This window comes from Salinivibrio sp. KP-1 (assembly GCF_000968645.1).
Taxonomy (GTDB): Bacteria; Pseudomonadota; Gammaproteobacteria; order Enterobacterales; family Vibrionaceae; genus Salinivibrio; species Salinivibrio siamensis.
On the sequence record NZ_LAQR01000003.1, the window covers coordinates 1 to 57,671 of the forward strand.

44 protein-coding genes, 1 tRNA gene and 1 rRNA gene (1 of these 46 running past the window's edge) are annotated in these 57,671 nt (G+C 51.7%); 21 read left to right on the forward strand and 25 right to left on the reverse strand.

What is annotated here, in order from left to right; translation table 11 throughout:
* From WN56_RS06290 to WN56_RS06305, 4 genes are all read right to left on the reverse strand, one after another.
* Positions 1 to 418, reverse strand: a 16S ribosomal RNA gene (locus tag WN56_RS06290); the annotation flags it as partial.
* A 414-nt stretch (positions 419 to 832) separates the two neighbouring features.
* Complete coding sequence (locus tag WN56_RS06295; RefSeq protein ID WP_046074225.1) at positions 833 to 1,045, reverse strand: hypothetical protein; 213 nt, start codon at positions 1,043 to 1,045, stop codon at positions 833 to 835.
* 72 nt (positions 1,046 to 1,117) lie between these two features.
* Positions 1,118 to 2,575: a PLP-dependent aminotransferase family protein gene (locus tag WN56_RS06300; protein WP_227486529.1), complete on the reverse strand. Its 1,458-nt coding sequence runs from the start codon at positions 2,573 to 2,575 to the stop codon at positions 1,118 to 1,120.
* Positions 2,576 to 2,733: 158 nt separating this feature from the next.
* Positions 2,734 to 2,820, reverse strand: a tRNA-Leu gene (locus WN56_RS06305).
* A 217-nt stretch (positions 2,821 to 3,037) separates the two neighbouring features.
* Here WN56_RS06305 and WN56_RS06310 point away from each other — a divergent pair.
* The 7 genes from WN56_RS06310 (at position 3,038) to WN56_RS06345 (ending at position 10,418) form a co-directional block, all read left to right on the forward strand.
* The gene (locus WN56_RS06310; RefSeq protein WP_046074403.1) at positions 3,038 to 3,529 is read left to right on the forward strand and encodes an RDD family protein; all 492 of its coding nucleotides are present in this window, start codon (positions 3,038 to 3,040) and stop codon (positions 3,527 to 3,529) included.
* A gap of 510 nt (positions 3,530 to 4,039) precedes the next feature.
* Positions 4,040 to 5,482: a YfcC family protein gene (locus WN56_RS06315; RefSeq protein ID WP_046074226.1), complete on the forward strand. Its 1,443-nt coding sequence runs from the start codon at positions 4,040 to 4,042 to the stop codon at positions 5,480 to 5,482.
* A 539-nt stretch (positions 5,483 to 6,021) separates the two neighbouring features.
* Positions 6,022 to 7,242 (forward strand): arginine deiminase, encoded by a 1,221-nt coding sequence (gene arcA / locus WN56_RS06325; RefSeq protein WP_046074228.1) that lies wholly within the window; start codon positions 6,022 to 6,024, stop codon positions 7,240 to 7,242.
* Positions 7,243 to 7,298: 56 nt separating this feature from the next.
* Positions 7,299 to 8,261: a carbamate kinase gene (arcC, locus tag WN56_RS06330; protein ID WP_046074229.1), complete on the forward strand. Its 963-nt coding sequence runs from the start codon at positions 7,299 to 7,301 to the stop codon at positions 8,259 to 8,261.
* 27 nt (positions 8,262 to 8,288) lie between these two features.
* Complete coding sequence (gene argF / locus WN56_RS06335) at positions 8,289 to 9,293, forward strand: ornithine carbamoyltransferase (protein ID WP_046074230.1); 1,005 nt, start codon at positions 8,289 to 8,291, stop codon at positions 9,291 to 9,293.
* A gap of 175 nt (positions 9,294 to 9,468) precedes the next feature.
* Positions 9,469 to 9,957 carry an arginine repressor gene (locus WN56_RS06340; protein WP_046074231.1) on the forward strand — a complete coding sequence of 163 codons (489 nt, stop codon included), beginning with the start codon at positions 9,469 to 9,471 and terminating at the stop codon, positions 9,955 to 9,957.
* 68 nt (positions 9,958 to 10,025) lie between these two features.
* Positions 10,026 to 10,418, forward strand: a complete 393-nt coding sequence (locus WN56_RS06345) for a RidA family protein (protein ID WP_046074232.1) — start codon at positions 10,026 to 10,028, stop codon at positions 10,416 to 10,418.
* A gap of 138 nt (positions 10,419 to 10,556) precedes the next feature.
* On the opposite strand, the gene idi is transcribed toward WN56_RS06345, so the two are convergent.
* From idi to nudF, 8 genes are all read right to left on the reverse strand, one after another.
* Positions 10,557 to 11,105 (reverse strand): isopentenyl-diphosphate Delta-isomerase, encoded by a 549-nt coding sequence (gene idi, locus WN56_RS06350; protein ID WP_046074233.1) that lies wholly within the window; start codon positions 11,103 to 11,105, stop codon positions 10,557 to 10,559.
* 14 nt (positions 11,106 to 11,119) lie between these two features.
* Positions 11,120 to 11,854, reverse strand: a complete 735-nt coding sequence (locus WN56_RS06355) for a 1-acylglycerol-3-phosphate O-acyltransferase (RefSeq protein ID WP_046074234.1) — start codon at positions 11,852 to 11,854, stop codon at positions 11,120 to 11,122.
* Between the two features lie 97 nt (positions 11,855 to 11,951).
* Positions 11,952 to 14,201, reverse strand: a complete 2,250-nt coding sequence (gene parC, locus WN56_RS06360; protein ID WP_046074235.1) for a DNA topoisomerase IV subunit A — start codon at positions 14,199 to 14,201, stop codon at positions 11,952 to 11,954.
* Positions 14,202 to 14,226: 25 nt separating this feature from the next.
* Positions 14,227 to 16,119, reverse strand: a complete 1,893-nt coding sequence (parE, locus tag WN56_RS06365) for a DNA topoisomerase IV subunit B (protein WP_046074404.1) — start codon at positions 16,117 to 16,119, stop codon at positions 14,227 to 14,229.
* 180 nt (positions 16,120 to 16,299) lie between these two features.
* Positions 16,300 to 16,878 (reverse strand): esterase YqiA, encoded by a 579-nt coding sequence (yqiA, locus tag WN56_RS06370; protein WP_046074236.1) that lies wholly within the window; start codon positions 16,876 to 16,878, stop codon positions 16,300 to 16,302.
* Positions 16,879 to 16,880: 2 nt separating this feature from the next.
* Positions 16,881 to 17,705, reverse strand: coding sequence for a 3',5'-cyclic-AMP phosphodiesterase (gene cpdA / locus WN56_RS06375; RefSeq protein WP_046074237.1), 825 nt, complete (start codon positions 17,703 to 17,705; stop codon positions 16,881 to 16,883).
* Positions 17,706 to 17,727: 22 nt separating this feature from the next.
* The gene (locus WN56_RS06380) at positions 17,728 to 18,174 is read right to left on the reverse strand and encodes a DUF1249 family protein (RefSeq protein WP_077459426.1); all 447 of its coding nucleotides are present in this window, start codon (positions 18,172 to 18,174) and stop codon (positions 17,728 to 17,730) included.
* Positions 18,175 to 18,187: 13 nt separating this feature from the next.
* Entirely contained in the window at positions 18,188 to 18,826 is a 639-nt protein-coding gene (gene nudF / locus WN56_RS06385) for an ADP-ribose diphosphatase (RefSeq protein ID WP_046074238.1), read from the reverse strand.
* 273 nt (positions 18,827 to 19,099) lie between these two features.
* Here nudF and tolC point away from each other — a divergent pair, with 273 nt between their 5' ends.
* Positions 19,100 to 20,410, forward strand: coding sequence for an outer membrane channel protein TolC (gene tolC / locus WN56_RS06390; RefSeq protein WP_046074239.1), 1,311 nt, complete (start codon positions 19,100 to 19,102; stop codon positions 20,408 to 20,410).
* Positions 20,411 to 20,488: 78 nt separating this feature from the next.
* On the opposite strand, the gene hldE is transcribed toward tolC, so the two are convergent.
* The gene (gene hldE, locus WN56_RS06395) at positions 20,489 to 21,916 is read right to left on the reverse strand and encodes a bifunctional D-glycero-beta-D-manno-heptose-7-phosphate kinase/D-glycero-beta-D-manno-heptose 1-phosphate adenylyltransferase HldE (RefSeq protein WP_046074240.1); all 1,428 of its coding nucleotides are present in this window, start codon (positions 21,914 to 21,916) and stop codon (positions 20,489 to 20,491) included.
* 195 nt (positions 21,917 to 22,111) lie between these two features.
* Between hldE and lpxL the strand changes: the two genes are divergently transcribed.
* A complete protein-coding gene (gene lpxL / locus WN56_RS06400) occupies positions 22,112 to 23,041 on the forward strand; it encodes an LpxL/LpxP family Kdo(2)-lipid IV(A) lauroyl/palmitoleoyl acyltransferase (protein ID WP_046074241.1) in 930 nt (309 codons plus the stop codon).
* Positions 23,042 to 23,088: 47 nt separating this feature from the next.
* Here the strand turns inward: lpxL and glnE are convergent, their stop codons facing one another.
* The 3 genes from glnE to WN56_RS06415 form a co-directional block, all read right to left on the reverse strand.
* The gene (gene glnE / locus WN56_RS06405) at positions 23,089 to 25,944 is read right to left on the reverse strand and encodes a bifunctional [glutamate--ammonia ligase]-adenylyl-L-tyrosine phosphorylase/[glutamate--ammonia-ligase] adenylyltransferase (protein WP_046074242.1); all 2,856 of its coding nucleotides are present in this window, start codon (positions 25,942 to 25,944) and stop codon (positions 23,089 to 23,091) included.
* A gap of 97 nt (positions 25,945 to 26,041) precedes the next feature.
* Positions 26,042 to 27,643: a methyl-accepting chemotaxis protein gene (locus WN56_RS06410; protein ID WP_046074243.1), complete on the reverse strand. Its 1,602-nt coding sequence runs from the start codon at positions 27,641 to 27,643 to the stop codon at positions 26,042 to 26,044.
* A gap of 341 nt (positions 27,644 to 27,984) precedes the next feature.
* Positions 27,985 to 29,508 (reverse strand): inorganic triphosphatase, encoded by a 1,524-nt coding sequence (locus WN56_RS06415; protein ID WP_046074244.1) that lies wholly within the window; start codon positions 29,506 to 29,508, stop codon positions 27,985 to 27,987.
* Between the two features lie 223 nt (positions 29,509 to 29,731).
* Here WN56_RS06415 and WN56_RS06420 point away from each other — a divergent pair, with 223 nt between their 5' ends.
* The 4 genes from WN56_RS06420 to WN56_RS06435 all read left to right on the forward strand — a co-directional run bounded on the left by WN56_RS06420 (position 29,732) and on the right by WN56_RS06435 (position 33,848).
* Entirely contained in the window at positions 29,732 to 30,412 is a 681-nt protein-coding gene (locus WN56_RS06420; RefSeq protein WP_046074245.1) for a TIGR00153 family protein, read from the forward strand.
* A 28-nt stretch (positions 30,413 to 30,440) separates the two neighbouring features.
* Positions 30,441 to 31,697, forward strand: coding sequence for an inorganic phosphate transporter (locus WN56_RS06425; RefSeq protein ID WP_046074246.1), 1,257 nt, complete (start codon positions 30,441 to 30,443; stop codon positions 31,695 to 31,697).
* A gap of 110 nt (positions 31,698 to 31,807) precedes the next feature.
* Positions 31,808 to 32,440, forward strand: a complete 633-nt coding sequence (locus WN56_RS06430; RefSeq protein WP_152796022.1) for a TIGR04211 family SH3 domain-containing protein — start codon at positions 31,808 to 31,810, stop codon at positions 32,438 to 32,440.
* Positions 32,441 to 32,597: 157 nt separating this feature from the next.
* Entirely contained in the window at positions 32,598 to 33,848 is a 1,251-nt protein-coding gene (locus WN56_RS06435; RefSeq protein ID WP_046074247.1) for a multifunctional CCA addition/repair protein, read from the forward strand.
* On the opposite strand, the gene WN56_RS06440 is transcribed toward WN56_RS06435, so the two are convergent.
* The 4 genes from WN56_RS06440 to WN56_RS06455 form a co-directional block, all read right to left on the reverse strand.
* A complete protein-coding gene (locus WN56_RS06440; protein ID WP_046074248.1) occupies positions 33,845 to 36,910 on the reverse strand; it encodes an error-prone DNA polymerase in 3,066 nt (1,021 codons plus the stop codon). The two genes, WN56_RS06435 and WN56_RS06440, sit on opposite strands and share 4 nt — an antisense overlap.
* An 11-nt stretch (positions 36,911 to 36,921) precedes the next feature.
* Positions 36,922 to 38,325, reverse strand: coding sequence for a DNA polymerase Y family protein (locus WN56_RS06445; protein ID WP_046074249.1), 1,404 nt, complete (start codon positions 38,323 to 38,325; stop codon positions 36,922 to 36,924).
* Positions 38,325 to 39,017: a translesion DNA synthesis-associated protein ImuA gene (gene imuA / locus WN56_RS06450; protein ID WP_046074250.1), complete on the reverse strand. Its 693-nt coding sequence runs from the start codon at positions 39,015 to 39,017 to the stop codon at positions 38,325 to 38,327. The genes WN56_RS06445 and imuA overlap by 1 nt, the downstream gene beginning before the upstream one ends.
* A 229-nt stretch (positions 39,018 to 39,246) precedes the next feature.
* Positions 39,247 to 40,638, reverse strand: coding sequence for a diguanylate cyclase (locus WN56_RS06455; protein ID WP_197075742.1), 1,392 nt, complete (start codon positions 40,636 to 40,638; stop codon positions 39,247 to 39,249).
* A gap of 633 nt (positions 40,639 to 41,271) precedes the next feature.
* Between WN56_RS06455 and pykF the strand changes: the two genes are divergently transcribed.
* From pykF to treC, 5 genes are all read left to right on the forward strand, one after another.
* Positions 41,272 to 42,684, forward strand: a complete 1,413-nt coding sequence (gene pykF, locus WN56_RS06460; RefSeq protein ID WP_046074251.1) for a pyruvate kinase PykF — start codon at positions 41,272 to 41,274, stop codon at positions 42,682 to 42,684.
* Between the two features lie 118 nt (positions 42,685 to 42,802).
* Positions 42,803 to 43,480: a hypothetical protein gene (locus tag WN56_RS06465; RefSeq protein WP_046074252.1), complete on the forward strand. Its 678-nt coding sequence runs from the start codon at positions 42,803 to 42,805 to the stop codon at positions 43,478 to 43,480.
* A 283-nt stretch (positions 43,481 to 43,763) separates the two neighbouring features.
* The gene (gene treR, locus WN56_RS06470; protein WP_046074253.1) at positions 43,764 to 44,720 is read left to right on the forward strand and encodes a trehalose operon repressor TreR; all 957 of its coding nucleotides are present in this window, start codon (positions 43,764 to 43,766) and stop codon (positions 44,718 to 44,720) included.
* 151 nt (positions 44,721 to 44,871) lie between these two features.
* Entirely contained in the window at positions 44,872 to 46,290 is a 1,419-nt protein-coding gene (treB, locus tag WN56_RS06475; protein WP_046074254.1) for a PTS trehalose transporter subunit IIBC, read from the forward strand.
* Between the two features lie 58 nt (positions 46,291 to 46,348).
* Entirely contained in the window at positions 46,349 to 48,013 is a 1,665-nt protein-coding gene (gene treC, locus WN56_RS06480) for an alpha,alpha-phosphotrehalase (protein ID WP_046074255.1), read from the forward strand.
* A 60-nt stretch (positions 48,014 to 48,073) separates the two neighbouring features.
* On the opposite strand, the gene ilvN is transcribed toward treC, so the two are convergent.
* The 5 genes from ilvN to WN56_RS06505 form a co-directional block, all read right to left on the reverse strand.
* The gene (gene ilvN / locus WN56_RS06485) at positions 48,074 to 48,571 is read right to left on the reverse strand and encodes an acetolactate synthase small subunit (protein ID WP_046074256.1); all 498 of its coding nucleotides are present in this window, start codon (positions 48,569 to 48,571) and stop codon (positions 48,074 to 48,076) included.
* A complete protein-coding gene (locus tag WN56_RS06490; RefSeq protein WP_046074257.1) occupies positions 48,571 to 50,289 on the reverse strand; it encodes an acetolactate synthase 3 large subunit in 1,719 nt (572 codons plus the stop codon). The genes ilvN and WN56_RS06490 overlap by 1 nt, the downstream gene beginning before the upstream one ends.
* A gap of 418 nt (positions 50,290 to 50,707) precedes the next feature.
* Positions 50,708 to 52,495 carry a long-chain fatty acid--CoA ligase gene (locus tag WN56_RS06495; RefSeq protein WP_046074258.1) on the reverse strand — a complete coding sequence of 596 codons (1,788 nt, stop codon included), beginning with the start codon at positions 52,493 to 52,495 and terminating at the stop codon, positions 50,708 to 50,710.
* Positions 52,496 to 52,666: 171 nt separating this feature from the next.
* Positions 52,667 to 53,794, reverse strand: a complete 1,128-nt coding sequence (locus WN56_RS06500; RefSeq protein WP_046074259.1) for an MJ1255/VC2487 family glycosyltransferase — start codon at positions 53,792 to 53,794, stop codon at positions 52,667 to 52,669.
* Positions 53,794 to 54,330, reverse strand: a complete 537-nt coding sequence (locus tag WN56_RS06505; protein WP_046074260.1) for a phosphatase PAP2 family protein — start codon at positions 54,328 to 54,330, stop codon at positions 53,794 to 53,796. Before WN56_RS06505 ends, WN56_RS06500 begins: the two co-directional genes overlap by 1 nt.
* Positions 54,331 to 54,854: 524 nt before the next feature.
* Between WN56_RS06505 and leuA the strand changes: the two genes are divergently transcribed.
* The 3 genes in view from leuA to leuC are tightly spaced (at most 21 nt apart) and all read left to right on the forward strand, a layout consistent with a single transcriptional unit that may run on beyond the window.
* The gene (gene leuA, locus WN56_RS06510) at positions 54,855 to 56,417 is read left to right on the forward strand and encodes a 2-isopropylmalate synthase (protein ID WP_046074261.1); all 1,563 of its coding nucleotides are present in this window, start codon (positions 54,855 to 54,857) and stop codon (positions 56,415 to 56,417) included.
* Between the two features lie 2 nt (positions 56,418 to 56,419).
* Positions 56,420 to 57,514, forward strand: a complete 1,095-nt coding sequence (gene leuB / locus WN56_RS06515; protein WP_046074262.1) for a 3-isopropylmalate dehydrogenase — start codon at positions 56,420 to 56,422, stop codon at positions 57,512 to 57,514.
* 21 nt (positions 57,515 to 57,535) lie between these two features.
* On the forward strand, positions 57,536 to 57,671 hold the start of the coding sequence (gene leuC, locus WN56_RS06520) for a 3-isopropylmalate dehydratase large subunit (RefSeq protein ID WP_046074263.1). The gene runs 1,286 nt beyond the window's last position; 136 of the gene's 1,422 nt are visible here — the first part of the coding sequence; its start codon is at positions 57,536 to 57,538; its stop codon lies off the right edge, out of view.

The window sequence follows — 57,671 nt, forward strand, 5'->3', positions numbered from 1 at the left end:
CACGCGGCATGGCTGCATCAGGGTCTCCCCCATTGTGCAATATTCCCCACTGCTGCCTCCCGTAGGAGTCTGGGCCGTGTCTCAGTCCCAGTGTGGCTGATCATCCTCTCAAACCAGCTAAGGATCGTCGCCTTGGTAAGCCATTACCTTACCAACTAGCTAATCCTAACTGGGCCCATCCCAACGCGATAGCTTACATGCAGAGGCCACCTTTGGTCCGTAGACATTATGCGGTATTAGCCGTCGTTTCCAACGGTTATCCCCCTCGTCAGGGCAGGTTCCCAGCCGTTACTCACCCGTCCGCCGCTCGACGTCCAGTAAATCCACCGAAGCTTCAATACTGCCGTTTCCGCTCGACTTGCATGTGTTAGGCCTGCCGCCAGCGTTCAATCTGAGCCATGATCAAACTCTTCAATTTAAGTTTTTTTCGAAACCGAAGTTTCAGCTCAATGAATACTGATTACTGTTTCTCTCCGAAGAGAAAAACGAATTGACTGTGCCGAACAACTATTAAAGTTGTCGTTTGGTCACTCAGTTCATCGAATAAATCTTTTTGTCTATTCTCAACGAGTGCCCACACAGATTGCATAGGTCAAATTGTTAAAGAGCGTGTTGACTGAGTGGTTGGCATTTCGTGACTTGCGTCTCGTTGCCCCGTCAACAGGAAGCGCAGTATAGAGATCTCAGTTTTTCCCGCAACCCCTAAACATAAAAAAAATGCGCCTTGCTACTCGTTTGTTCACAAAACAAACAAACGTAGACAAAAGGCGCTTTTTTAGTCAGCAAGAACGGAAAGTGGCTGGTCTTCACCCGTTCTTATTTTCAATCACTCTTAGTGCGAATGCTGTTTTTCTTCCGCGCGTTCTTTAGCTCGGCAGTAACGTACAGAGCCCCACGCCATCAGCAGGAGTACAAAAGGTATCGCACCGGCTGTCCATTGTGCCCACGTATAATAGGCAAGTGTCTCTATGATGATGACATGGCCAAGGATCAATAAAGCCGCGCAGATTATCGCGACGACCATCATACTCAATTCTGATTTCATCCTTTTCCCCCTCAATGTTGTGTACGTGTTGAGTTTATCGAGGGAGACGCACGGTAGATTAGTACAGATAGTTCAGTATTCGGCTGTGACAGTTGAGTGCACAGATAAAGCTGAGATCGAGCTCGCAATCTGTGTGAGCCCCTCCAAGCTCTGACTATCATTGACCCCTTCGGCATTTTGCCTTCCCACAATCGAGACGTTCAGTCGAAAGCAGTGATTAAAGCGTCCGTCACTGGCAAATAGTGCACCCGGTGCGATTGTCACGCCATAAGGCCTGAGTGCTTGAAAGAGGTCGCGCGTATCGATGCCCTTATCGAGCATGATCCACAAAAAATAGCCGCCTGTAGGCTGACTCATCACCGTAGAGGGAGGTAAAAGTGCTTTTAGCCTTGTACGTATCACCTCATGGCGGGAAGACAATGTTTCGCGTAATCGCCGTAGGTGCGAGTCATACCCACCTTGCTTTAAATAATCGGCAATCGCCAATTGGTTAGGTGCGCCGACTGCCAAACTCGATACAGACTGGCGCTTCTCTATTTGCATCGCATAACAGCCTGCCGCTATCCAGCCAACCCGAAAACCCGGTGCGAGTTGTTTCGAAAACGAGCCACAGTGCAGCACACTACCCTGCGTATCGTAGGCTTTAAGCGGCATCGGCCTTGCCTCTGAGAAAAACAGCTCGCCATAGACATCATCCTCTATCAATGGCACTTGATACGCAGCGAGTATGCTGACCACATCTGGCCTGCGATGCGCTGGTATCGACGCGCCCGTGGGGTTATGGAAGTTGCTCATCAACCAACACGCACTGATCGAGTGGGACGCTAAGGCATGTTCCAGTGCATGGATATCGACCCCTGTTTCAGGATCAACCGCGACGGGAACGGCTTTAAGCTGTAAACGTTCGAGTGTCTGCAGCACCCCGTAGAACGCGGGGGCTTCAATAATCACCTTATCTCCTGGCTTCGTCACTGCCGCTAAAGACAGACTCAATGCCTCTATTGCCCCATTAGTAATAATGATTTCATCAATACTGACTTTAATTCCTTGGCGGAGATAACGCTGTGCAATCTGTCGACGTAGGCCGATATCGCCCGGCGGTAAAATCGTGAAGTGATCGGGATGAGAGGATTGACGCAGCACTCGCGCCATCGCGCGGCCAAGCGCTTGCATGGGAAATAACTGAGGATCAGGAAAAGCTGAACCAAATGGGTAGTACGCGCCTTTATGGCTAGCACTGATCACATCAAGCACATCCTGGTGGGTGTCGAGCCACTGAGATTGCGCTTGTGGTCGTGCCAATGCATCCACCGCGAGCTTGTTATAATGAGGCCGCACAAAAAAGCCAGAGCGCGGACGCGCCTCAACCCAACCATCGGCTTCTAATTGCTCATAAGCTCTCATTACCGTCATTGGGCTAACGTGTTGAAGCCGACTCATCTCCCTCACCGAAGGGATCCGATCACCGACTTGCCAAACACGCTGCTGAATTTGTGTTTCGATCCAGCTGGCAATGTCTCGATAACGCATTTGCACACTGCTACTCCCTGTTATTGCCCAGACGGCGATCATACCTTGGCAAGTAACAATTGGCGGGATGGAATGTAGCGGAGTGTGACCTGATCAGCGCTAATCCTTACCCACAACGAAAAAAGCCCCAGTCTTTTGACTGGGGCTTTTTTGGGATTTGGTGCCGAGAGAGGGACTTGAACCCTCACACCCGTTAAGGCGGCGGATTTTGAATCCGCTGCGTCTACCAATTCCGCCATCTCGGCAAGTGGGGGCAATTATACGTACCGACCTTTGGAGTGCAAGTAATAAAAATAAAAATCCGTTCGTTCGCACTATTTTTAACCAATTCAAGCCATTCAGCCACATTGGTGCTGAATTTGTCCCCAAAAGACATCGCAAAACCGAGGTATAAGCTTACTCACTGTCTGCCGGTCTATGCTAGGCTAGCACCGAATTGAGTACTGGGGTGTGAACAATCAAATGCAAACTTCTTCTATCGCTTGCCCAACCGCAGGCTTTTTCCGGCGTTTAGCCGCTTGGCTTTATGATCTCCTCGTCGTGGCGGCTTTGCTCATGCTCGCCGGAGGGGGAATGATGGCAATACTCGCCCTAGCACAAGTGCTAGGCATGTCGATTGCCCCTTACCAAGACATCAGTGATTTCTTAACCCATCACCCGATAGTCAATCCACTTTATACTGCGTATCTGGCCTGTGTCATCGGTGGTTTTTATGGCTACTTTTGGTGTAAAGCCGGACAAACGCTGGGCATGCGCGCGTGGCGGCTTAGGTTACAAAATACCGATGGCAGCAACATTCGTCCCACTCAAGCCATTATTCGTTTGGCCACTGCCTGCTTTGGCCTCGGGAATCTGGTTGTTCTTTTCGACATTAATAACCGTGCATTTCAAGACCACTTCGCCGAATGCGACATGATTGTGCTTCCCAAGTCCACTAAGAACAAAAAAGACTAATCACCTCTCTCGACTGGGCACCTGCTGCGTGCCCTCTCCTACCTATCGACTCACCGTTATAAATTGATATAAGACAATAAATGGGTTGATTTCTACCTATTCATCAATCCGTTATTTTTTAGGTTTTATTCATCACACGTAAAGCGACTGATTGACTAAATAATCAAAGCTCGCACATAAACTCATCGTTAACTCAGCTTTCAGCACCGTAGAGGAAGCGAGCCCAACATCATTTAATCAATAAAAACCCAAGCCACACAAAAAGAGAAAATAATAACTACGCATAAATAACAACACCACATTCAGTTTTATGGAGTTCACCTTTTTGGTGCTCCATTAACCACCTCTTCTTTTGTGAGATATCACTAAGAAGTGAAAAGGGAACCACTTTTACAATGAATGCAAAGCCATGTACCACGGCATAAAAATAATAAATAACGTGAAATTAACGGAATTACCTCAATACGTGTAGCGCACTATAGATGCTAATAAGAGGTATGAGGAGAAAGTATGAGTACTCACAGTGTTCCCGAAAAAAAAGGCTGGTTCTCGAACTTAAAGTTCCCGTCCGCCTATACCATTCTATTCATTCTTATCGCCGTCGTCGCCGCCCTGAGCTGGGTGGTGCCCGCCGGTCAGTATGAACGAGAGTATAATGAAGAGCTCGGTCGAGACGTTCCTATCTCAGGGACTTACGAACAGGTTGACAGTAACCCTCAAGGCATTGTCGATGTCCTGCTGGCTCCCATTGACGGTTTTTATAACCACCAAACGTATGAAGCGGCCGCCATTGATGTCTCGCTGTTCATTCTGATCATTGGTGGCTTTTTAGGGTTGGTCACCAAAACCGGTGCCATTGATGCGGGGATTGAACGCGTCACCAAGCGTCTAGAGGGACGCGAAGAGTGGATGATCCCCATTTTGATGGGCTTATTTGCCGCCGGGGGCACCATTTATGGCATGGCGGAAGAGTCCTTGCCTTTTTATACGCTACTTGTGCCTGTGATGATGGCTGCGCGCTTTGACCCTGTAGTCGCAGCGGCGACGGTACTGCTTGGGGCAGGGATAGGTACGTTAGGCTCAACCATCAACCCGTTCGCCACTGTGATTGCAGCCAATGCCGCAGGGATCCCTTTCACTGATGGTATCCTCCTGCGTCTTGCGATCTTAGTCATTGGCTGGCTTATTTGTGTTGTCTATGTCATGCGCTATGCGCGCAAAGTACAAGCCGATCAGAGCCAATCGATCGTTTATGACCAGTATGAAAGTAATAAAAAACACTTCCTGGGCGAGCACGACGACAACCAAAGCCTTGATTTTACGGCCACACGCAAAGTGATACTGACTATCTTTGCCGGCGCCTTTGCCGTGATGATATATGGTGTTTCATCTCTTGATTGGTGGATGGCAGAGATCTCAGCCGTCTTCCTGGGGGCTGCCATCATCATTGGCCTGATTGCACGCATGAGCGAAGAGGAAATCACCACCAGCTTCATTGATGGGGCGAGAGACCTACTCGGTGTGGCGCTAATCATCGGCATTGCCCGCGGGATCGTGGTGATTATGGATAAAGGCATGATTACCGACACCATCCTCAATAGTGCCGAGAGTTTAGTCAGTGGTTTGTCGTCTTTCGTCTTTATTAACGTGATGTATTGGCTGGAAGTGTTACTGTCATTCTTGGTGCCTTCTTCATCTGGCTTGGCAGTGCTCACCATGCCAATTATGGCGCCATTGGCCGACTTTGCGAACGTTGGGCGAGAATTGGTAGTAACGGCCTATCAATCGGCTTCGGGGCTCGTCAATCTCGTTACACCTACCTCCGGCGTGGTGATGGGTGGCTTGGCCATTGCCCGCGTGCCTTATGCGAAATGGATAAAATGGGTCGCGCCGTTGCTTGGCATTCTTACCATTATGATCATGGCCATGCTTAGCCTTGGCGTCATGTTATAACATCAGACATCAACTAAGCGTAGAGCGCATTGCTATCAAGCAGTGCGCTTTTTTATTTCTCTCACGTCCCCTGCTATAACAGCACACTTCCCTACCCCGTTCACACCTCTATTACATTATTAACACAAAGCGATTTAATACCGATCGTCATCACAAATAGAAACAAAAATCGCTCGGCATTTGTTAAATATAAATACCACTAAAGATAATCATTCATTTAATGCGCATAAGGTGAAATAAAAATAAAACATAAAAGGCATAAAAAATACACATGCCCTGCTAAAAACCTAGCACCATAAAAATAATATCGTTAAGCACGCAATAAAAGTGACTAAGTATTAAAAACCATTTTTTAATGCCGCCATAAATACCATTAACACAGAGTAAAAACCACGAAATAGAGGCAATGGTTTCAATGTGATCTAACTTCAAGTTCAACCGGCTCACGGCGTTAGAATAAATTTGTACCCAATAAAAAACCTGCACTTTTTATTTCCCTTCCGATAAAAAGCCAAGCAGAGATATACGGAGAAAGAAAGATGAACAACTTCTATGTCGGCTCTGAAATTGGTCAATTACGCACCGTGATGTTGCACCGCCCCGAGCGTGCTTTAACCCACCTCACCCCCTCGAACTGTCATGACTTACTTTTCGACGATGTTCTGTCAGTTGAACGTGCGGGTGAAGAGCATGACAAATTCGCTCAAACACTGCGCGATCAGGGCGTTGAGGTGCTATTGCTGCAAAACCTGCTTGCCGAGACGCTGGATGTACCCGAAGCCAAAGCCTGGCTAATGAACCTTAAGATCTCGGACTATACCTTTGGTCCGTCATTTGCGAACGATATTCGCTGCTATCTCAATGATCTCCCTCACCACGAGCTCGCATCAATGTTCTTAGGAGGGCTGGCGTACTCCGAGCTACCGATTACCACGACCTCCATGTTACAAGCGATGCATGCCCCATCGGACTTTATCATTGACCCCCTGCCTAACCACTTATTCACACGTGATACCTCGTGCTGGTTATATGGTGGTGTGTCGATTAACCCCATGGCCAAACCGGCGCGTAAGCGTGAAACAAACCACTTGCGTGCGATCTACAAATGGCATCCTCGCTTTGCGAACGGCGACTTTATTACCTACTTTGGTGCACAAAACATCGACTACGACAATGCCACCATTGAAGGAGGCGATGTCACTGTCCTAGGGAAAGGCGTGGTATTGATTGGCATGTCTGAACGCACCACGCCACAAGGGGTGGAAAACCTCGCGTCCAGCCTGTTCAAACATGGACAAGCCAAGCAAGTAATTGCCATGGAGCTGCCAAAACATCGCTCTTGCATGCACCTAGATACCGTGATGACCCATATGCGTGAAGATACTTTCTCGGTGTACCCCGAAGTGATTCGCAAAGACATCAAATGCTGGAGCCTGACCGGTGACCGTAGCGGCCATCTCAATGTACGCGAGGAAGATTACTTCCTCACCGCCATCGAAAAAGCCCTCGATGTCGGCCCACTGAACCTGATCACTACCGGCGGCGATAGCTTCGAAGCGGAACGTGAACAATGGAATGACGCCAACAATGTCTTGACCGTGCGCCCAGGTGTCGTCGTCGGCTACGAGCGTAACACTTATACCAATGAGAAATACGACAAAGCTGGGATCACTGTTCTATCCATTCCGGGTGATGAGCTGGGTCGCGGCCGCGGTGGCGCACGCTGCATGAGCTGCCCGATTCATCGTGATGGCATTTAATCCCCGAGCGGGCTGGGCACCTGGCTCAGCCCCCACCGACTGTAGAGAGTAAGACTATGAAAAAACCCACTGTCGTCGTGGCACTCGGAGGCAACGCCCTGCTTCGTCGAGGCGAACCTTTAGAAGCCGACATTCAACGTGCCAATATCGCCAAAGCGGCCAGAACCATTGCGGCTATCGGCGAACAATACAACGTGGTGCTCGTCCACGGTAATGGCCCTCAAGTTGGTTTACTGGCCCTGCAGGGGCTCGAATACAAATCCGTGACACCTTATCCTTTGGACGTGCTAGGTTCAGAAACCCAAGGCATGATTGGCTATATGCTGATGCAAGAGTTGCATAACTTAGCGCCAGACCAACACGTGTCTTGCATGCTGACCCAGATGACGGTCGATCCTAACGATCCTGCGTTTGCGAATCCCACCAAGCCAATAGGCCCGGTATATGACCAACAAGAGGCCGCCCAATTGGCCGAAAAGTATGGCTGGGATATTAAACCGGACGGCCAATATTATCGCCGTGTTGTGCCCAGCCCACAACCTACTGGGATTGTCGAAGACGACGCTATCGCGAGCCTCATCGACCAAGGGCACCTAGTGATTTGTACGGGAGGGGGCGGTATCCCTGTGATCCAAGAAGGGACCCAGCTAAAAGGCATCGAGGCTGTCATTGATAAAGATATGTCTGCCGCCTTCCTCGCCCGTCAAATCAATGCCGATGCGCTGCTTATTTTGACCGATGCCGAAGCGGTTTACCTCGATTATGGTGAGCCAAGTCAACGCGCACTTGCCGACACAACGCCCGATGATCTCAGCCAATATACCTTCGATGCTGGCTCTATGGGGCCAAAAATCGATGCCTCCTGCGAGTTTATTCGCCATGGCGGCAAGCTAGTAGGTATTGGCGCCCTCGAAGATGGCCTTGCTATCTTGGCAGGCCAAGCTGGCACACGTATTCGTCCACACTCAGTCAATAACAACAATATTTCTCACGGCCAGCCTACCCCTGCACAGGCCTGAGACCAATAACAAAGAGGATTGCCCACTATGGCTTTTAATCTACGCAACCGTAACTTCCTAAAATTACTGGACTTCACTCCTCGTGAGATCCAACACTTTATCGATATGGCCATTGAGCTGAAAAAAGCGAAATACAATGGCTACGAAACGCCCCGTCTAAAAGGCAAAAATATCGCCCTTATCTTTGAAAAAGCGTCAACACGCACCCGCTGTGCCTTTGAAACCGCTGTTTTTGATCAAGGCGGCCAAGTGAGCTACATCGGCCCAACGGGGTCACAAATTGGCCATAAGGAGTCGATGAAGGACACCGCACGCGTATTGGGTCGGATGTATGACGGCATTGAATACCGCGGCTTTGGCCAAGACATTGTGGAAGAGCTGGGTGAGTTCGCAGGGGTACCTGTCTGGAATGGATTAACCACAGAGTTCCACCCCACCCAAATTTTAGCGGACTTGATGACCATGCTCGAGCATGGACGCGGCAAGCAACTGCACGAAATGCGCTTTGCTTACTTAGGCGATGCCCGAAACAACATGGGGAACTCTCTGATGGTGGGTGCCGCTAAAATGGGGATGGACATCCGCTTAGTGGCTCCGAAAGCATTCTGGCCAGAAGAAGAGCTAGTCGCACAGTGTCGTGCTATCGCCGAAAAAACCGGCGCACGCATTACGCTGACCGAAGAGGTACAAGAAGGCGTGAAAGATTGTGACTTCTTGTATACCGACGTCTGGGTGTCGATGGGTGAGTCTAAAGAAGCGTGGGATGAACGCGTTGCGCTCATGAAGCCCTATCAAGTCAATATGGATGTCGTGAAAGCCACTGGCAACCCGCACGTGAAATTCATGCACTGTCTTCCTGCCTTCCACAATAACGAAACCACAGTGGGGGCAGAAATCGAAGAAAAGTATGGGTTAAAAGGCCTAGAAGTCACAGAAGATGTGTTTGAGTCAGACTGCTCAATTGTGTTTGATGAAGCAGAAAACCGTCTCCACACCATCAAAGCGGTGATGGTCGCCACCCTTGGCGATTAATGCCACCTGAGCGAGGGCGCCGAGTGGCGCCCTACTTCTCAATATTGACACCACCCAGTGACACCCATCAAAGTTTCATTTAAAAGCAACTGATAGCATATGCGATTGAATCACGCATTATTAGCTTTATGCGCTGATATTGACGTGAAATGCCGTTTATTATAAGGGGTTGCCCGTGGTTAATGATGCAATTCTATCGGTAGAAACGACCACTCCGGAGGACGATATCCTCTCTGCGTGTCGACACCTGCTGCAAACGCAAAGCTTTACCACCCAAGATGCCGTTCGCCAGCAATTGGTTCAACTCGGCTATCTTGATGTCAGCCAGTCGACCGTTTCACGCCTATTATCCAAGCTCGGGGTCGCCAAAGTACCCAATGCGCATGGACAAAAAGTCTACGCACTCAGCGGAGATATGGAGCCTGTCTACGCGGTGTCTTCTGTCGGCTCACAAATCGATGACATCACCTGTAGCCAAGCCATGGTGGTAGTGAAAACCCACCCAGGCGGCGCCCAGTTGATCGCTCGCTTACTCGACTTGCACCGACATCCTTTGATCTTAGGAACGGTAGGCGGGAACGATACTGTCCTGGTCGCACCACGCCAGCTCAATGAGCTTGCCGCCTGCGAGCAAGTGGTTCGAGACCGCCTTGCCCCTGAGTAAACGGCTTTACGTGGCAAGCTAACCGTTGCAGACTATAGGTGTCGCTTTTTATAACAAAGGAACAGACAATGACCCAAGTACTGCAAACCGAGCAGGCGCCAGAAGCTATCGGTCCGTATTCGCAAGGCGTTGACCTTGGCAACATGGTGCTGACCTCAGGCCAAATTCCCGTCAACCCAGTGACTGGCCAGATCTCTCCTGAAATCACCGCACAAACACGTCAGTCTCTCGACAACGTCAAAGCGGTGGTAGAAGCTGCTGGGCTTAAAGTGAATGATATTGTTAAGCTCACCGTGTTTGTCAAAAACATGGAAGACTTTGCGGATGTCAACAAAGTGTATGGTGCGTTCTTTGATGAACACGGTGTGGAAAACTACCCTGCTCGTTCATGCGTTGAGGTCGCACGCCTGCCCAAAGACGTTGATATCGAAATTGAAGCGATTGCGGTGCGCCAAGCCTAATTGGTAAGCGACGGCAACGAAAAGCTATTTCAGCGAAAAGCTAATTCCAGCGAAGAGCTACTTCCTGCGAAAAGCTAATGCAAAAGCGGCGCCTCCAGGCGCCGCTTTTTTGTGTCGTGATGGCATAGCGCACACTTATCAACCGCGCGCCATCACATCGATACGTGATAAAACGTCAGCAAACCAAGCGGTGAAGCGCTCGGGGGCGTCCATCATCGCCTGCTTGACTTCATCTTCAGACCACCAGCGACAGTCTGCTACCTCATCCGGGTTAGGGATCATGTCGACATGGTTGACTTCACAGGCGATGACTTGATCCAATTCATGCTCTATCAACCCGTTATCCAACTCGGCACGGTATTCAAACCAAGGTCCCATGGTAAAATCAAGCGGGCGCGCTACCCCTAACTCTTCATACAGGCGCCGTTTTGCCGCCGCCGCAACCGGCTCATCTTGTTTGGGGTGCGAGCAGCATGTATTGGTCCACAATCCACCACTATGATACTTATCGAACGCGCGACGCTGTAGCAAGTACTCACGCTCACCCTGCTCATTGCAACGAAACAACATCACTGAGAAGGCCATGTGCAGCCATCCTTGCTGATGAGCCTCCAACTTTTCAGCGATCCCTTGAGGTTCACCGCTCGGTGAGACCAAAACCACATGGTGGCGCTGGGTTGAAGTCATAAACCTATCCTCAATTAGCGAACGCCTTGGTTGCGCTCCGCCACTTCTGCATCAAGTTGTTCGAGCTTGCTTTTCATCACCTGGTGGCAATGCTTCGCGAGGTCACGGACATTGTCTTTATCGTAGCCCGTTGACGAAATTGGCGCCATCACTTCAACAATCACATGGCCGTTGTTCCAGCGGTTCGCTTTTAGGTGATGCGTCGAGCTACATACTATGGGAATCAAGGGGACGTTCGCACCGATCGCCGCATGAAATGCGCCGGTTTTAAAGGGCAATAGTCCGCGCCCGCGTGAACGTGTTCCTTCGGGAAATAACCATACGCTCAATTGTTTGGCTCGGATTTTCTCTGTGACCTGCGCAATGGTTCCCATGGCTTTACTGCGATTGGCACGATCAATCAATACATTGCCCGTGAGCCAATAGAGCTGACCAAAAATGGGGATCCATAACAGGCTTTTCTTACCCACGGTGACCGCGCCAGGCATCAACGCATTCGATAAGGTTACCATATCCCAATTGCTTTGGTGGTTGGCGATACACACGCTAGCGCCAGGCTCACGAGGTGCCCCTTCTGCGAAGCGCAGTTCAAGGCTAATCCCGAACAAACCAGAGAGGCGTCCAAACCACTTACTGATATGGTAGCAATTACGAGGGTTGCGAGGGCTTAACAAGCAATACAAACCTCCAAAAACAAACAGCAAAACAGCGACAATCAATAAAGCCAGCAGTCGCACGACAAAAATCATTTCTCTCTCCAAAGAGCAGGCGTGAAAGGCGAGTCAGTATACCGATTCAGCGCAAAAATGCACCCACACCGCCCCTGAGTTCAGGGGCGGTAGCAACTTAGCGTTCGGGCAGGATTTCGATTTGATCGACGCGCTGGAGACCACGCGGCAGCATACTGCCTCGTCGACCTCGCTCGCCACGATAATGAGTGAGATCATCCGGTTTTAAGGTCAGTTTGCGCTTCCCAGCGTGCAAGGTCACCCCGGCATTGGCTGGCACCACATACAGTTGGCTTAACACCTCTTCACGTGACTTGGCGCGTGCGCCAGGAATATTAATGATCTTATTCCCTTTCCCTTTACTCAGTTGCGGAAGCTCATGGACCGGGAACACCAACATGCGGCCTTCATTGGAAATCGCGACAATCAAATCGCTTTCCAAATCACCCACCTGGCGCGGTGGCATCACTTCGGCTTGATCTGGAACCGTCAATAAGGCTTTACCGCTGCGGTTTTTGGAGAGCATATCCGCTTGCTTGCACACAAAACCATAACCGGCGTCCGAGGCCACCAAGGTGAGCTGCCCCTCATCCGCCATTAATACATGACGAATAGACGAGCCTGGGGTGATATTAATTCGCCCGGTAATCGGCTCACCTTGGCTGCGCGCGGATGGCAAGGTGTGCGACTCTATTGCATAGCTGCGACCATCAGACCCCAGGAAAACCGCGGGTTGGTTACTTTTGCCCGGTGCCGCGTCGAGGAACTTGTCGCCTGCTTTGTAATTAAGGCCAGTGGCATCCACATCATGCCCTTTGGCATGGCGGATCCACCCTTTATCTGAGAGCACCACAGTGATGGGTTCGCTGGGGACCAAATCACGCTCAGTTAACGCTTTGGCCTCCGCTCGCTCAACCAGCGGGGAACGGCGGTCGTCCCCGTATTTTTCCGCATCCGCGAGGATTTCTTTTTTGATTAAGGTATTCAAGCGACGATCTGAGCCAAGCAGTTTCTCGAGCTTATCGCGCTCTTGGCTCAATTCATCTTGCTCACCACGGATCTTGATTTCCTCAAGCTTGGCTAACTGGCGTAATTTGATCTCAAGGATCGCTTCTGCCTGTTTCTCGCTCAAACCAAAACGTGCAATCAGCTCGGCTTTTGGCTCATCCTCACTGCGGATGATCTCAATCACCTCGTCAATGTTTAGGTAAGCGGCCAGTAAGCCTTCTAGAATATGCAGGCGGGCGAGGACTTTTTCTAACCGGTGCTCAAGGCGGCGTCTCACCGTCTGGCGGCGGAACGTTAACCACTCAGATAAAATGCCATGTAACCCCTTAACTTGTGGGCGTCCATCAAGGCCAATCATATTAAGGTTAACGCGGTAGTTCTTCTCTAGATCGGTCGAGGCGAACAAGTGATCCATCAGTTGATCACAATCGACACGGTTAGAGCGCGGCACAATCACAATCCGGGTGGGGTTTTCATGATCCGACTCATCACGGAGATCGTCTACCATCGGCAGCTTTTTCGCCCGCATTTGATTGGCGATTTGCTCTAGCAGCTTAGCGCCCGATACTTGATGAGGCAGCGCAGTAATCACAATTTCATTGCTTTCTTTATGCCAAAGCGCGCGCATTTTGATAGAGCCCCGTCCGCTAGCATAGAGCTTTTTCAAATCTGACTTCGGCGTGATCACTTCCGCTTCGGTAGGGTAGTCAGGTCCCTGTACATGCTCCAGTACACCGTCTAAGTCCAAGCTCGGCTTATCGATCATTGCGGCCAAGGCGTTGGCAAGCTCACGCGCATTGTGTGGCGGAATATCCGTTGCCATCCCTACCGCAATACCGGTGATCCCATTGAGGAGAATATGCGGTAAGCGTGCCGGCAGGGTTTTAGGCTCTTTCATGGTGCCATCAAAATTAGGCCCCCATTCAACCGTCCCTTGCCCGAGTTCTTGCAGCAACACTTCAGAGAAACGCGATAAGCGTGATTCCGTGTAACGCATCGCCGCAAACGATTTAGGATCGTCAGGCGCGCCCCAGTTACCCTGACCATCCACCAGCGGATAACGATAGGAAAACGGCTGAGCCATCAATACCATGGCCTCGTAACACGCCGAGTCGCCATGAGGATGGTATTTACCCAGTACATCCCCGACAGTACGCGCCGATTTTTTATATTTTGCCGTGGCGGATAGCCCCAGCTCTGACATCGCGTAAATGATCCGGCGCTGCACTGGCTTTAAGCCATCGCCGATAAACGGCAGTGCGCGATCCATGATGACGTACATCGAGTAATTGAGGTATGCGTCCTCAGTGAACTGGCGCAGAGCAAGTTGCTCTACCCCATCATAAGTCACCTCTGTCATGCGAATAAGATCCCGTTATAGTGATTTAGATATCGATAAGCTCGGCCATATCGCCTTTTTGCTGCAGCCAATGGCGGCGATCCTCTGCCCGTTTTTTACCCAGCAGCATATCCATCAGTTGCTGCGTCTGCTCATCATCATCAATAGTGAGCTGAACCAGGCGACGAGTATTGGGATCCATGGTGGTTTCACGCAGCTGTAACGGGTTCATTTCCCCCAAACCTTTAAAGCGTTGCACATTGATTTTGCCGCGTTTATTGCTCAAACGCTCAAGGATCCCTGCTTTTTCATCTTCATCCAAGGCATAAAAGACCTCCTTGCCACAATCGATGCGGTAAAGCGGCGGCATTGCCACATACACATGACCAGCCTGAACCAAGGCTCTAAAGTGTTGCATAAAGAGTGCACATAGCAAGGTCGCAATATGTAAGCCATCGGAGTCCGCATCAGCGAGGATGCAGATTTTATCGTAACGAAGATTCCCCAAGTCCCCAGAATCAGGGTCAATACCCAACGCCACAGAGATATCATGTACTTCTTGGGAGGCCAATACTTGGTCTGCGGAGACTTCCCATGTATTGAGGATCTTGCCTCGAAGCGGCATCACCGCTTGAAATTCGCGATCCCGAGCCTGCTTAGCTGAGCCACCCGCTGAGTCCCCCTCGACCAAAAATAGCTCGGTACGACTTGAATCTTGCATCGCACAGTCAGTCAGTTTGCCAGGCAGTGCTGGGCCTGATGCCACTTTCTTACGCACCACCTTCTTCGCGGCACGCATGCGGCGATGCGCACTGGCAATACACACTTCCGCCAAACGCTCAGCAAGGTGTGGGCGCTCGTTCAGCCACAGGCTAAAGGCATCTTTGACCACCCCAGACACAAACGCCGCACATTGGCGAGAGGACAAGCGCTCTTTGGTTTGCCCCGCAAACTGTGGGTCTTGAATCTTAACCGACAGCACGTACGCACAGCGCTCCCAAATATCATCGGCGGTCAGCTTTACGCCGCGAGGGAGAAGGTTACGGAACTCACAGAATTCGCGCATCGCTTCCAGCATCCCTTGGCGCAAGCCATTTACATGCGTGCCACCTTGTGCCGTTGGGATCAGGTTGACATAGCTTTCTGTCGTTAGCTCGCCCCCTTCTGGCAACCAAATAACCGCCCAATCCGCGGCTTCGGTCTGGCCACTGAATTCGCCGATAAAAGGTGTTTCCGGCAAAACTTCATAGCCTTTGACACTGTCAGCGAGGTAGTCTTTCAACCCATCCTGGTAACACCAGGATGTGGTCTCATCGCTGTTTTTATCAGTGAGATTGACCGTCAGTCCCGGGCACAGCACTGCCTTGGCTTTTAAGATGGTTTTAAGACGGGCCAATGAAAACTTGTCAGAATCAAAAAATTGGCCATCTGGCCAAAAGTGAACGCGCGTGCCACGGTTGCGACGACCACAAGTGCCCGTCACGGTTAAATCTTGTACTTTGTCGCCGTTTTCAAAGGCAATATCATACACTTGACCATCGCGCTTAACGGTAATTTCTACCCGATGAGACAGCGCATTCACTACGGAGATACCCACCCCGTGTAAACCACCGCTAAATTGGTAGCTTTTGTTGGAGAACTTACCGCCCGCATGCAGTTTGCATAGAATCAGCTCAACCCCAGAGACGCCCTCTTCGGGGTGAATATCAACCGGCATACCACGACCATCATCAATCACTTCCAGTGATTGGTCGGCATGGAGAATCACATCAATCTTGCTGGCATGGCCGGCTAACGCTTCATCGACACTGTTATCGATGACTTCCTGCCCAAGATGGTTAGGGCGACTGGTATCTGTGTACATACCGGGGCGTCGGCGCACGGGCTCGAGCCCATTGAGGACTTCTATCGATCCTGCGTTATAGTTTTGTTCTGTCATAATCGATTGGCTTAATAAATGTGATGACATGGTCAGCAAGGGGGATCCGCTTGTCAAGCGCGGCGCCAGATTGCCACAAGTTTCTGTGAGCTGCTATCCGTCTGTTGTGACGTAGCGGCTAAGATAGCACGAGCTTGCGTCTGTGTGCCTCTGTTTCAATGCCTCTAGCCTGATGGCGCGCTAGATACCAAGAAATTGGAGAATATCCCCACAGTAACGTTCAAAGCCGACAAAGCTATGATCGCCTCCCGGCTCAACCGTTTGTTGACTGGCACTGAATTTTGCCACTGCTTGGCGATAGTCCAGCACTTCATCACCTTCCTGTTGCAATAACCAAAATTGCTCAGGATGAGATAAGACCGGCACATCAATCTCACGCAAGGCGTTGATATCGGCAGCCTCGAGGGTGTAGCGTTCTTGGGTGTAAGGATTAACCTGTTCCCCAACATAATCTTGCAAGAGTTCGTAAGGGCGAACCGCGGGGTTAACCAGTACAGCGGGCAGTTGATAACGCTCACTCAGCCAGGTGGCTAAAAAGCCTCCTAACGAACTTCCCACCAAACCCAACTGATGGGTTTCGCTAAAGCGCGTGATCAGTTCATTGAGTAACTGCACGGTTGGCTCTGGATTACTGGGCAGTTGTGGCACCAACACCTCAATATCAGGACGATGCTGGGCGCAATAGTCTTGCATCTGTCTCGCCTTTAACGATTGCGGCGAGCTGTTGAAGCCATGAAGATAAAGCAACGCTGATGGCATGATTAATATCCGCTGGAGTCGAAGTCTGGCCGAAAGTGCTGACCGGTTACACGCGCCACTTGCGTTTCTACGCGCCCGTCGGCATACAGCTCAAGCCAGCGCCAACCTGGATTTTGGTTATCGAGCGCAAAGTCGTGTGAGTCTGGCATAAACTGGATACAGGTGGAGGGCGCCGCCATCACACGCGCACCTTGATAACGCACATCCAAGGCCTGATGAATATGCCCACACACCACAATTTTCGCTTGAGGATGACGCGCCATCACTTGCCAGAATGCCTCTCGGTTAGCCAATTTATGCTGATCCAACCAAGTGCTTCCTGCATCCAACGGATGGTGGTGCAGCAACACCAACGCATGGCGCTCAGGATGCGCGCTTAAGTGTGTATCCAAAAGGTTCAGTTGCGCTTGTGATAATTCGCCGTGCGGTACACCAGCCACCTGACTGTCGAGCAGCACCATTTGCCAATGCTCCCCCAACAGGACTTGCGGGCAAGAGCGAAGAGTATTTGACTGTAATACCGCGCTCATTTCTGGCTGATAATCATGATTACCCGGTAGCCAAAAGCAAGGCTGTGACCACCGGGCGATACCGTCGACAAAACGGCGATACGATAAAGCGGAGTGATCTTGAGACAGATCCCCCGTGGCAATAATGGCGTCGAAAGTCGGGTCTGTGGCACTGATGGCATCCAGCACCGCATGGTAGCTGCGAAGCGTATTAATACCCAGCAAGCTACCCTGCTCACTCGCGAACAGGTGTGTGTCGGTGATTTGCAAAAGACGAATACAATCGCCGTCGGCGTTATCTATCTGGCAAGACTGCAACGTTGAAAATACCTTTGCTGGTTTAGTTTAACGATGATTTATACATAGGATCAGACGCCACCACGCCACGGCGTAGGCAGTGGCCAAGCCAATCCGATAAAAATGCATTAACCTGATGTTTTTCGTCGCGCTGATGCATGCGCGGATTCGGGTAATCATAACGTGGTTTTAAGCGTGAAATCTGCTGCGTGGTACACACTTCCGCGACCCGTGCATCGTGATACAAGCGCACTGTCAGGTTAGCACGTAAGTAATCCGGCGCGGCGCCTGGGCTCAACTGAGCAATATCCAGTAAGGTGGTGTAGCGAGTTGACTCACGCACGACCAAGGCATATTCCTGCCCTTGAATATCGTATCGACACACCTGTCCCACCTCGTCACGCTTGGGCATCAAACGGACAAGTTTGGCGTAGTTGGTTTCATACAAGCGCATCATCGCTGGTAAGTCGACACGATATTCTGTTTTCACACACACCTACTGTCTATTTACTGTTTTGTTCATTATAGCTTTGACGCAAGCGACTGGCATTGAGTTCCAACCATTGCAACGCAATGATTGAGGCGGCGTTTTCAATCTCACCATCAACCACCTTTTGATAGGCGTGTTGGCGAGATAATCGATGCACCAAAATGTCTTCATTTTCACTGTCGAGGCCGTGCACGCCTTCCGCTTCCGAGGCATCAACAATTGCGACAAACACATCCAACTGTTCAGAACAGCCACCAGAGCTGGATAAATAACGGGTAACACGCTCCATTTGATGCAGTAATAGCCCCGCTTCTTCCCGCGCTTCACGGTGGGCAACCTGCTCGGGGGATTGGTCTTTGTCTATCATCCCAGCCACAATTTCGAGTTGCCATGGTGTCGCGCCTGCTGCCATCGCCCCCACGCGGATTTGCTCAAGCATCACCACTTCATCACGTACGGGATCATAGGGCAAAACAGCCACCGCATGGCCACGTTCAAACAACTCCCGCACCACAGAGCCACTCCAGCCGCCTTCAAACAAGCGATGACGAAACTGATAACGCTGAATGGAAAAGAAACCTTGATAAAGCGAAGAAATATCCTCGATCACAATATCGTCGCGATCGAATTGTCCAGGCGGATAGTCTGACATGCGGGCTCCTTTTCCTCGATGACACGAGCTGACGAATTGAAATGCTGAGTCACGCCTATACCCACTGGCCTGTGCCGAGCGGCAACGCGCGTCTTTCTAGCAAACCATAAACTTAACTTTTTTGATAAAAGTTACAACTATTTTTCAGTCCCATTTGCAAATTGGATAGTTTACACTCAATGTCCTAACAAATTGTCAGTTTCACGCAAGCATAATTGCGGTAAGCTAGTGACCGTCTATTTATCTAATCGCACAGATTCAGGGATTCCATCTATGAAAAAATTGCTCCCTTTGGCGTTAAGCTTGGCACTCGGCAGCGTAAGCAGTGCAGCCCTTGCCGATGATCTCGCCCAAATTTATCAACAAGCGAAGCAAAGCGATCCCACTCTTAATCAAGCAGCCGCCGAGCGCGACGCAGCGTTTTCTGCTGTGGATGCCACTCGTGGCACCTTGCTACCGCAAATAGCCTTAAATGCGGGATACGCCATTACCCGCAATGACAGCGACGATCAGCGTGACGTCAACACCACCAGCGCCGATATCAGCTTAAGCCAACAGATTTTCAAACGTGATAGCTGGGTCAACCTGGATATCAGTGAAATGCAGGCGCGCCAGCTAGATGCGACCTATGCGGCGCAGCAGCAAGGATTAATGCTGCGTGTGGCACAAGCCTATTTTGACGTCTTGCGCGCCATGGACAAGCTTGAGTTTATTCAGGCAGAAAAAGCGGCCGTGGGCCGTCAGCTTGAGCAAACCAAGCAACGTTTTGAAGTGGGCCTTTCGGCGATTACCGACGTGCATGACGCCCAAGCGCAATACGATGCCGTACTGGCCGATGAAATTTTGGCCGAAAACGCGCTCACCAACAGCTATGAGGGCTTGCGTGAGATCACCGGCCAAGCCCCACATGACTTGCGCGTGCTCGACACTGACCGCTTTAGTGCCAGTAACCCGCAGCAGCAACCGGCAGCACTGGTCAAAGTCGCCGAAGAGAAAAACCTTGAGTTGCTCGCCAACCGCATTGCCCGTGATACCGCCAAAGAGCAGATTAAGCTGGCCAAAACCGGTCACCTGCCCACGCTGACCTTCAGCGCACAATACGGGATGACGGATAACGATAATCAGCATACTCCCGGCTCGGTTGATTACAACGAAGGCACTGCCAGCCTCGATTTTAGCTTGCCACTGTTCACCGGCGGCAGCACCTCGGCCAATGTGGAAAAGGCGCAGCATGAGTATGTGGCCGCGTCACAAAGTCTTGAAGCCAAATACCGCAGCACGGTAAAAGATGTGCGCGCTTTCTATAACGACATCAATGCCTCAATTGGTGCGCTGCGTGCCTATGAGCAAACCGTGGTCTCTGCACGCTCAGCGCTAGAAGCCACTGAAGCAGGTTTTGAAGTGGGTACTCGTACCATTGTCGATGTGTTGGATGCTACGCGTCGCCTTTACGATGCCAACCGCAACCTCTCCAATGCGCGCTACGACTATATTCTAAGCCGTTTACGTTTACACCAAGCCATGGGCACCTTGTCTGAGCAAGACTTGCTCGATATTAACCAAGGGCTGGTTAAGCAAGAGTGATTCACGCTTGAGGCTTTAGTATGCAAAAAGGTGCCGACGGGCACCTTTTTTATTGTCATGAGTTGAAAGGGCAAGGCGCTATTGACCACGCCGAATCGACTCAATGATTTCTGTGGTAGAGCAGCCATCTTCAAAATTAAGCACTTTGACCTCTCCCCCGTTGGCGAGCACCGCCTCGGCACCAGCAATCTCGTTAACCTGATAATCACCGCCTTTAACGAGCAAATCGGGCAAGACTTCGCCAATCAGGCGCGCAGGCGTTTCTTCGCCAAAAGGAACCACCCAATCGACCGCGCCCAGCCCTGCCAGCACCGCCATCCGTCGATCGGTTGGATTGACCGGACGGCCGGGCCCTTTCAGCGCTTGGACTGATGCATCCGTGTTGACGGCAACAATAAGTCGATCGCCCAGTTTGGCTGCTTCATTGAGGTACGCCACATGGCCTGCGTGCAAAATATCAAAGCAGCCATTGGTCATCACCACTTTCTCACCTCGCCCTTGAGCGACGTGCACCGCATCAATCAACTGCGCTTCGGTTGTTACGCCAAAACCAGACTCGTGCGAGCCGTGTACCGCTTCGGTCAGCTCGATAGTAGAGAGGGTTGAGGTACCCAACTTACCCACTACCACGCCGGCCGCAGCGTTAGCCAGCGCACAGGCTTGCTCTATCGGTTTGCCCGCGGCCAATGATGCCGCCAATACCGATATCACGGTATCCCCCGCCCCTGTGACGTCGTACACTTCTTTGGCAAGCGTTGGCAAGTTCAGCGGCGCGGCATCAGGGCGCAGCAATGTCATCCCATGTTCACTGCGGGTGACCAGCAACGCACCAAGCTCGTATTGCTTGATCAACGCCAGGCCTTTTTCTTCCAAGCTTTGATCGTCCGTCACTGTGCCTGCCACCGCTTCAAACTCTGCCATATTTGGCGTCAGTAAGCTCGCCCCTCGATATCGCTCAAAATCCGTGCCTTTAGGGTCAACCAAGGTGGTGACACCCGCTTGTTTGGCGGCCTGAATCAATGTTTGCACCTCGGCTAATGCTCCTTTGGCATAGTCCGATAAGATCATCGCCTGCGCCTTAGGCAGTGCCGCCTCGACTTTAGCCAGCATGGGTGCCACATCCACACCCGCAAAACCCTCTTCAAAATCCAGACGAATCAACTGCTGGTTACGGCTCATTACCCGAAGCTTAGTAATAGTGGGATGCGAGTCTAGCGCCACAAAATCACAGTTAACATTTAGCGAGTCGAGGGTTTGTGTGAGCGCATCAGCCTGTTCATCCTTCCCGGTCAGACCAATCAGCTGGGTATGCCCACCTAAGGCTGCGATATTCATCGCCACGTTCGCGGCGCCACCTGGGCGCTCTTCCGTTTGATTGATCTTCACTACAGGCACGGGCGCTTCTGGAGAAATGCGTCCCGTCGGTCCATACCAATAGCGATCGAGCATCACATCGCCGACGACCAGAACATTGGCTTGGCTATAATCAGGAAGGCTGAGTTTCATCTGGATCTCCGAATACTGTCGTTACCGAGCGATAGTAGCATAGCCATAGGCTAAATGGGGGGCTCACAGACGTATGCTGCGCACAATCTCAACACTCACCGCACACACTCGCGCAGGACAGCGCCAAGAATTTACTCTACAATAGCGCGGGCCTCACGGCTCTTTCTGGTTTGGTTTTCATGAGTCATTAACGCTATGAGCGATTTTTCAGCCCCCACTTTTCGCATTGGGTTTCTTCACCCTCGCTATCTTCATACCTGGCTCGGCGTCGGGTTAATGTATCTGGCTAGCTGGCTGCCTTATCGCGTCCAATTTTATATGGGCCGCAGCTTGGGTCACTTGATGCATACACTAATGAAACGCCGCGTTAAAATTGCCGATCGTAACCTAGCGCTGTGCTTTCCAGAGATGACGCCCGCTAACCGCGCTGCGATGGTGAAAGAAAATTTTGCCAACGCCGGCCTTGCCTTGTTCGAGACTGGTATGGCGTGGTTTTGGCCCAAATGGCGAATCAACAAGCATGTCACCATTGAAGGATTAGACACCCTGCTTGAGCTTGAACAACAAGGCAAAGGGGTGCTTTTAATTGCCGTGCACTCTCTAAATTTAGAGATTGGCGCGCGCGGCTTAAGCGAACAAACGCCTGGCGTGGGGGTGTATCGCCCCAATACCAACCCTGTGTATGACTGGTTTCAGTTCCGCGGCCGGATGAAGCGTAATATTGGCGTCGATCGCAAAGACGTTAAGTCGATGATCCATTACCTCAAAGAGGGTCATCGCATGTGGTATGCACCCGATCACGATTATGGTCGCCGCCGCTCCACATTCGCACCACTGTTTGCGGTCAAACAAGCTTGTACCACCACAGGCACCAGTTTGCTGACCCATGCCGGCCACGCCACCGTGGTACCATTTTCTGTGGTGAGAGAACGACGGCTTGGCCAATACCGCGTTAAAATCGACCCACCGATAACGGATTTCCCTAAAGAAGCGCATGCCGCAGCGGTGATCACTAACCAAGCGGTTGAACGACTGATCCTACGCGCCCCAGAGCAATATATGTGGTTGCATCGGCGCTTTAAAACCCGCCCAGAGGGTGAGCCTTCCTTATACGAGGGAATCTAGCTCCAAATAGGCCGCCAATCGCGGCCTCATTATTGCGCCTTACGCTGCTAGTCTGCTTGCCCATCAAACCACTGTTGCCAGGCTTGCTGCACGATTTCGCGCTCATCGATAAAGGCATCAGCCTCCACCTGCCCACTTTCACCAGCTAGGTGGCTACGGTGGAGCGCATTGCGCATCCGGGTATAGGCCGACTTTAATCCCGCCGCCTGCGTCAGTGGCATCACTCCCAGCTCTCCGGCTTGCTCAAAAATACGCGCGTTATCGCTATATCGGGTAAGCGCCGGTTGACTGGCACTGTTGCCGAGCACTAAGTATTGCGCCAAGAACTCGATATCAGTGATCCCACCGGCGTCTTGTTTGATGGAGAAGGTATCTTTTTGTCCTGTCGCTTTATGCTGACGCATTTTTTCACGCATGCCACTGACTTGCTCTCGCAGCGTATCGATGTCTCGTGGCGTGGTGAGAATGCGATGACGGACCTGGGTAAAGCCGGACTCTAGCTTAGGATCACCATATATCATGCGTGCACGCACCAGTGCCTGGTGCTCCCATGTCCACGCCTCTTTTTGTTGGTAATCGGCGTAAGCTTCGAGCGTGCTCACCAGCATCCCGGAGGTGCCGGAAGGGCGAAGGCGTGTGTCAATGTCATAGAGCACCCCAGAGGGAGTACGCGTAGAGAAAAGATGGACGATACGCTGAGCAAGACGCAGATAAAACTGCCGACCATCAATCACTTTACGACCGTCAGTCTCAATATCCGCGGGGCAGTCATGGAGAAAAACCACATCGAGGTCAGAATTATAACCCAGCTCCCATCCGCCTAACTTGCCGTAACCAATCACCGCAAAACCACGCCCCTCGCGCTCGCCCAAGTGTGTTGGTTGGCCATATTTTTCCACCATTTGGTGCCACGCCTGATTGACCACCGCCTCCACAATCGCTTCGGCCAAGTAAGTCAAGTGATCACTGACGCGCATCACAGGTAGCACACCGGCGATATCCGCCGCGGCAATTTTTAATAACTGAACTTGCTTAAACTGACGCACCGCCTCCATTTGTTGCTCCATATCCTCAACGGGGATACGAGCAAGATAATCGCGTAATTCGCTGCGATAGGCATCCGGCGCCAAGGGTTGGTACAAATGGGTTAAATCAAGCAGCTCATCCAGTAGCAAAGGGTAGCGCGCCAACTTTTCTGCCACCATCGGGCTGGCCGTACAAAGTCGTAACAGCTGATCAATCGCCCCGGGGTGCTCATCCAACAGCTCTAAGTAGGTGGTGCGCGTCGAGATATTAAGTAACAGGTGGGTGATATGTGGCAGCACCTGCTGTGGTTGCGGTAACGTCAGTAGCTTACTTAACATGACGGGCATCAAACGGTTGAGCACCTCACGTCCTCGAGGGCCCACAGTGCGCTTAGCCAGCTCTTGTTTAAACGCTAATAACTGCTCAGCAATATTGGTGTCCGGTAAATCTAAGCCTGCTAAGATCAAGTGGGCGTTTTCTACATCGCGCGCCATCGCCCATAGATCGTGATACTCAGTATCGACGTCCGTGTCTGTTTCTTGCTCATCTTCGCCAATCAAGCCGGAAAACACCTGATTAACCGCTTGCATATGCTGGGTGATGTCGGCCTGTAAGCGCGTCCAGTCATTGACCCCCATGGCGTGACAAAGCCGCTCACGATCAAGGTCGTTATCGGGCAGGGTCTGCGTTTGGTTGTCATCAATGGCTTGTAGGAGGTTTTCAACGCGACGCAAATAGCAATACGCGGCCTTTAATTGGCTCACCTCAGCGGTAGGCAATAATTCCAGTTCCGCAATCGCATCTAAGGTGTCGAGCAAGCCGCGCTGACGCAAACTGGGCTCTCGGCCGCCACGAATAAGCTGAAACGACTGAGCAATAAATTCAATCTCACGAATCCCCCCCGCACCAAGCTTAATATTATCCGTTAAGCCACGCCGACGTACCTCTCGTTGGATTAACTGTTTCATCCGCCGCAACGCTTGAATGGCACTAAAATCGATGTAACGACGGAAGACAAACGGGCGTAGCATCTGCCGTAGCGTTTGATAGCAGTCATACTGATCTTTCCCCATGACGCGCGCTTTCACCATCGCATAGCGCTCCCAATCACGCCCTTGTTCTTGGTAGTAATCTTCGAGTGCGGAAAAGCTCATCACTAAAGGGCCACTATCCCCAAAGGGACGAAGACGCATATCAACCCGATAACAAAAACCGTCCACCGTGGGTTGATCAAGCGCTTTGATCAAGCGCTGCCCTAGCCGGGTAAAGAACTGGGCATTGGCGATGCTTTTTCTCGCGCCCTGGGTTTCTCCCGCCTCAGGGTAAGTAAAGATCAGGTCGATGTCTGAAGAGAAGTTGAGCTCGCCACCACCAAGTTTGCCCATGCCCAAAATCAGCATCGGCTGCGGCTCCCCCTCGGGGCTCATGGGTGTGCCCCAGTCGTGACAGCCGCGCTGATAGAGCCATTGATAAGCTGATAATATTTGCGCTTCCGCAAGGGCTGATAGATGCTGTAAACCTTGCTCAACCGGCCAATGATTGTGGATTTCCTGCCACGCAATCCATACGAGCTCACGCTGGCGGTGCTGACGGAGTTGACGGTGAAACTCGCTCTCATCCGTTACCGCTTCCAACGCCTGGCTCAACTCAGCTTGATATGTCTGCTCACGCGAGGCTTGCTGGCGATGCTGATACAGCCAGTCGAGAAGTCCAGAGGTTTGGGTTAATGCCTTGGCGACAAACTCGCTACACGCTAAAGCCTGCTCGAGTTGCTCACGCGCTGTGCCTTGCCACTGCGGCACGGCCTCAGGGGAAAATTCATTTAATCGTGTCCAGTGCTGATGCAAGCAAGCGGCAAGAGAGTCAGAGAGTACCATGGGCAGTCCTTTTGCTATCGTCCTGTATCGACACTAACAAAAACGGCTCACCGATGCAGCGAGCCGTTGTTGATTACGGATAAAACCTCAAACGTGGTTAGACTTTAAAGGCCTCAATTTTATCTTTGAGTGATTGTGCACTTTGTTCAACCATCTCTGCCGTTTCATGCAGCTCAGACGCCACTGTCACCGATGCCTGGACCAAATCTTTAACATTGGTGAGGTTTTGGTTCATCTCACCGGCTACTGACGCTTGTTGTTCCGCCGATGAGGCGATTTGGAAGTTCATGTCATTAAGCGATTGGATTTGCGTGACGATTTGCTCAAGCTCTCCGCCAGCCTGGCTCACTGACTCGACGCCTGTCTTGGCCTCGGAAACACTGCGATCCATCAAGCCCACCGCTTTTTGCGCACTTTGCTGCAACTGGGTGATCATATCTTGAATTTCCACCGTGGCTTCTTGGGTGTGTTGCGCCAGCTTGCGTACTTCATCCGCCACCACCGCAAAACCACGCCCCGTATCGCCCGCGCGTGCGGCTTCTATCGCGGCATTGAGTGCCAGTAGATTGGTTTGCTCTGAAATTCCTTGAATAGTGACCACGACAGTACCGATTTTCTCCACCTGGGCATCGACCTGCCCCACGACCTGGGATGACTCGCTGATGTCATTGGACAGCTCATTGATGGTTTTGATGGTACTGCTCACGTGCTCTTGGCCACTGTTCGCCTGTTGGCTAGAGGTTTCGGTCGCTTTGGCCGCCTCTCGAGTATGCTCAGCGACGGTTTGCACGGTCGCACTCATCTCACTCATCGCCGAGGCAAGCTGATCCATCTCAGAGAATTGCTCTTGCGATGACTCTTTGGTTTCCGACATGCTGATCGTCATAATCTCAGCCAGAGAAGAAAGATCATCCGACGCTTGGCGCTGCGCGTTAATCACATCCACCAATTGCTGACGCGATCTTTCCAGCTCACGCGCTAAATCACCAAACTCGTCCCGGCTATTCATCTCAATCGGTTCACTGAGATCACGGTTGGCGAGCGCCCGAATTCTATCGGTAAGATAATTAATTTGCCGCAGCATAATATTGGAGCCGCCCAGCAAAATAACCATGAAAGAGACAATCATCAGCGCGGTTTGCCACGCGACCTGAATCATATAATCTTGGTAATACGCCTGCGCCTCAGACGTCGGTTGTGATGCCACGAGCCACCAATCGCTGCCGCCTACGGGCACGGCATAGCCATGACGGCCACCGTCATAAACGGTATAGCTAAACGCGCCTGACTGATTGAGAAACAAGTCAGCGACATCGGTTCCGGTGCTTTCATCCGGCACGCGCAACGCGTCAAACTGGCGCATTGAAGGGTGAGACCAGACTTGGCGAGTGGTGCCATTGACCAAATATAAATACGCCCCTTCGCTGAATTCGGCGTTCATGGTATCCACCGCCTCTCGCATCAAGCGTTCCCCATCAGGCTGATCGATGAGGGCACCTGTCATTGCCGCGCTGGATCGCGCTAATTCTTGGGTCTGATTCAGGGTGAACTCAATCACGGACTGGCGAAACGTGTTCGCATCCCACATCTGCTTACCGACCAGAATAATGGTACTAAAGACCATGAGAATCACGAGTTTTGGGATCAAGCGCAGATTGGTAACGGGTTTTTCCCACGCATAAAAGTTATGTTTAGCCATAATCCTGAAAGCTCCATGTCCGTTATTAAGCCAACTGACTGCCAAACGGGCGATTATTAATACTGAGTGATGTTATATCGGCAAACGTCACCCTCACTGAATCCTTGTTTACCGTATTTGTGAAATTTGCCCATAAACAATGCCCATAATGATAAGTTAATCAAATTATCATCACGCACCTTGCCTGTTTATAACGTAAAAAAGTGCCAAATATATTGATCCTAGAGGCGGTTTTATCGAATCTGCTCAGACATTGAAACTGGATACTCAAGCAAGGTAACCGCATAAAGGCACACATAAAAAAAGCAACCTCCAGGCTGCTTTTTATCACTCTCGTTCGCTTACTCTTGCCAATAAGGAGTAAGACGCAATCCCGTTTGACGGCTTTGCGTCATCGCATGAAACAGTGACTCTTCTTTACGTGCCAACCACTTCTCTGCTTGTTTTTTATCCTCTTCATCGTCAATCTCGACCACTCGCTCACGCACCGGCTCGAGCAAGCGCAGCTCTTCAATGCCTTGCAACATATCGAGCCAAGGCAGGCGAAAGGCTTTACGCCGACTTTTGTCATACAAAGAGGCCAAGCAAGTGCCTAGCAACAAATTGCGTTGCAAGCGAGGGTATTGGTCAAAGTAGTCGTGCCGCGTCAGTGGTTTAGTTTCATCAAATGCATCAAGCAACTCGTGCCAAGACTCTGGCAGTGCTTTGTCGGCCAAACGTTGAATCGGTTGGGCAAGCTTATCCGCCGCTTTATCATCTAAAAACGGTTGCCAACCTTTCGAGAGGATCCAGCGACTTAAATCGAGCAGTAAATTGCAATACCGCGATGTATGTAGCAGCGCGACAATGTCCTCTCGTTCAGGCAACCTCGCTTGTTCGACCTTCAAGCTTTTCACCAAGGTTTTTCGCGCGTTTAATTTACGCAGATATTGGCCTTTGTCTTCACACAGCCGGGCATTCGTCCGAGCATCATCGAGCCACGCCAGTTCACCCTCAAACCATTGCAGCTCTTGACGGAGTAAACTGCTTGCTCGGCGCGGCACCACACTGCCGAATAAGACAAACGCCTGTCGGATCAACAAGACGGCATAGCGAATTTCTTGTAACGCCTCAAGGGACTCACGCTCAATGTAGATTTGCTCGTGATAATGCCAGTGATTCAACGCATGCTCGAGGATCCGAATCAGGGCTTTTTCTTGGCTATCATCAGCGCCGAGTTTAACGATGGATAAGGCTTTAACCGGATCACCCTGATAGCCGGTTGCCAGGCGGTAGCCACGCGCCGCCTTGCTCAAATTTCCGAGGCGTAGGCCACCTTCATCCGCCAGGCTGCGTGCCAGCGAGAACAAGGCATCGGTTTGTCCGGAAATCAGCTCCAGCTCCACCTCAGAAATCACATCCTTGTCGCCGGCTTCGGTAGAGACCTCGCCTTGATCGCTCGCCAATTCGATTTGGCTACCGTCATCCGTTGCTAACAGCCATTGCTGACGCACAAAATCGGTGGAAAACAACGGCTGGAGAGCTTGGCTCAGTGCATCAACATCCAGATCATCGGGCCATGCATCGACTGGGATCAAAGAAAGATCAGGTTCAGGTCCGTTAAGCTCGGCGTTGTATTCTGGGCGCTGATGCAGCCCAGCCACGACCCGACCTGCCGTTTTGAGGGTTTGAATGTACACACCATCAAAACGACGTACCCGCAAACCGATATCGTGTTTACGTAGGGTAAAATCTGGCGTATCGAAGTAGATGTTTCCCAGCTCACGCTGGCTTTGCTGTAGCTGTTTTACACTGACAATTTTATCGCGAATGCGATGAGAAAAGTCAGAAGAGACAAAAAATTTGAGCTCTATCTCAGTGTCCATACGGTTACCTATAGCCAATTGCCTGACAAGGATATGAACAATTGATCCTGTCGGCAAGCGCTATCACTACTAGGCTTGATCACGCGCACTGAGGCAGAGATCACAAAAGCTATTTCTTTAGCCTATGTTCTGCGCTACCATCGCCGCTCCGATATACCATCGTTGAACTTTTCGCCTCTCTTTTTTGCCCTCTGGGCTCGAGGCAACCAGGTAGATTACGGCTATGCCAGTCAATACAATTGTTGGGCTATTTGCAAAAAGCCCTATTAAACCACTGCAGCGTCACGTAAATCGTGTAAACGATTGTTGTGAGTTACTGATCCCCTTCTTTCATGCTTGCGAGCAACAAGATTGGGATAAGGCAAATCAACTCCGTCAGCAAATCTCAGATATTGAGAAAGATGCTGATACCCTAAAGCGCAATATCCGGCTTAAGTTACCACGAGGTCTCTTTATGCCCGTCGATCGCACGGACATGCTCGAGCTCCTCACCCAGCAAGACAAGCTGGCAAACTTAGCCAAAGATATTGCCGGCCGCGTGATAGGCCGTCAGCTTCGTATGCCCCCCTCAATGAATGATGCCTTTATCGCCTATGTGCAGCGATGCTTAGATGCTGCCGCGCAAGCACGCCGCGTGATCAACGAGCTTGAAGAGCTACTTGAGACTGGCTTTAAAGGGCGCGAAGTCACCTTAGTCGCCGAAATGATTCATCAGTTGGATGTGATTGAAGACGATACCGATTCTATGCAAATCCAACTTCGCCAAGCATTAATGGCCGTTGAGCAGGAGTACAATCCTGTTGACGTCATGTTCTTGTACAAAATCCTCGAGTGGGTCGGTGAAATTGCTGACCAGGCGCAACGTGTGGGTGCGCGCTTAGAGGTCATGCTTTCCCGTTCCTAACCGAGTGATGTAACAACAAGGTATTACAATGGAAATCCTGATGAATCACGGGACCATACTGATCATGGTCGCCGCGGCTTTTGGTTTTTTAATGGCGATTGGTATTGGTGCCAATGACGTCGCGAACGCGATGGGCACGTCTGTGGGCTCAAAAGCACTCACCGTGAAGCAAGCCATTATTGTGGCGATGATTTTTGAATTCGCCGGCGCGTATTTAGCCGGTGGTGAGGTCACAGACACCATTCGCAAAGGTGTGATTGACACCAGTTTTTATGCTGACCAACCGTTGGAATTAGTCTTTGGCATGATGTCCGCGCTACTGGCGGCTGGCTCTTGGCTATTACTTGCCTCATTCATGGGTTGGCCCGTCTCCACCACCCACTCTATCATTGGTGCGATTATTGGCTTTGCCTGCCTATCGGTTGGCGCAGATGCAGTCGATTGGCATACGGTGCAAGGCATCGTTGGCAGTTGGATTATCACCCCTTTTATCTCTGGCTTGTTCGCTTACTTTATATTCTTAAGTGCACAACGACTGATTTTTGATACCGACCGCCCTGTCCTTAATGCCAAACGTTTCGTGCCGCTTTATATGTTTCTCACCGCGTTTATTATCGCGATGGTCACCATCAAAAAAGGTCTCAAACATGTTGGCCTCCACCTCACGACCTTAGAGTCCGTGAGCGCCTCCATCGTGCTCTCTGCCATGGTGATGTTTTTTGGTGTTTATTACATTTCTAGAAAGTATCGCGGCGATGAAAATCAAGGGTTTCAGGGGGTTGAGCGGATATTTAGCCTATTGATGGTGGTCACCGCCTGTGCGATGGCCTTCGCACATGGTTCGAATGACGTGGCCAATGCCATTGGTCCGCTATCGGCCATTGTGGCCACGGTACAAAACCTCGGTGCTGTAGCGGAAAAAGCACAAATCGCCTGGTGGATTTTACCGATGGGTGGCGCGGGGATTGTACTCGGCCTTGCCACCATGGGACACAGAGTCATGGCGACCGTGGGCTCGGGCATTACTGAGCTTACCCCAAGTCGTGGTTTTGCCGCGCAACTGGCGACCGCAAGTACGGTTGTGCTCGCCTCAGGCACTGGCCTCCCTATTTCAACCACACAAACCTTAGTCGGCGGCGTTTTGGGCGTTGGCTTTGCCCGCGGTATTGCCGCACTCAACTTGGGTGTGGTGCGTAATATTGTTGCCTCATGGCTAATCACCTTACCCGCGGGGGCCTTGTTGGCTGTGATCTTTTACCAAGTGATGACCTCGCTATTTGCGTAACAAGCGCCGGTGATGTCAAATCACAGTCAAAAAAAGGGGGGCATGGCTCCCCTTTCTTTTACGCCTATGGCACTATGCCCAGCAAAGCCGATGTGTCCCACACTGAAATTATGCAAAGGACCCCAGACGTGAAACACCTGTATTCTGCTCTCGTATTGCTGTTCGTTCTCGTTGCCGCGCCTCGAGCGATGGCAGAAAACTATATTTCTGATGATTTGTTCACTTATATGCACTCAGGCCCGGGCACACAATATCGTATTATCGGCAGTGTCGATGCGGGTGATAAAGTCACTGTGCTAAAACGCAATCGCGATGAGGGCTATACCCAAGTAGTTGATAGCCGTGGCCGTAAAGGCTGGGTAAAAAGTGACTACGTGACCACACAACCTGGCTTAAAAGAACGCGTGCCGGCGCTAGAATCAGAGCTGAAAAAGGTAAAGTCCGCGCTGGCCAGTGCAAAAGATGATGCTAAAGCACAACAAAAAGGCTTGGCTGAATCCCTTAAACAGCGCAACGCGCAGATTGAGAAGCTGGAAGCACACAGCAGCGAACTCAATAAAAAACTGATTGATGCGCAAAGCGAAATCCGTGCTTTACGCGCCAAAATAGATACCCAAAAAGATGATCTTCTGATGCGTTGGTTCACCTACGGTGGCATGGTAGCCGGCGGTGGCTTACTGTTTGGCTTGGTGCTGCCACATCTTATCCCACGTAAAAAACGTCGCCGCGACGGCTGGGCATAATCGTGAATGAAAGGCTGCATTGGCAGCCTTTTTTATTGCGATCCTGATAGCGGCCTTTTAAGCACACGGTGGGCGTGCTGCTAGGCTCTATGTATACTTAAACCCATTCGCGACACAAACGTGATTGTGTCTTCTCTTTGTCATTAAGGAGTTTGGTGTGGAACATTATCTTGTCGGCGGTGCTGTACGTGATGCGCTATTAGGCTTGCCGGTCACAGATAAAGACTGGGTAGTGGTCGGTGCCACCGTCAAACAAATGCAAGCAGCCGGCTACCAGCAAGTCGGCCAAGATTTCCCCGTCTTTTTACACCCCACCACACACGAAGAACACGCCCTCGCCCGCACTGAACGAAAATCAGGCCAGGGCTACACCGGGTTTATTTGCGACTTCTCGCCAGATATCTCACTGGAAGCGGACCTTCAACGCCGCGATCTCACCATCAACGCCATCGCCCAAGATGAAGAGGGCAGCTTGATTGACCCGTATGGCGGTCAGCAAGATTTACACAACCGCATTCTACGCCATGTCTCGCCCGCCTTTAGCGAAGACCCATTACGGGTACTGCGCGTGGCACGGTTTGCCGCCCGTTTTGCGCCACTCGGCTTTACCATTGCCGATGATACCTTAGCGCTGATGAAAACGATGGTCGCCAAGGGCGAGCTCGCCCACCTCACCCCTGAGCGGGTTTGGCGCGAGTGGGAAAAAGCGCTCGGCAGTGATTGTCCCGATGTGTTTCTTGCTGTGCTGCGCGATTGTGGAGCCCTTGCCGTGGTGCTTCCTGAAATCGACGCCCTGTACGGCGTGCCGAATCCGGCCAACTGGCACCCTGAAATCGATACCGGCATCCACACGGAAATGGTCAGCCGTTATGCCGCCTCATTGACCGACGACAAAGCCATCCGCTTTGCCGCACAAGTCCATGATCTCGGTAAGGCCCTCACCCCAGCCTCTATTTTGCCCGGCCATCGCGGCCACGGCGATCGCGGGCTGCCCGTGATTAAAGAGCTGTGCGAGCGACTACGTATCCCCAACGCTTATCGGGATTTGGCCTTGGTGGTCAGTGCGCACCACTCCAAAATTCATAAGTGCGATCAACTCAGCCCTGAGCATTGGGTAGCGCTGTTTAATCAGATCGATGCATGGCGCAAACCCGAGCGGGTCGAGCAATTGGCCTTGGCGTGTTTGGCCGATGTGCGTGGCCGCAAGGGACGTGAAAATTATTACTATCCACAAGCCGACGCCTTACGCGAGCGCTTTGCTTGCGCGCAACAGGTAGAGGTTAAGCCAATTGTCGACGCCGGCTTTAAAGGGGCGGCGATTCGTGATGAGCTGTATCGCCAGCGTATTCAAGCGGTGGCCGCGTGTCCGGCGCCACCACGCCCAGAAGCGGTGAGTCCCTCGCGTTAACGGAATTCACGTGCAGCAACCGACAAGGTAGTGAGCGTTGGAGTCAGGTCAATTAACTTACCGGCAATCACATGCACCACCTCGCCTTGCCGCTCGACAATGCCATGCACTTTCAACACCTTGGCTTGCATAAAAGCACGGGATTGCGCCCGTGTCGTCCCCGCCCAAACCACCACATTGATATTGCCCGTATCGTCTTCCAAGGTAACAAAGGTTACGCCACTGGCGGTGCCGGGGGACTGCTTGCCCGTCACCACACCCGCTACCGCCACCCAGCTTTGTGGCGCACACTGTGATAACTCAACACCACGGGTAAAACGCCCCAATGTGCCGGCTTGCGCCATCAAACGAATGGGATGATCAGTGAGCGACAGCCCCATGGCCGCGTAATCTTCAATCACGTTCTGCCATTGGGAAGGCGAGTGAGGCAACGCAACCTCATCGTCACTGGCGGCCAGTAGCGGCAGTTGCCGCTGCTGATCCATCAGTGCCCAGCGCGCCTGATAGCGATTGCCAGCCAGCGTCGCCAATGCACCGCTACTGGCTAGGGCTTGATAGGCATCGCGGTCAAGATGAATCTCTTGCAGTGCCGATAAACACGCAAACCCCGTCTCTGGGCGATGGGCCAGCAATCGGTCTATTGCCGCCGCACTCAACCCTTTGACTAATCGCAATCCTAGCCGCACGCCCCACTGATCGCCGATCTTTTCTAAACAATGATCCGCCCCCGAGTGTTGCACACAAACCGGCCACACAGGCACTTGGTGGCGCGTGGCGTCTTGCATCAATTGTGACGGTGAGTAAAACCCCATCGGCTGGCTATTGAGCAAGCCGGTATAAAACGCGGCGGGATAATAATGCTTTAGCCACGCTGATACATAGGCCAAAACCGCAAACGAAGCCGAGTGGCTCTCTGGAAAGCCATAATCACCAAACCCACAGATTTGCCGGTAAAGCTGCTCAGCAAAGTCGGCGCGATAGCCTCGCGCGGTCATCCCAGCAATCAATTTGTCGCGAAACGGCGCCAATCCGCCCTTTTTCTTCCAAGCGGCCATCGCGCGACGCAGCTGATCCGCTTCCCCACCGGAAAAACCGGCCGCCACCATCGCCAATTTGATCACCTGCTCTTGAAAGATGGGCACCCCGAGCGTACGCGCTAGCACTTGCTCAACCGCTTTGGACGGGTAGCTCACTGCTTCTTTCCCGTCGCGTCGCTGTAAATACGGATGCACCATGTCGCCTTGAATCGGCCCCGGGCGGACAATGGCAATTTGGATTACCAAATCATAATAACAAGCCGGTTTGAGCCGCGGCAGCATACTCATTTGTGCTCGCGACTCAATTTGAAACACTCCCACGGTATCGGCTTTCTGAATACGCGCAAATACCGCCGGATCGTCGCCTTGTTGGGTGATCGCCGCCAAACTCAAGCGAGGGCCACCGGTTTGGGCAATCAAATCAAAGGTACGTCGAATCGCAGTGAGCATACCCAGCGCCAGTACGTCGACTTTCATCAGATGCAGCGTTTCCAGATCGTCTTTATCCCACTGGATCACCGTCCGCTCTGCCATCGCCGCATTTTCCACCGGCACCAACTCATACAAAGGCCCATCCGCAATCACAAAGCCGCCGACATGCTGAGAAAGGTGGCGCGGAAAACCGATCAATGTCTGGGTCAGCGACAGCCATTGTTGGCTTTTCGCGCTTTTAGGATCGAGGCCCAACTGCTGAAGTTGCTGCGCCCAAGGCTGGGTTTTATCGCGCCGATTGAGGTTTTGAATAAAAAAATCAATCTGACTGGCGGGGATCGCTAACGCTTTGCCCACATCGCGTAATGCACTTTTCAGCCGATAACGGATCACGGTTGCCGCTAACGCGGTCCGCTCTCGGCCATATTTTTGATACAAATGCTGGATCACTTCTTCACGGCGCTGGTGCTCAAAGTCCACATCAATATCCGGCGGCTCGTCGCGCTCTTTGCTAATAAAGCGCTCAAACAGCACATCGACTTTGCATGGATCTACCGCGGTGATCCCTAAGCAATAGCACACCACCGAGTTCGCCGCCGAGCCGCGCCCTTGGTACAAGATCCCTCGCGATTGAGCAAAGCGCACCAGATCGTAAATGGTCAAAAAGTAATACGGGTAATCGAGCGCCTCGATAAGCGCCAGCTCTTTTTCAATGATGGCTCCCACGTTACGAGGCACGCCCTTAGGGAAGCGCTGCTGTGCGCCTTGCTTGACCGCCTCACGCAGATAGGCCATCGCAGACTCGCCAGTCGGCACCACTTCTTTGGGGTAACTGTATTTAAGGCTCGCCAAGGAAAACTGACACTGAGCGGCAATGTTGGCACTTTCCGCCAGCCACTCAGGGGGAAATAAAGAGCGTAGTTTAGACAGCGGGCGTAAGGCGCGCTCTGCATTGGGTAATAACGTCCTTCCCAATTCAGCGACAGGCTGGCGATGCCGAATCGCTGTTAAGGTATGATGTAACGCCAGCCGCTCAGGGTGATGCATCAACACATCACCACACGCGGTCACGCGAAGCTCATACTGGCTTGCCAGCATGCGACAGTGTGCCAGATACGGATGGTCGTTATCCGCTAGATCGCGCCGCACGGCCAGATACAAGCGCTCGCCATGATAACGTAACAGCCATTTTGCCCAGTGATGATCACTCTCCGCGCCACTGGGTAGCCATAGCACCAAGCCATGACGCACCGACATCAAGTCCCACTCGCTCAGCTGGTAGTCGCCTTTGTGACTGCGCCGCCGCGCATTGGTGATAATCCGACACAACTCTTGGTAAGCCGCTTGGGTAGGACACAATAGAACAACATCTAACGCCTGCAGGCGAAAGCGACTGCCAATGATCAGCGAAAGCTGCGGATAATCACGCTGGGCTTGATACGCACGCACCACCCCTGCGACCGAGCATTCATCGGTGATCGCAAGCGCTTGATAGCCCAATGCTGCCGCTTGCGCTACCAGCTCTTCCGGGTGTGAGGCGCCTTCGAGAAAGGAGAAATTACTGCAACATACCAGCTCGGCATACGTACTCATCGCTTCACCGTCTAACTAAACCAGCCGTGTAAAAACCAAGTTTGCTCTGGCGTGCGAAACACCCACAGCCATTGTTGCTGGGCGTTTTGGGCAATAAAGTAATCGCGCTGGATAGGCGCGCCTTCCCACCAGCCCGTGACAATCCGCTCCGGCCCTTCACGTAAGGTGACCTTACCAATCAGTGGCGTGGGTTGCGGCAACAATAAGCTTGGACGTGGGCGCGTGGGTGCCGAGGCCGTCGGCGTGGCGCGATGGTGATGAGGAACATGTTGGCTGGCCGACTCGGGACGGTGATGATCCACATACGCTAACCGCATGACCGCCTCCTCTCCTAGTCGGGCTGCCAGTGTCGCGACCAACTCATCACGGTTTTGCTCGCCTTGCTGCGCGCTAAAGAGATCGGTTTGTCCAGGCTGATGGCAATCAATTTGCGTGGCGCGCACACTCACTGCCGTCACTGGCTGGCTCACTTGCCATGACGTCAGCCGTAAACGCACCAATGCCATCCAGCGCTCGACGTCTTTCTCGCCATGCGCGGCCATCACCGGCAAGGTTTCTTCACATCCATCACGCAAGCTAAAGCCCAACGTTAGCGCGGGGGTGCAGGCACTACGCTGCTCAAGAAAGCGGCACAGTGCCGAGACGAGATTCTCGATAATGGGCAATAAATGGGCTTGCTCACTAAGCTCAAATAATAAAACCCGTTGCTGAAAAAATTGCAGCGGTGGCTGAAAATAACGCAGCGTCGTCGGCTTATCGCCACTCACTTCAGCAAGATAATCCACCACAGAGCGCGGAAAACGTCGCGTCAGCGAAGCGGTGGGCAAGGCGATAAGCTCACCTAACTGAGAGAGGCCCAGACGCGTAAACTGGGTTTTCACCGTCTCCGGTAAAGGGGCTGCGGTCAACGGCAGTTGCTGCAAAGCCGCCTGTAAGTGCTCAGGATCGGTACTGACCTTGCCCGCGTGGCCATACGCCATCAGCTCGGCGGCTCGCGGCGTTTCGCCCACCCCAGCTTGATAACGAATACCACTTTCCACCAGCGTTTGAGTCACCGCCTGCCATAGTGGGGGAAACCCTTGATATAAGGCCAACATCGGTGACACGTGTAGCCATAAACCTTTAGGGGGATTGAGGCTGATTTCTGCGACCAGCGGATAAAGCTGTGCGGCAAGCTGCTCAAGCGCGGACTGCTCTTTCACCGCGCAATAAGGGTAGACCGCGAGCTGATGACAAATAAGCGCCGCTGCCCCTAATCCCATGCCGGTATTCAAACCGTGCGTGCTAGCCGCCACAGAAAGCTGCACTAAACGGCCTTCTTGCTCGCTGACCAGCCCCACTGCTTGCACCGATGACGGCGCATAAAGGCTATCTAACAACAAGCTTGGGCAATGCAGATACAGCCACAATGACATCACGCTTGCTCCCGCTGTTGCCGTGAAGGAAAGGCAAGCAAATTCTCTGCATTACTCGGCCTGGTCACCAACGCGGGCCATTGCGTGCGCCAATCGAGGGTAAACGGGGCCGGTGGCCATTGGCCGCGACAATAGCGCACCGTGACCGTTACGCCACATGCGGAAGGCGCCAGCGCCACGCTTAAATCAACCGGTAATGTCAATGAGTACGTCTGCTGGCGGCGCAACAGTACCACCGCACATTGGCCATGTTCGGCCGCCAGTTTTAGGCGCTTCACTTGCCCAACCGTGAGCGAAGATGGCCATAACAACACCGCCTGACACGCACCACTGCGCGCAGCTTGCTCGGCGGCCCACAGCGCATCTTGATCGCTTTTGGGGGACACCAACAAGGTGTTGTCTGTGGAGTAGCCTTGCTGATGTAGCATCGCTGCGTTGAGTCCAACCGGTGGACGAATCCACACCACCTGCTGGCCGCTCGCGTGATACAACGCCGGTAACACCAGCCGCAACTCACCGACGCCATAGTCACTGATGATATCCGTCACACCTGGAGACGGAAGCCCGCCAAGGCGCTGATCAAAGGCAGTGTAACCGGTCGCTTTTTTATCGGGTAATTCCGCCATTAACGGCCGCTGACTGGCGCGCCATAGGCCGTGTTGTTGGACTAATTGGTCGAGTGTTTTCATCATTAAAATACCTGTATATATATACAGTATATTTAATGATAAAAACGCTGCAAGGAAAGAAAACAAAAAAGCAGAAAAGAGGAGGATGGTGCATCAAAGAGAAAAAGACATGCGTGACACCGCAGCAGCTTCGGGACGGATGGCGCGCAATCATTAGCCATTGCGGCTAGGGAATAAGTAGGTGCTTTCCCCAGCGTAAAGTATTACCCACTTTACCCGACAGTAAACGGTATTATATTTCGACGATGGGGGTATTAACGGATTGCGAAGAAGCGAGCATCACTTGGTTGCGGCCACGGTCTTTCGCGCGATACATGAGAAGATCAGCGGCATGGATCAACGCATCTAGCTCTAGCTGCTTTATCTCCTCCACCACATCACTGGAAACAATGGCACCAATGCTCACAGTGACACGAATATCGGCGCCGCCAAATTCAAACACCGTGTCCGCAATATCGCAGCGAATGTGGTTAGCCATTTCAATTAAGGCATCTAAATCTTGGGTCGGGCATAAGATGCAAAACTCTTCTCCGCCTAAACGCGCAGCGGCCCCTTTTTTAACACATCGCTTTAAATAGCTCGCCAGATGTACCAGCACCTTATCGCCTTGCATATGTCCATAGGTATCGTTGACCTGCTTGAAATGGTCGAGGTCAATCAAAATTAATCCTACTTCCTGCTGGCGGCTCAGCTTGGGTTTTAAGCGGGTAAAGTAGGTTTCGAGCCCACGGCGATTTAATAACTGCGTCAAAGGATCGGTGTTAGCAAACTCTCGCAAACGTGCATTCGCTCGGCGTAATGCGACCGTGCGTTTATACACCATGCGTTTCAGAATAAAGATATAGGTCACCGCGCCTAACAGCACCGACAACACGATACTGGGAATAAGCCAAGCCGGGTAAGCCTCGACGCGCTCGGTATTGATCCACTTTTGCTTGATGCGTAACAGCTCTTCCGCCGGTATGTTACTCATTCCCTCGCGAACTTGCGCGAGCAAGGCTTGGTTGCCTTTGGGCACCGCCGCATAAATCGGGCGTGTGTAAAGGATTTGCTCTGCGACAAACGTCAATGGCTTATCAAAGGTGAGCATATAAAAATTAGCGACTTGGCTATCCGCCACTAGCGCATCAATCTCACCGCTGAAAGCGGCGTCAAATAACCGCTCATTATTGGCGTAAGTCTGTTGTTCAACGTCCGGATAATGCTCGGTGAGATAGCTTGACTCATAACTGCCTGCAACAACACCGACTGCCTTACCGCCGACAAGCGTATCTGTTTTGGTGCCGCGCGCTTCATTGCGGATGTATAACGAACCATCAATATTAAAAATAGGCGCAACAAAATCGAGGTAGTCCTCGCGTTCGGTGGACTTCAATAACCCCGCATGAACACGGTTACCGCCTTCTTTCATATAAGCGAGCGTGTCGGCCCAATCGAGTAACACAAATTGTACGGGCTCATGATTATATTGGCCGTAGGCTTGCCAGAAGTCGACCAACAAGCCTTTGGGTTGGCCATTATCAGACAAGTAGCTGTAAGGCTTCCAGACCGAAGAATGAGTGGCGACTAAAATGTCTTTTTCTTCTGACAGATAGGCGTCGTCAGCCCATGCAAACGTACTCACATACGTGCAGGCCAGGAGCAGCATCCCTGTCAAAAGTCGAAAAGTGCGCGCAAACATTATTAGACAGTCCATTCAAAGAGTCTTGATGGTAGATAAATTCTAAGGGAACGCAAAAGACTTAATAAAAAAGCATGATCCAGTTCAAATTGGAAGCTAGATCACATCAGAAAGCATGCAAATGGCCACTGATGGCCGATAAAAGCAGCAAAAAGGAATACGTCGTATGGTAAAGGTGGAAACATCAACAGAAAGCGTAATCATGATAAAAATATCTTGATTCACCAGTGTGCTGTCATCGGGTTGTAATGATTTAAATCGTCAGCTGTGGTAAATTTACGCGCCCTAAAGGAAGGGAAGACTCATGAGACAGGAGCACTATTGAGTGCTTTATTGTCAATGAAGCCTTTATTGCCCGTGATCAACACAGATCACCGCAGACAATCTATACTCACGATCGATAAACAGTGACGTCACCACAGCAACCCTGGCTGCGGTAACGTCATTGCAAAATGCAAAAAAATTCGCTTTCACAGCCACTTAAGTAGTAAAAGTGCGTGGTAAAATTACACTTTTCGGTGTGTTGTGAGAAAGCATCAGGCTTATGTTTCAATTTTTGACCGGAGAAATGTGTCGATGAAAAAGACCAAAATCGTATGTACGATTGGCCCAAAAACCGAATCTGAAGAGATGCTTACTCAGCTTGTTGAAGCTGGCATGAATGTCATGCGCCTTAACTTCTCACATGGTGATTACCAAGAGCATGGTACGCGTATCGCCAACTTGCGTAATGTGATGAAGCAAACCGGCAAACAAGCCGCTATCTTGCTGGATACCAAAGGTCCTGAGATCCGTACGGTAAAACTGGAAGGTGGCGACGATGTGCTACTGGAAGCCGGTCAAACCTTTACATTCACTACAGATACCTCTGTTGTGGGCAATAAAGAACGCGTCGCCGTGACCTACGCTGGTCTGCCGCAAGATTTAAAAGCGGGTGATACAGTACTGGTTGATGATGGTCTACTTGAGATGGAAGTACTAGAAACGACTGAAAAAGAAGTGGTTTGTAAAGTACTCAACAACGGTGAGCTCGGCGAAAACAAAGGCGTTAACCTGCCAGGCGTTTCTGTCAGCTTGCCTGCGCTGGCTGAAAAAGATAAATCGGATCTGAAATTTGGTTGCGAGCAAGGCGTTGATTTTGTTGCTGCCTCATTTATTCGTAAGAAAGAAGACGTAGAAGAAATCCGCGATCTATTGGCGCAAAACGGCGGTAGCGACATCAAGATCATCTCTAAAATTGAGAACCAAGAAGGTGTCGACAACTTTGACGCTATCTTGGAAGCATCTGACGGCATCATGGTTGCTCGTGGTGACCTCGGTGTAGAGATCCCCGTTGAAGAAGTGATCTTCGCGCAGAAGATGATGATCGAAAAATGTAACCGTGCACGCAAGATGGTTATCACGGCGACACAAATGCTCGATTCGATGATCAAAAACCCACGCCCAACCCGCGCAGAAGCAGGTGACGTGGCCAACGCTATCATGGACGGCACCGATGCGGTGATGCTGTCAGGTGAATCAGCGAAAGGGAAGTATCCATTAGAAGCGGTGAGCATTATGGCACAAATCTGTGAGCGCACAGACCGTCAAATGTCTCCAGCCTTAGGCTCTCGCCTTGATAGCGACCGCCTACGTATCACCGAAGCGGTCTGTAAAGGCGCGGTCGATACCTCTCAAAAGCTCAGTGCCCCGTTGATTGTGGTTGCGACTGAAGCAGGTAAGTCAGCGCGCTCAGTGCGTAAGTACTTCCCAACCGCGAACATTGTTGCGGTCACCACTAACCCGAAAACAGCCGCTCACCTGTGTCTGACCAAAGGGGTGACACCTGTGATGATCGAAAGCATCGATAGCACCGATGAGTTCTACCGTCGTGGTAAAACCATCGCGCTAGAGTCAGGCTTAGCGAACAAAGGCGATATCGTGGTCATGGTCTCAGGCGCACTCGTGCCGTCTGGTACCACCAACACCACCTCTGTACACGTTCTGTAATAAGACGTTTACTGCAGACCTAAGCGGTTTTTACAAACCATCACGCCCCGACTCGTTCGGGGCGTTTTTTTATCACCCGTTCAGTGGCATGATAAAAGAAGGCACAGCAGGAAGCGCAATGAAACCAACCAAAGCACAAGAAGCCATGGCGCATATTTGGGCAGCAGTATTAACCCGCCAGCTCACATTAACACCGAATGCGCACGGCAATTATTCACTCACCGTCGCCACCTTATGCGAACAACTTGGTTTAACCACAGCAACGGCACGTGATGGCTTGCATTTACTCGCCATGGCGGGACGCATCAGCTACCAACCCCAACTCGGATACCAGTTAATGCCCTTAAGTCAGGCAGACTGGCAACCTCTCGCGTCTGGCATACAGGCAATGGTTGGCGCTTTTATGGATAGGCTGCCACCTCGGTTGGATGAGCCGACCTCATTGACCCTACTGGGTTTACTGCACAGCCTACAGAATCTGCCAGCCAAGGATTATCGTGACGTCGCGGCCGTGGCGCACTGGCATCAGCAGCTTCATTACACGCTCTTTGCCGGGATCAACCCGTATCTCGCAGACGCAATACAGCCGCTTGTCGCCCAGCATTTACGCTACCTCACTCATCCTGATATCGGCTTTGAATTTGCAACCAGTTGGCAGCGCTTAATGCCAGTGTTGCGCGGGCTTGTCTCTGCGCGACCACAAGCCCACAGCCGCGCTTATCAACACTATTGGCTGGGACTAAATACCATGGTCGGAGACAGGATCGGCACCTTTACCAGTGGACAATTTCTTTGAAGTGGGTTTTTATCAATACCGCTAACGGTACCAAATAGATGGCACTAAACTTGACGGCCATCACCGCCAAGGTCAGGGTGGTAACGCGTACTAGGCACTTATTGATTGTTTGTAGTAATGGGTGACTCATCATCATTTCAGTCTAAAGCGGGAAGTCTGTTCAAAAATCAGGCAATAGTTTACAAATTAATCAATAAATCGCAAGCGCCAATCACGCCTGTTATCATCACCCCCCAACAGGCGGCGACTAAGCTGCTGATTTAGTGTGACTGCAGAGAGCAAGATGACAAAAACATTGACCATTTTGGATATCGCCCGCTTAGCCGGGGTGGGAAAATCAACCGTATCTCGTGTGCTAAACGATGATCCACGGGTCAAAGACAGCACACGCGAGAAAGTACAAGCCGTGATCGATCAGCATGGCTTTATGCCCTCTAAATCCGCACGTGCGATGCGTGCACAACGCAGTGGCGTCGTGGGGGTGATCGTGGCGAAACTCAGCTCCAATTCAGAAAACACTGCACTGACTGGCCTGCTCAATACCTTGTATGCCAAAGGCTATGACGCCGCCATCATGGAAAGCCAATTCTCACAACAAAAAGCACAAGCTCACCTCGATGTGCTGAAACGCCGTAATGTCGACGGTATTATCTTTTTTGGTTTTTCTGGCTGTGATCTCAACGCGCTAGCGCCATTCGCCCCTAACTGTGTTGTGCTAGCCGTCGATAGTGATCAATACGTTAGCGTCAGCTACGACAACCAAGGCGCGGTCGCACAAGTGATGGATCACTTTTATCATCAAGGGTGTCGACATATTGCTTTCTTAGGGATTGATGAGCGAGATGAAACCACAGGTCTCGCCCGTTCTGATGCCTACCAGCATTTTTGCCAAACCCACCAGATCTCACCACGACTACACCGCTGTGAGATGAGCTTACATGCCGCCTACAACGCCACAGATAGCCTCATCAATACACAGACCGATGCCATTGTTTGTGCGTCCGATACCCTCGCTCTAGGGGTCGCGAAACGCCTACAAACACTTGGGCGAGAAGATATCGCTATTGGCGGCATTGGCAATCACGACATGCTACGCTTTATGTTTCCACGCGCCGTCAGTGTGGAGCTAGGTTACCACCAAGCAGGGCAACATGCAGCCGACTTGCTACTCAAGCAGCTGGATGACGACGATCCCGTGGTTAGCCACTGGACACAACCTTGCCACCTGGTGACACCCTAACCTTCAACCAACACCAAAAATCAGGCAGTTACAAATTTCTGTGTGATGGTTTTCAAACAATGGGAACGATTCCACTGATAATTGGATTAGTACGATCCATAATCAGTGGGAACGTTACCAATGAATACCCTACAGCAATACAGGATTGCTTATGAGCCAGATAGATAAAAAAGCCATTGACCAATTGGTCACGCATATTGGCGGCAAAGACAACATCGCCACCGTTAGCCACTGCCTCACCCGTTTACGATTCGTGCTAAACGATCCGGAAAAAGCGGACGTGGCCGCGATTGAAGCGCTCCCCATGGTCAAAGGCTGCTTTACCAGCGCCGGTCAATTTCAGGTGGTGATCGGCACCAATGTCGACCAAGTGTACGCCCTACTAGAAGAACAAACCGGGGTGGAAGGCCAGTCAAAAGACGAGGCCAAACAAGCCGCGCGCCAAAATATGAGCCTGACTGAGCGTGCCATCTCACACCTCGCGGAAATTTTTGTTCCCCTTTTACCCGCGATTATCACCGGTGGTCTAATCCTCGGCTTCCGTAATGTGATCGGCGATATACGCATGTTCGATGGCAAAACCCTGACCGAAATCAGTGAGTTTTGGGCCACCGCTCACGGCTTCTTATGGCTGCTTGGCGAAGCCATCTTCCACTTCCTGCCTGTCGGCGTATGTTGGGCGACGGTGAGGAAAATGGGCGGCACACCCATTTTGGGTATCGTGCTAGGTATTACCCTAGTATCGCCACAGTTGATGAACGCTTACCTTATCGGTAAAGAGATGCCCGAAGTGTGGGACTTTGGCTGGTTCTCAATTGAAAAAGTCGGCTACCAAGCACAGGTGATCCCAGCCATGTTTGCAGGGATGGCTTTGGCATTTATTGAAACCCAGTTAAAACGTATTATTCCAGATTACCTTTATCTTGTGGTGGTGCCGTTTGTCGCGCTGCTCACCTCAGTGGTACTGGCGCACACCCTTATCGGTCCCTTTGGGCGTGAAATCGGCAACGGCGTCGCCTTCTTGGCTCGCACGGCGATGACCGGTGATTTCGCCTTTATCGGTGCAGCGCTATTTGGCTTCCTCTATGCACCTTTGGTGATTACCGGTGTTCACCACACCACCAACGCGGTGGACTTGCAGCTGATGCAGGAAATGGGCGGCACGCCTATTTGGCCGCTGATTGCCCTGTCCAACATTGCACAAGCCTCGGCGGTGGTTGGCATTATTTGGGTCAGCAAGAAAGAAAACGAACGTGAAATCTCTGTACCTGCGGCGATTTCCGCCTACCTTGGCGTGACAGAGCCGGCCATGTACGGGATTAACCTACGTTACAAATTCCCAATGCTGTGCGCGATGGTTGGCTCAGCGCTGGCCGCCATTGTGTGTGGTCTTTCCGGTGTGATGGCCAACGGTATTGGTGTAGGTGGCCTACCAGGCATCTTATCTATCCAGCCACAATTCTGGGGTGTTTACGCAGTCGCGATGTTAATCGCCATCTTGGTGCCAATCGCACTCACCGCCTTTATGTATCGCCGCCAGGCCAGCAAAGGCAAATTGGCGGTCGTCTAATTCCCATTCCGTCCGCGGGGAGTACGCTCCCCGCTTTTTTAGCGTTAAGAGAGACATTATGCACGCACATCCCTGGTGGAAAACGGCCACCATCTATCAGATTTACCCGAAAAGCTTCCGTGATACCACACAAACAGGGACAGGTGATCTGCCGGGCATTATCGAAAAACTGGACTATTTTTCGACCTTGGGCATCGATGCATTATGGCTAACCCCCATTTATGTATCACCACAAGTCGATAACGGCTACGACATTGCCGATTATTACGCGATTGACCCCAGCCTAGGCACCATGGACGACTTCGACACCCTGCTCGCCGAGGCGCATAAGCGCGATATCCGCATCATCATGGATATTGTGATTAACCACACCTCGACCGAGCACCCCTGGTTCCAATCCGCGCTGACTGGTAAAGACAGTCCCTATCGCGATTACTACATCTGGAAAGATCCGGTTAACGGCGGTGTTCCTAACAACTGGCAATCAAAATTTGGTGGTAGCGCGTGGCAATGGCACGAACCCACCGGCCAGTATTACCTCCACCTATTTGCCACCGAACAGGCCGATCTTAACTGGGAAAATCCTGAGGTGCGGGCAGCCGTCAAAGACGTAATGGCCTTTTGGGCCGAGAAAGGCGTGGATGGTTTTCGCCTCGATGTGATCAATTTGATCTCCAAAGATCAGTCCTTTCCCAACGATCATCAAGGCGATGGTCGCCGTTTTTATACCGATGGCCCCCGCGTCCACGAGTACTTGCAAGAGATCAGCCGGGATATTTTTCAGCATTACGGCAGCGTTACCGTGGGCGAGATGTCTTCAACCACTCTGGAGCACTGTCAGCAATACTCTGCGCCGGATGGCAAAGAGCTCTCCATGGTGTTTAACTTCCACCACTTAAAAGTCGATTATCCTGGCGGCGAGAAGTGGCGACTGGCGCCGTTTGACTTCTTGGCCCTAAAACAGCTTTTCCGCACTTGGCAACACGGCCTGCATAATCAAGGTTGGGGCGCACTGTTTTGGTGTAACCACGACCAGCCGCGTGTGGTCAGCCGCTTTGGTGATGACCGCCACTATCGGGTCGCGTCCGCTAAAATGCTTGCCACTGCGATTCATATGCAGCAAGGCACGCCTTACGTGTATCAAGGGGAAGAAATTGGCATGACTAACCCTGGCTACCAGCGTATCGATGACTATCAAGACGTTGAGAGTCGCAACATGCACCGTCTGCTTTGCGACCAAGGCATGCCAGAAGGGGAAGTGCTGGCCATTCTGGCGGCACGCTCGCGCGATAATTCACGCACGCCTATGCAGTGGGACAGTTCAGAAAACGCCGGTTTTACCACAGGTACACCGTGGCTAACGCCTGCGCCTAACTATGTTGACGTCAATGTCGACACCGCACTGGCGGATAAAGACTCGGTGTTCTATCACTACAAAAAGCTGATTTCCCTGCGTAAAACCTTACCCGTGATCCGTGAAGGCGATTATCAGGACTTGTTGCCTGATCACCCACAACTGCTCGCCTATCGTCGCGACAGTGGCGACAGCCAACTGGTGGTGGTGTGTAATTTTTATGCCGAACCGGTCACGGCGACCTTGCCTCTCGCCCCTGCCCCGACCGCAGACTTGGTGAGCCATAATTACCCAGAAGCCAAGCCTTTAATGCCAGAAATGCAACTGGCACCCTATGAAGCCTTGGTGTATTTGATTCATCCCGCTTAACCCACACAAAAATGGCACGCCTTGGCGTGCCATTTTTCTTACAACGGCCAGTGGCTTTGGTTACTGACGCAACGCTCGCTCGCCGCGTGCGATGCCAACCACACCGCTACGTGCCACCTCAATGATCTCAGTGATCTCACCGACCGCGCGGATAAAGGCATCTAACTTGTCACTGTCACCCGTCAACTGCACGGTGTAGAGCGAGTGCGTCACATCCACAATCTGACCGCGGAAAATATCGGCGGTGCGTTTTACCTCCGCGCGGGCAAAGCCGCTGGCTTTCACTTTCACCAATGCCAGCTCGCGCTCAATATGATCGCTTTCAGTCACATTGCTTACTTTCAGCACATCAATCAGCTTATGCAGGTGCTTTTCGATTTGCTCGCGGTCCGCGTCGCTCACCACCGAGGTGGTGATATTCAAGCGCGATAAGGTTGCGTCATCCGTCGGTGACACCGTGAGTGATTCAATGTTGTAGCCACGCTGAGAGAATAAGCCCACCACGCGCGACAAGGCACCTGGCTCGTTTTCCATTAAAACCGATACAATACTGCGCATTAGGTTCTCTCCGTTTTGCTCAACCACATTTCATTCATCGCCCCACCGCGTACCTGCATCGGATAAACGTGCTCGGTTTCATCAACATTGATATCAACAAAGACCAAGCGATCTTTCATCGCCAAGGCTGCCTCTAAGCCCGCTTCCAGCTCGGAAGGGTGATTAATGCGCATCCCCACATGACCATAAGCCTCAGTGATCGCAGCAAAGTCCGGCACCGAGTCCATATAAGAGTGCGAATGGCGGCCTTGATAAATCATGTCCTGCCATTGTTTGACCATCCCGAGGAAACGGTTGTTGAGGTTGACGATCACCACCGGAATGTCGTATTGCAATGCCGTCGACAGCTCCTGAATGTTCATTTGAATACTGCCATCGCCGGTGACACACACCACCTGCGCGTCCGGCAGCGCAAACTTCACCCCCATGGCAGCGGGTAGCCCAAAGCCCATGGTGCCCAAGCCGCCGGAGTTAATCCAACGACGTGGTTTATCAAACGGATAATAGAGTGCCGCAAACATTTGATGCTGGCCGACGTCTGAGGTCACATACGCCTCGCCATGGGTGAGGCGATACAAGGTTTCAATCACTTGCTGGGGTTTAATCCGTTCAGGATCAGCGACATATTGCAAACATTGGCGCTCACGCCAAATCTGAATATTGTGCCACCAGGTGCTGATCGCATCGCTGTCGTTATTGCCACCTTGATCCACCAGCAATTTGAGCATGCTATTTAATACCGCATCCGCCGAGCCGACGATGGGAATATCTGCGGCCACGGTTTTAGAAATGCTGGAAGGATCCACATCAATGTGCATGATGGTGGCATCGGGACAGTATTTTTCTAGATTGTTGGTGGTACGATCGTCAAAACGAACACCAATACCAAAAATCAGATCGGCTTGGTGCATCGCCATGTTCGCTTCGTAGGTGCCATGCATACCCAGCATACCCAGCGCGTGATCATGGGTGCCGGGAAACGCCCCCAGGCCCATCAATGTGCTAACGACGGGGATGTTTAGACTTTCTGACAACTGGCGAATTTGCTCGCCGCAGTCGGCCATGATGGCCCCACCACCGACGTATAGCACCGGCTTTTTCGCTGCCAGTAGCGCTTTTAAGCCACGTTTGATCTGACCTTTGTGCCCTGACGTGGTCGGGTTGTAAGAGCGCATACGCACACTATCAGGGTACTGATACGGATGCTTTTGCGCCGGATTCAGCATGTCTTTGGGGATATCCACCACCACAGGGCCAGGACGTCCTGTCGCGGCAAGATAAAAAGCTTTTTTTACAATATTGGGAATATCTTCGGCGCGCTGGACTAAAAAGCTGTGTTTGACCACCGGGCGGGAGATCCCCACCATGTCACACTCTTGGAAGGCATCATTACCAATCAGGCCGCTCATGACTTGGCCAGAAAACACCACCATGGGGATCGAGTCCATATACGCGGTGGCAATGCCGGTAATGGCATTGGTTGCCCCTGGGCCTGACGTGACCAGAACCACGCCCACTTCCCCCGTGGCACGCGCATAACCATCGGCCATGTGTACCGCGGCTTGTTCGTGGCGCACCAACACATGGTCGATATCACTTTTTTCGTGTAATGCGTCGTAAATATCCAGTACCGACCCGCCTGGATAGCCAAAAATATGTTTTACGCCTTGATCGATCATGGAGCGCACGATCATCTCGGCACCGGATAACATTTCCACTCTACGCCTCCCTGTTTGCATAGTTAGGACTTACTTTTAGCCTAATCCTGCCCCTTACTCTTGGATGTACTGGTGGTCACTCACCACGCGGACATCTGAACCAAATACTGGCGGTAAGGCGGCGTTAGATTGTCACTTGGCCTGCTTCGGATGAAGCTGCAATCAATGTAACGTTTTATTTGCAAAACTGTCTATTAGCTAATCAGTATTTACATTTTTAATCTAAATGTTGAGTGAATGTTGCTGGTTTACGCTGACCACGGGGGAGGAAATTGGAAACATCCACTATAAAATCGACACTTTGCCAGATTTGCTATTCAGGCGTGGGGAGGAAAAAGGGGGAAAAGGCATACAAATAACGAAAACAAAGGAAGATTCTCAGCCATGAGAAACCTTCCCCCGCTTTGATGCACCAGGACTAACGTTGATACATGGTGTCAATGTGATGTTGGTAACGTGAAAGGATCACTTTGCGGCGCAGTTTCATGGTCGGCGTGAGCTCGCCACTGTGCATGCAAAAGCCCTGTGGCAACAAGGTAAAGCGTTTGACTTGCTCAAATTTGGCCAATTCATGTTGTAAGCTCTGCAAACGCTTTTCAAACAAGGCTACCACATCGGCGTGTTTTAGCAGCTCTTTGCGATTTTGATATTCGATATTGGCCGCCCGCGCCCACTCTTCTAAGGCATCGAAGCAAGGCACAATCAAGGCCGATACAAAATGACGCGCCTCGGCCACCACCGCAATCTGATCGATAAAATGATCGCGCACCAAAGCGCCTTCCACCCGCTGTGGTGCGATGTACTTACCGCCTGAGGTTTTCATCAACTCTTTGATTCGGTCAGTGATAAATACGTTGCCCTTGGCATCAAGATACCCCGCATCGCCGGTTTTCAAAAAGCCATCCTCGGTAAAGGTGGCGGCAGTCGCATCAGGCTGATTAAAGTAACCCCGCATTACCATCGGCCCACGGACTTGAATTTCATCGTCCGTCCCAATTCGCACTTCTGCCCCTGGCATCGGATGGCCAATCGATTGGGGATCAAAGCGGGTATCGTCCCAGCAAGAAACCGTGGCGGTGGTTTCGGTCATGCCATAACCGAGCTTGACGTTAATGCCTATTGCGTGGAAAAACGCGCCGATATCAGGATCAAGACGCGCCCCACCGCACGGCATCAAACGCATCTTGCCACCTAGTAGCGCACGTAATTTGCTGAGCACCAGCTTGTCGGCCAACGCCAATTGCCATTGCTGACACCAAGACGGAGACTGGCCGGTGCGTAATTGCGCAGCATGACGCTCACCTTGGCGCAGTGCCCATCGGAATAAATGCGGTTTAACACCGGTGGCCCGACTGAGTTTGTCGTGGATAGCACCATGGATTTTTTCATAAAAACGCGGTACCGCACACATTACCGTCGGTTTGACCTCGGCCAATGCATCACGCACCTGAAGCGGGTTGGAGAGATAGCAATTGACCGCCCCGCGGTGAAGGACGTAATAGCTCCATGCGCGCTCAAACACATGAGAAAGCGGCAAAAAGGCCAAAGAGACATCATCGGGGCTTAATGCCAATACTTGATCGTGCACATCCAACTGCGCCGCCACATTGGCATAATCCAGCATCACCCCTTTCGGATCGCCCGTAGTGCCGGAGGTATAAATCAAGGTGGTCAGATCGTCCATGCATCGTGCGTCAATGCGCGCGTCTAACTCGGCTTGATAGCCGCGATCGTCTTGCAATAGCCAGCTGGCCCAATCCCACACCTTGGGATGCGCGGGAACCGCCGTCTCTTGACTTAGGGCAACCACCCCTTTGACATTGGGGCAGTGTTTAAGGGCAGTAACCGCGCTCTCCAGTTGTTCGTCACCGGCAAAAATCCACTGCACGTCTGCATCATTGATAATGTGTGCGGCTTGCTGGGCGGTGCTAGTTGCGTAAATCGGCACAGGTACGGCGCGAATTTGCAACGCGGCATAGTCCAACATTGCCCATTTTTCGCTGTTCGGCGCAAAAATGGCGACGGTTTGCTGCACCTGACAGCCAGCGCTGAGTAAGCAGCGTGACAGCTGATCGATGCGTTCGCCTAGCTGGCGCCAACTAATGCTTATCCATTGCGTGTCTTGTTGGAAGCGGATTGCTTCGCGTTCATTTTGGGCGGCAATCTGCTCGCGAATGCGCGTGACGATATGGTTTTGGGTGTTCACGGAGTCTCTCTTGGCTCGCCGTTTGGCGAACACATGTACGCTCAATAATGACAGCGAGTTTACCGAGCGCACCATCAAACTCAAGAGAAATTGAGTGAATGCTCTAGCAAAAATGTAAAAACGTGATTCAGCCTTGTGGAAGCAGCTTATCGGCGCGCGCCGCACATCGCACTACCGAATCAAGCGTTGCAACCTGAGTGGGTGTGGATCCATGCGCATTGATGAGCGATTAAAGTCCAAAATCGACTCCTCAACCGTTTCTGGATAGTCAACCTGAGCCCATAGATGGTGAAACAGGCTACGTGTCTGACTTAACTCTCCTTTTACCAGCCACTCCGCCAATGCTTGAGCAACATCTGGGTACCCAATCGCGCCCACCGCCGGTGCCTGCAGCCATTCACGTACCGCGCTCGCATTCAAGCTATCCATACTGTGTGCTAGCCCAAGCTGAGAAAGTGTTGCGACATTACTCAACTGTTCAAACTGACCAGACAATGGCTTTAAAAGGAGCTTTTTCCCTAAACTTAATGCCTCCGATGGAAGCTCAAATCCCCCATTTGCGATCACACCCTGGCACTGATGCAGTGCCGTGTGAAAGCTTTCTTTGCCTAAGGGCATTAGCGTAAGGTTTTCACGTTGGTAGGGGGCATTAACCTCGGGGTGAAAGCAGATAAAAGGTTGGCTAAAGCGCAACAGCAGCTCACTGACTGCAGATAACGATTCAAAGGGGAGATACACCAGCACCGCCCTCTCCGCAGTGGACGATGCCACCGCTTTATCCACCGGAGTGGTATCAATAATCGGGGGTAAAATCGGTTGGTTAAAGTGATACCAATGCAAGCCAATGGCATAGTCGGTTGGCGCAAAATAACGCATGATAATGCGATTGATCAGCGTTTCCCCATGTTTGGGCACCGCGTGAGAAAACGCCGCTTGGTGGCTGATGGCCACCGATGGCACCCCTTGCCGGCGCGCCGCCCACGCACTGATGGGTTCAAAATCAGAGATAACCTTATCGTAGCCTGATACATCAAGCTGGCGAATATCGCGTCGGAGCTGTGTAAAACGATTGTGTCGCGCGGTGGCTAACATATCAATTTTGCCATCACGGCTGACAAAGCTCATGCCGGTAAACGTGCGATAGTCACCAAATGGCGCCATATCAAAATAACGCTCGGCTGGCCGCCCAGAAAAAACAAAATCGACCTCGACATCATATCCTGCTAAGGCACGAGCCATGGCGCGGGCTCGCGATATATGCCCGTTACCGGTTCCCTGAACACCGTATAAAAGCTTCATTAAATACCTGTTATTCCGTAAAGATCGAAAGTGATACTGTGTGCCAACGTCGCGCACAGCAGCCCTAACCCAGCGCCAACCACGATATCGCTCACAAAGTGCACGCCCAGTAACACGCGCGAAATACCGATTAAGCTGGCCCAGATGAACACCAAAAGGGTTAACGAAGGAAAAAAAGTGCTCAGCAATGAGGCCATGAGAAAAGCGGCGGCCGTGTGGCCTGATGGCATACTGTAAAGATCGGAAGGCGTGATAAAGGCAGGTAACTGCGAAGGACGTGCGCGCCGAAAGCTGCGTTTAAGCACCCAATAGATCGGGAGTTCGATGGCAAAAGCCGTCAGTCCTGTGAGCAAAAACCAGAGCCCGACCGCCTCATGAAGCCACCATGCAGTAAAGCCAATCACCAGATAGAGTGGCCCGTCACCTGAACGGGAAACGGCACGGGCTATTTTCGCTGTGCCAGCGCTAAAGCGGTGAGATAAACACAGTGTCGACACCGTGTGGTCGAAGCGTTGAATCGCGGTAAAGCTTCTCATCCTGCCTCCCAATGCGGCGAGCTGATGGTTAAACTCTAGTCAGCCGGTATGACAGGTCGGTGACGTTATTGGGTCATCTCGATGAATTTACGTCGCCGCTTGAGCTCAGGCACGTTGGGACAAGTAAAAATAATGAAGACTGGACAAAGCCGCGCCAGAGCACAGTACAAAAATCTAACTTTTAGTTTTAAAACCAGTTTAATTAACCAGTTTTTTACCATTATATTGCGCAGAAAACGGGTTTTGTTTTTTTCAGATTGACGCTTTCCCCATCGCTCTGTTATTTCTGGTAACAGAATATTTACTGACGGACATCAGCATGACACTGTTTCACCTACGCCTCATCCTCCTCCTTATCGTGACCCAGTCGCGCGGGTAGGTTTTGGGCAGAAAACAGTGAATGCCAAATCTCAAAAACCCGCGCCAGACGCGGGTTTTTTTGTATCTAACGTCGCCAAAATAACATCAAGCGCCAATTAAAGAGCCCTTCAAAGCGGCCAAGCAAACACAACAGGGAGTCACCCATGAGCGAGAACAGCCAAGTCATTCTGTTTGATACCACCTTACGCGACGGCGAGCAGGCGCTGTCAGCAAGTTTAACCGTCAAAGAGAAATTGCAGATCGCCCAAGCCTTGGACCGCTTGAAGATAGACATTATTGAAGCCGGTTTTCCGGTCTCCTCACCGGGCGATTTTGAATCCGTGCGCACCATTGCCGAGCACATGCAACATGCACGTGTCTGTGCCTTGTCTCGCGCGGTTCCTAAAGACATAGATGTGGCCGCCGAATCCCTCAAAGCCGCTGACGCCTTTCGTATCCACACTTTTTTGTCCACCTCAACCATCCATGTCAAAGATAAGCTTCGCCGCAGCTACGATGACGTGGTCGAGATGGGGGTACGCGCCGTTAAGCATGCACGCCAATACACGGACGATGTGGAGTTTTCCTGCGAAGATGCCGGGCGCACCCCAATAGATAACTTGTGCCGTATGGTCGAAGCGGCGATTGATGCCGGTGCGACCACCGTCAATATCCCAGATACGGTGGGTTACACAGTGCCGAGTGAATTCGGCGATATCATTGCGACCTTGTTTAACCGCGTACCGAATATCGACAAAGCCGTGATCTCTGTCCATTGTCATGATGACTTAGGGATGTCGGTGGCCAACTCTATTGCCGCGGTTCAAGCCGGCGCTCGCCAAGTGGAAGGCACTATCAATGGCATCGGTGAACGTGCGGGGAACTGCGCGCTGGAAGAGATTGCGATGATCTTGAAAACCCGCGCTGACTTGTTAGGCGTAGAAACAGGATTGAACCACACCGAAATTGCCCGCACCAGCAAGTTAGTTAGTCAGCTTTGCAACATGCCAATCCAACCCAATAAAGCCGTGGTCGGTGCCAATGCCTTTAGCCACTCCTCCGGCATCCACCAAGATGGCATGCTGAAAAACAAAAACACCTACGAAATCATGACCCCAGAGTCGATTGGTTTGGGCAAAAAGGCGCTTAATCTGACCAGCCGTTCCGGCCGTGCCGCGGTGAAAAGCCACATGGATAACCTTGGCTACGACCAACAAGATTACGATTTAGACACCTTGTATCAATCTTTCTTGCAGCTGGCGGATCGTAAAGGTCAGGTGTTCGATTACGACTTAGAAGCCTTGATGTTCTTCAACAACCTCAAAGAAGAGGACGACTTCTACAAGCTGAACTATTTAGGCGTGCAATCGGGCAGCCTAATGGCGACCACCAGCATCAAGTTGCAATGTGGCGACGAAGAGAAACGCGAGGCGGCAATTGGTAACGGCCCCGTCGATGCCCTTTATCAGTGCATCTACCGCATTACCGGCTATGACATTGAACTGGATAAATTCGATCTGACCGCCAAAGGAGAAGGAGAAGATGGTCTCGGCCAAGCCGACATCATTGCTAACTACAAGGGCCGTAAATATCACGGCACCGGGGTGTCGACCGACATTATCGAAGCCTCAGGTGAAGCGCTGTTGCATGTGATCAATGCCATTTATCGCGCCGACAAAATCGCCCAGATTAAGGAACAATCCCACTTAAAACAGGAGACAGTATAACCATGGCCAGCGCACATCAGATTGCTATTTTGCCCGGTGACGGTATCGGCCCCGAAGTCATGACGCAAGCCGAGAAGGTGCTTGATGCGGTTAGCGAGCGATTCTCACTCACCTTGGAGCGTCACCACTATCCTGTGGGCGGTGCCGCGATTGATGCCCATGGCTCGCCGCTGCCCGCACAAACCTTGGCTGGGTGTGAAAAAGCCGATGCAATTTTATTTGGTTCAGTGGGCGGCCCAAAGTGGGAGCATTTACCGCCAACCGAGCAACCTGAACGCGGTGCCTTGCTGCCATTACGCAAACACTTTGGGCTGTTCTGTAACTTGCGTCCGGCACAAATCCACACTGGTCTCGAAGGCTTTTGCCCGCTGCGCGCCGACATTGCCGACAAAGGCTTTAACATCGTGGTGGTGCGAGAGCTAACCGGTGGGATTTACTTTGGTGAGCCCAAAGGACGTGAAGGTGAAGGCCGCGAGGAAAAAGCGTTTGATACGGAAGTTTATCATCGCTATGAAATTGAGCGTATCGCCCGCATTGCCTTCCAATCGGCTCAGTTGCGTAATAAGCAAGTGTGCTCAATCGATAAAGCCAATGTACTGCAAAGCTCAATGCTATGGCGTGAAGTGGTGGAAGAGGTGGCCAAGGACTATCCGGATGTCCACTTGAGCCATATGTATATCGACAACGCCACCATGCAGCTGATTAAAGACCCGTCGCAATTTGATGTGATGCTATGCTCGAACATTTTCGGCGACATCATCTCCGATGAATGCGCAATGATCACCGGCTCAATGGGCATGTTGCCATCTGCGAGCTTGAACGCGAGTAAATTTGGTTTGTATGAGCCCGCCGGCGGCTCTGCGCCCGATATCGCGGGTAAAAATATCGCCAACCCAGTGGCGCAAATTCTCTCCGCCGCGCTAATGTTACGCTACTCGTTAGGCGAAGAAGACGCGGCCTGTGCGATTGAGCATGCGGTCAGCCAAGCACTGGCGGCCGGTGAGCTGACCGCTGATCTGGCGGGCAACCATCCTGCCCTCAGTACCGAACAAATGGGCGATCGTATCGCCGCCTATATCCGCCAAGGCGCAGAATAATTACCCGTAAGGATACGAGCTATGTCGAATGCAAACACCCAGCAAGGCGCCAAGACCTTGTACGAAAAAATTCATCAAGCCCATATTGTCACCGAGCAGCCCGGCGAAGCGCCGCTGCTGTATATCGACCGCCACTTGGTGCACGAAGTGACCTCCC

Bases quoted from the DNA above. Each gene is read 5' to 3' on its own strand.
- treB (WP_046074254.1), top strand. From the start codon at position 44,872: ATGAGCCAGATAGATAAAAAAGCCATTGACCAATTGGTCACGCATATT.
- glnE (WP_046074242.1), bottom strand. From the start codon at position 25,944: ATGGTACTCTCTGACTCTCTTGCCGCTTGCTTGCATCAGCACTGGACA.
- idi (WP_046074233.1), bottom strand. From the start codon at position 11,105: ATGACTTCAACCCAGCGCCACCATGTGGTTTTGGTCTCACCGAGCGGT.
- WN56_RS06410 (WP_046074243.1), bottom strand. From the start codon at position 27,643: ATGGCTAAACATAACTTTTATGCGTGGGAAAAACCCGTTACCAATCTG.
- WN56_RS06300 (WP_227486529.1), bottom strand. From the start codon at position 2,575: ATGCGTTATCGAGACATTGCCAGCTGGATCGAAACACAAATTCAGCAG.
- WN56_RS06310 (WP_046074403.1), top strand. From the start codon at position 3,038: ATGCAAACTTCTTCTATCGCTTGCCCAACCGCAGGCTTTTTCCGGCGT.
- WN56_RS06415 (WP_046074244.1), bottom strand. From the start codon at position 29,508: ATGGACACTGAGATAGAGCTCAAATTTTTTGTCTCTTCTGACTTTTCT.
- nudF (WP_046074238.1), bottom strand. From the start codon at position 18,826: ATGTCAGACTATCCGCCTGGACAATTCGATCGCGACGATATTGTGATC.
- leuB (WP_046074262.1), top strand. From the start codon at position 56,420: ATGGCCAGCGCACATCAGATTGCTATTTTGCCCGGTGACGGTATCGGC.
- WN56_RS06430 (WP_152796022.1), top strand. From the start codon at position 31,808: ATGCAAAGGACCCCAGACGTGAAACACCTGTATTCTGCTCTCGTATTG.
- parC (WP_046074235.1), bottom strand. From the start codon at position 14,201: ATGACAGAGGTGACTTATGATGGGGTAGAGCAACTTGCTCTGCGCCAG.
- WN56_RS06355 (WP_046074234.1), bottom strand. From the start codon at position 11,854: ATGATTTTTGTCGTGCGACTGCTGGCTTTATTGATTGTCGCTGTTTTG.
- yqiA (WP_046074236.1), bottom strand. From the start codon at position 16,878: ATGCCATCAGCGTTGCTTTATCTTCATGGCTTCAACAGCTCGCCGCAA.
- WN56_RS06465 (WP_046074252.1), top strand. From the start codon at position 42,803: ATGAAACCAACCAAAGCACAAGAAGCCATGGCGCATATTTGGGCAGCA.
- hldE (WP_046074240.1), bottom strand. From the start codon at position 21,916: ATGAAACTCAGCCTTCCTGATTATAGCCAAGCCAATGTTCTGGTCGTC.
- WN56_RS06420 (WP_046074245.1), top strand. From the start codon at position 29,732: ATGCCAGTCAATACAATTGTTGGGCTATTTGCAAAAAGCCCTATTAAA.
- treR (WP_046074253.1), top strand. From the start codon at position 43,764: ATGACAAAAACATTGACCATTTTGGATATCGCCCGCTTAGCCGGGGTG.
- ilvN (WP_046074256.1), bottom strand. From the start codon at position 48,571: ATGCGCAGTATTGTATCGGTTTTAATGGAAAACGAGCCAGGTGCCTTG.
- WN56_RS06440 (WP_046074248.1), bottom strand. From the start codon at position 36,910: ATGAGTACGTATGCCGAGCTGGTATGTTGCAGTAATTTCTCCTTTCTC.
- pykF (WP_046074251.1), top strand. From the start codon at position 41,272: ATGAAAAAGACCAAAATCGTATGTACGATTGGCCCAAAAACCGAATCT.
- lpxL (WP_046074241.1), top strand. From the start codon at position 22,112: ATGAGCGATTTTTCAGCCCCCACTTTTCGCATTGGGTTTCTTCACCCT.
- WN56_RS06425 (WP_046074246.1), top strand. From the start codon at position 30,441: ATGGAAATCCTGATGAATCACGGGACCATACTGATCATGGTCGCCGCG.
- argF (WP_046074230.1), top strand. From the start codon at position 8,289: ATGGCTTTTAATCTACGCAACCGTAACTTCCTAAAATTACTGGACTTC.
- arcC (WP_046074229.1), top strand. From the start codon at position 7,299: ATGAAAAAACCCACTGTCGTCGTGGCACTCGGAGGCAACGCCCTGCTT.
- arcA (WP_046074228.1), top strand. From the start codon at position 6,022: ATGAACAACTTCTATGTCGGCTCTGAAATTGGTCAATTACGCACCGTG.
- parE (WP_046074404.1), bottom strand. From the start codon at position 16,119: ATGACAGAACAAAACTATAACGCAGGATCGATAGAAGTCCTCAATGGG.
- WN56_RS06295 (WP_046074225.1), bottom strand. From the start codon at position 1,045: ATGAAATCAGAATTGAGTATGATGGTCGTCGCGATAATCTGCGCGGCT.
- imuA (WP_046074250.1), bottom strand. From the start codon at position 39,017: ATGATGAAAACACTCGACCAATTAGTCCAACAACACGGCCTATGGCGC.
- WN56_RS06505 (WP_046074260.1), bottom strand. From the start codon at position 54,330: ATGAGAAGCTTTACCGCGATTCAACGCTTCGACCACACGGTGTCGACA.
- WN56_RS06315 (WP_046074226.1), top strand. From the start codon at position 4,040: ATGAGTACTCACAGTGTTCCCGAAAAAAAAGGCTGGTTCTCGAACTTA.
- tolC (WP_046074239.1), top strand. From the start codon at position 19,100: ATGAAAAAATTGCTCCCTTTGGCGTTAAGCTTGGCACTCGGCAGCGTA.
- WN56_RS06345 (WP_046074232.1), top strand. From the start codon at position 10,026: ATGACCCAAGTACTGCAAACCGAGCAGGCGCCAGAAGCTATCGGTCCG.
- WN56_RS06445 (WP_046074249.1), bottom strand. From the start codon at position 38,325: ATGTCATTGTGGCTGTATCTGCATTGCCCAAGCTTGTTGTTAGATAGC.
- treC (WP_046074255.1), top strand. From the start codon at position 46,349: ATGCACGCACATCCCTGGTGGAAAACGGCCACCATCTATCAGATTTAC.
- leuA (WP_046074261.1), top strand. From the start codon at position 54,855: ATGAGCGAGAACAGCCAAGTCATTCTGTTTGATACCACCTTACGCGAC.
- WN56_RS06500 (WP_046074259.1), bottom strand. From the start codon at position 53,794: ATGAAGCTTTTATACGGTGTTCAGGGAACCGGTAACGGGCATATATCG.